Here is a 56,138-nt window from a genome sequence, read left to right as displayed (position 1 = left end):
CAGACAGCGAAAGTAGGCCTCGATATCGCGGATGTAGACTTCGAAGTCGCTTCGAATGATGTCCCTGTATTCCCGTGCTGCTTGAGGATCGCCGGGCACGAAGGGCGGCTGCGGAGCCAGACAGGACTCGGCGGCAGCTGAACCCGCGAAGAATACCAGGAAAAACATGGTCGACCAGTTCCACTCCACAAAGTATGTGATGTTACTGAAACCCCTTAAATCCTTGAATGATACCACCGCACGTGCCTAATACCTGCGCAACCGAAAATCGACCGCGATGACGTTTTTATACCTTGCGGACGAAAATATACTATCGTAACTCTGGGCTTCAAGTCGGAATGCCTGGGGTTGCGCTGTTGAAGAAAGCGTGAGCCAGGCCATGAGCTGGGACATTGAAGCACCTAATGTGGTCACGGAAGCACGATTCCGCGAACTCGTGGAGAGCGGATATAGCGCTGAGATTCTGTGCCAGGAGACGGCGCACAAAAAAGGCCCGAGCTATTACGGGGTCTGGATCATGCGCGTTGTCTCTGATGACGGGGTGGAAAAGCTCCTCGTCACAGCCCGGACGCGGACCACGCATAGCGACATCAAGATCCGCGAATTCAAAACGATCACTGGCATCGTCTCCTTCCTTGTCGGGATCGGCTTTTCACATGCTGATGTGCCGCTTGAAGAAGGCCAATGGACTGCGCTCAAGCTCTCTGGTTCCGACAAGGGCGGCAGCGACTAGCCTACTTCTTCTCGGTCTTCTGGCGACTCCTGCAGTCGCGCAGATGGTGCTGGTCATGGAAAGCGACGGCTCTTTGACGCCCTCACTCTCCCAGAGCAGTTTCGCCCGCAACTATAGTGACGGGGTTGGTCAGGGTTCGGCGGTAGGCGGGCTGGCTATCCTCGGAGAGAGAGCGGCGGGGTCTGAAGAGATGCGCTTTGCGGCGCTGGCCCACCCGACACCCCTGCCCGGTGCCGATGTCCTCTCTGCGATTCAAACGACCGCCCTGCGCTATGCCAGCCATCCCGGTCTTCGCCGCGCGGGACTGTCCGTCACGGATTGGCTGAGCCTTTACCGCGCCAATATCGAAGTGGAAAGCGCTTATCGGCAAGATGCGTTCTCCAGAACGGGCGCAATCGGTCTGGGCCAGCTGTTGCCCGCCACTGCCCGTGATCTCGGCGTCAACCCGAGTGATTCGCTGCAAAACCTCGACGGCTCCGCCCGCTATCTCGCGATGATGCTTGAGCGCTTCGGCGATCCTCGACTGGCGCTGGCCGCCTACAACGCCGGGCCGGACGCCGTGCGCCAGCACGGTGGCATTCCCCCTTACCGAGAAACCCAGAACCACGTGGCCCGCGTGATGGCTGTCGTGGCCCGATTGGAAGGATCAAATTCATGAGACAGATTTCAAACCTCTTTGTCGCCTCGCTGGCGCTATTCCTGCTGATTGCCGAACCCGCTCTTGCACAGAGCATCGATCTCTCCCCAATCCAAAGCTTGTTGCAGGGCATCGTCGATGCGCTGACCGGACCTCTTGGTGTCGTCATCGCCACACTCGCGGTCCTCGGCGTTTTCCTCAGCTGGTTCTTCAACATCATCGATCTGCGCCAAGCCCTCTGGGTCCTCGTCGGGATCGCCGGTGTTGCGGCTGCCCCCACCATCGTTGCCGCGGTCTTTGCCGGTGGCTGAGCGCTCGCCTCTCTTCCTCGGCCTCGTGCGCCCGCCCAAGCTTCTGGGCCTGCCCATCATGTATGCGATGGTCTGGCTCTTCGGTTCGGTGCTCTTGTTCGTCTGGGTCCAGCACATCGCGGTACTGGCTGTCGCCGCCCTGCTCTATCCAGTGCTGTGGAAGGCCGCCGATTGGGACCCGCGTTTCATCGACGTGATGGTGACGGCCCTGCAGGAGACACCGCCCTCGCGCAACCGGTCCATCCACGGCGGGGACAGCTATGCCCCGTGATGACGCCCGTGATGCAGCGCTCGATCCCCGCACGATGACGCCAGAGTGGTATGCGCGCGAGACCCGCCTTGCGCATATGCTGCCCTATGTGAGCCTCGTCGACGACCAGACCGTGCGCACCCGAGTGAACGAACTCTTCCGCTGCATCCGGCTCGAGGGGATCAACAGCTACACGACCGACGATGCCTATCTCGACAAGGTGACGGCGCTCTTTGCCCGCATCGTCGCGCAGCTCGGGCCGGAATTCAGCTATTACGTCCACAAGGTCTCCAAGGCCATCAAACCTGATCTCGACCCGATCCGTGAGGACAGCTTCGCAGGCGAGGTTGACCGGCGCTGGCGCGCGAAACTCGAGACCAGCGGGCTCCGCGACAAAACACTGACGCTCACCGTCATTCACCGCCCGCCTCCGAAAAGCCTCCTGCCGTTCCTGAGCCGCAGCGCGCCGGACCGACTGAAGGAGGAGACCCGCAAACGCCTGCAGCGCCTCGGTGAGGTCGTGAACGTCTTCCTCTCGGGGCTTACCGAGCTCAAGCCGCGCCTGCTGTCAGCCGGATCGGGAGAGTTGGTGGGATTTTTGGGCGCACTGAACACGGGGCAAGAGCTGCCGCTCTACCCGGCCAACACCTACGGCTTTCTGTCCTTCAACGTCGCCAATACCCGCGTGACGTTTCACGGCGACCATTTCGAGCTTTCCGAGGGCGTCGTGGGCCACCGCTACGGCAAGAGCTGCGCATTCCGGGCTTCGCGGACAGCCATTCCAACGGCACGCGGACAGTCATTCCGGGGTGCGCGGACAAAGTTCGCGCGGGATGCTGAGCGTTTGATTTGACATCTCAGGTGTCGGTTTGTTCGTCAACGGTTTTGGTCGCGGGGGCATCGCGGGTCTTGCGCATCGACGGGCCATCGAGAGGCAATCTGTGCGCATTGTGGATCAGGCGATCCAGGATAGCGTCCGCGAAAGTCGGTTCGTCGATGATGTTGTGCCAGGCATCGACCGGCAGCTGGCTTGTGACCAGCGTTGCGCCGGACCCGTATCGATCCTCGATGATTTCCATCATATCCCGGCGCTGTGGCGCGGTCATGCGTTCCGGCCCCCAGTCGTCGAGAATGAGCAAGTCCGCTTTGACAAGCTGGCGGAACATGCGTGGGAAGCGTCCATCGTCATGCGCCAGTTGCAGTTCCGAAAACAGCCTCGGCAGGCGCTTGTAGATCACGGTGGCGTTGTCGCGGCAGGCTCTTTGTCCCAAGGCGCAGGCCAACCAAGTTTTGCCGACCCCACAGGGGCCGGTGATCAGCAGGTTGCGCTTTTCCTTGATCCATCGGCCAGCGGCGAGCTGTTGGAACAAAGCCTTGTCGAGGCGGCGCGCGGCGCGGAAATCGACATCTTCGACGCAAGCGCCACCGTGACGAAGCTTGGCGGCGCGCAGCCGGGACTGGAACCGCTTGGTCGTGCGGTTCGCCACCTCCCGGTCGATCAGGAGGCCGAGCCATTCGGCATGGCCCATGTCGGCGGCGCTGTCCTGGGATTGCAGTTCGGTGAAAGCGTCCGCCATGCCGTCCAGCTTGAGCTGGCGCAGCAGGTCGTGGGTTGGATGATCAAGCATGTGTATCCTTTCTCAGTGGAAATAATCGGCGCCGCGAATGTTGGGGTGGGTGATCGCCGGTTCCTCTGCGGGCCGATCCGGGGCCCGGCGATATCTCTTGTTCTTCAGGATGGATTGCAGGGAGCCGTAGGAATGGGCGCCGATGGTGAGCGCGTAATTTGCGGCCGCTTCAAACTCGGTTGCCGCGTATCCCTTGGACAACCGCAGGATGCCCAGGCAGGCGCGGAACCCCTGCACGGGGTGTTTGCGTTCGCGCATGATGACCTCGACGAGGGATGCCGTGTTGGGGCCGACCTTGGACGCCCACCGGCACAGGCGCTCCGGGGTCCAATCGGCATAGGCTCGGTGATTGGACGGCATGTGATCCATCACCGTAGTGTGCTTGCGGTTGCCCGATGTCCGGACATGCGAGGCAACGCGCTGATCTTTATGGAATATCTCGATAGTCCGACTGGTGATGCGCGCCCAGACCTCGGCCTTCAGCAGGGTGTGGGGCACCGAGTAATAATGCCGGTCGATCTCGACGTGGTAGTCGAGCCCCACCTTGCGGCAGCGCCATTCCGCGAACTCGTATGGCTCCAGCGGAAGCGGCTGGAGGGCGTGGCGTTCGATCTGTTCGAACAGCTCCCGGCGGCTGGCCCCGAGATGACGGGTGCGCCGGTTGTTGAAGCGCTCCAGAAGCTCCCGGATCGCCGCGTTCAACTCCGCCAACGAGGAAAAGCGCCGGTTCCGCAGCCGCGCATGGATCCACCTCTGCGCGAGCTGCACGGCCACCTCGACTGTGGCCTTGTCGCGAGGCTTGCGCGGGCGGGCCGGGATGATGGCGGTGTCGTAATGTGCCGCCATGTCGGCGTAGCTGCGATTGATTTGTGGATCGTGGAAGCAGGCCTTGGTGACCCCGGATTTGAGATTGTCCGAGACCACCGTCGTGGGCACGCCGCCCAAGAATGCGAAGGTTCGCGTGTGACTGCCGATCCAGTCGGACAGGCCTTGTGTCCAGGTGGCTTCGGCATAGGTCAGGTTCGACGCGCCGAGGGCTGCGACAAAGAACTCGGCCTGGCGCACCTCACCAGTCTCGGGGTCCACTATCTCGAAGGTTTGCCCGGCGTAGTCCACGTAAAGCGCTTCGCCCGCCACATGATGCTGGCGCATCACCGGGGCCAGCCTGCCCTCCCAGCGGCGGTAAAGCTCGCAAAAACGGCTGTAGCCATAGCCCTTGGGATGCGCCTCCCGGTATTCCTCCCAGAGCAGCGACAGGGTCACTCCGGGCCTGCGCAACTCGCTATGCACATGCGCCCAGTCCGGCTTCGGGTAGGTGGTAGCTGCATCTGGCGGTGGGACCGGGAACAACAACGCTTCCAGCGCAGCATCCGTCAGATCATCCGGCAGCGGCCAGGACAAACCCGCCCGCGCCGCCCGGCCGACATACTCGCTGACCGACGTACGGCCGACGCCGATGCTGTCGCCAACCTCCCGGGTCGTCAGGCCGCTTGCGCGCAGCCTCAAGGCTTCTCTGATCTTCCTCATCGGCAATCTCGCCATTGGGTCCCTCCCGCTCTCAAAAGAGCGAAAGGCTACCCGCCACGTGATTGCTCAGCACCCCGCCAAAGGGCTCCGCGATCTTGTCCGCGAACCCCGGAATCTTGTCCGCGCTAAATCGGAATGCTTGTCCGCGTCAGATTGGAATCCTTGTCCGCGCTACCCCGGTGCGCGCAGCAAGAGCTTCACCATCGGAGAATACTCGGAAGGCACCTCCTGCACCATGTTCGACATGCTGAACCTGCCGGTCGACATGATCGTGACGCACTCCTTCACGCCGATCAATTCGAACCTCATGGCGGGCCGCATCAAACGGCAAAAGCGTCAGATGCAGGCCAGCCAGGACGCGGCCCTCTCGCTCATGGAAGCCCTCGACATCGCCGCCGATGATCTCGAGGCCAAGCGCCAGAGCTTCGGCGAGCACCACATGGTCGTGACGCTCTTCTGCGACACGCTCGAAGAGCTGCAGACCCTCAGCGCAGAGATCGTGAACGCCGCCGCGACCGAAGGCGTGAAGATGATCGGCGAGCGGGTCGCGGCCAAGGCGCATTACCTCAGCCAGCATCCCGGCAACCAGCCCAAGCGCGTGCGCGCCAGCGCCGTCACCAATCGCAACTTCGCGGATTTTGCGGCCTTTCACCGGACACAGCTCGGCAAACCCGCCGAGAAAACCCCATGGGGCCGGGTCGTCACTTTTTTGCCCACGCCAGAGCAAAGCGCCTACCGGTTTTCCTATCACGAGCAGGGCGCGCCCGACAAAGAACCCACCAGCGGGCACACCCTGATCATGGGGCGGCCCGGGTCGGGCAAATCGGTGCTCTCGGCCTTCCTGATGACCCAGGCCCGTCGCGCGGGCGCCCGGATCTTCGTTTTCGACTACCGCCTCGGGATGGAAATGGCGGTCCGCGCGAATGGCGGGCGCTACGCCTCCCTGAACGCCGGTCAGCCCACGGGCCTCAACCCGCTCTGGACCGAGACCGATGCGCGCGGCACCGCCTGGCTCTCGGACTGGCTTGCCACCCTGCTCTACCGCGCCGACAAGCCCCTGACCCCGGCGCAGACCAACCGCATCCAGGAAGTCGTGCGCCAGAATGCCCAGGCCTCCAATCCGGCCCTGCGGAACTGGCGGGATTTCGCGTCGCTCTTTGTCTCCACCGATGATGGCGGCGATCTGCACCAGCGCCTGCTCGAGTGGACCGAAGAGGGCCGCTACGGCTGGATCTTCGGGCAGAGCCTCGAGGACACGTTTTCGCTCAAAGGCGATATGGTGGGTTTCGATCTGACCGGCATTCTCGACAGCGAGGCCGACAAGGAACGGATGGCCGTCCTCTCCTATCTTTTCCGCAGGGTCGAGCGAGAGATCGAGGACCGCCGCCCCACCATCATCGTGATCGACGAGGCCTGGAAGGCCCTCGATAACGCGTATTTCGCCGAGCGGCTGTCGAACTGGCTGGTGACTGCGCGCAAGCAGAACACCGTCGCGGTGATGATGACGCAATACGCAAGCCAGCTTGAGCGCACCCGGACCGGCAAGACCATCGTCGAGGCGGTGCCGACGCAGATCCTGCTGCCCAATATCCGCGCGCAGCCTGCGGATTACGCCATGCTGAACCTCACGGAGAAGGAGCTCGACGTCCTTCTCAACACGGGCAGCAACAGCCGTTTGGCGCTGATCCGCGACGATCAGGGCTCGATCGTGGTTGATGCCGATCTCAGTGCTCTCGGGCCCAATCTCACCATCCTCGGCGGCATGGAGAAAGGCGAGGCGTTCGTCGGCGCCGATTACCGCGACCGCCCGGACTTCTGGAGACTCTCATGATTCGCATTTTGTTGCTTCTCACCGCGCTCGGCGCTTTGGCCTCCTGCGCCCAGTATCAGGAACCGCAGGCCAATTGCTTCACGTTCTTGGCCTCGACAACACCCATTGCTCCGGATTGCACTTTCACACCCCTTGGCACCCCGGATCGCGACATTGAAGTCTAGCCTGCCTCATATCCTGGCGTTTTGCCTGCTGCCCGGTCTCAGCTTCGCCCAAGGCGTGCCGACCAATGACAGTGGGCTGACCGCGCGTGACATCGTCGAGACTGGCGATCGCGAGGCCGATCTTGCGATCCAGGCGGACAAGCTTGCCTTGCGCGAACTCATTGCCGAGATCGAACGGGAGCAGCTGGAAACCCTGCAACGCATCCTCGATGCCCAGACCAGCTTCGGCGGTCAGGGCTTGCCGGCTATGGTCTTGGGGCTGGAAAGCGGCAGCGGGGATACGGCCCGGTCAGTCGAGGCGGTCTATGGCAATGCCGACATCGACCCCAATCCCGGCGGTGCGCAGATGTTCGGGGATGCGTCTGAGAACATCGAGCAGCTCATTATCCGCGTGGCTCAGGAGACCAGCGGCTTTGCCGGCGTTGGCCGCGCGGGCCTCTCCCCGGTCCAATGGCGCGCGTTGCTGCAAGCGCTCATCTGGCAGGAAAGCCGTTTCACCATTGGGGCACAATCTCCCGTCGGCGCCTATGGTCTCACCCAGATCATGCCTGGCACGGCCAGCGATCTCGGCATCAACCCGGAATATTACGACAGCCCCTACCTGCAGGTGCATGGCGGCGCGCGCTATCTCGCGACCCAGCTCAACACATTCGATGGCAACATCATCAACGCCCTCGCGGCCTATAACGCCGGACCCGGCCGGGTTTTCGAGTATGGCGGCGTGCCACCCTTCCGCGAGACCCAGCACTACGTGTCGGTCATCCCTGAACGCTACAATCTCTATCTAAGCCGTATCGGCGGGATCGATGCGCTTGGCACGATCGATCCGGCGCTTCTTGCCAATGCCAACCTCTCGCTCACGGGTCATGGGGCGGCCCTGTATGGCAGCAACTCACCAGCCGCGATCCGCCAAGCCGCCCTGCGCATTTCCGACATTGTCGAACGGATTTCCGAGACTGAAGACGTGCAGGAAAGCATCGCACTCAACACCTATGCCCGCGCCGAACTCGTGCGCCTCGTCGCTGCACGCATCCGGCTTCAGGCGGCACGCACCCGCGTCCTCTCTGCCGAGGAGCTGGCCCAGGCCAGCGCCCGCATGGCCGAAGGCGCGTTCATGGATTTTACGATCAGGGAGATTGAATGATGGGACATCTGCTCTTGAGGATAGCTTTGGTCACAACGCTTGGCATTGGCTTGCAGTTCAGCGCCCTACCCCCTGTCGCAGCACAAGGCGTGCCCGTCGTCGATACCCAGAACATCGCGCAAAACATCCAGCAGCTCCGGCAGATGATCGAGGACGAGATTCTGCAAAACGAGCAGCTGACGCAGCTCCGCGAACAGCTTGCCACGCTCACGGACCAACTCGCGGAGCTGCAACGAACCTACGAGGCCCTCACCCGCCTTGCCGAACTGCCGGAGATCATCCGCACCGAGATGGAAGACGAACTCAATGGCCTGCTCGACCAGGAATTCGGGGACATCCTCGCCACGATTGAGGCGATCAAGACTGGGGATTTCTCCGGCCTGTCTGGTTCTGGCGCAGGCGAGATCGAAACCCAGATGGACCGGGTGCTGGCCGATCTCGGCTTCGATGAAGACACGCTCTCGGAAATGGCCACCAGCGGCAATCCCGGGGCCAACCGTGTGGCCACGCAGGCAACAACCGGCGCACTCGTCTCAGCCGCCGCCCAGAACAGCTATGAAGATGCCGGCCAGTCGCTCGAGCGGGTAGACCGCCTTGTCGGGCTCATCGACGACATGGAAGAGCTCAAGCAAAGCGTCGATCTCAACACGCGCGTGACAGCTGAATTGGCCATCGCCCTCGTGGCGATGTGGCAGCTGGAAGCGATTCAAACCGTGGGCGATGGCACCGGCGGCGTGATCGACGCCGCCACCATCGCCGAAGAGCAGCGCTTCATGGATTTCACCTTGCCGGACCTGCGGGCGGAGTGATCGTGGGGGCATGACGGGTGGCGACTGAACAAGAAATCATCGAGGAAGAACTGGTCTACGGTGCCTTGCGCCGCGAACGGCTCTGGCAACGCCTTGGCCTGACGGGCCTTGTCTTCGGTGGCATCGGCTGTCTGAGCGCCGCGGCGGTCTCGATCCTCGATGTCGACCCGCCCCCCGTCGTTGTTCCCTATGATCCCGCCACCGGCTTTGCACTCCCCGAAGCCTCGGTCGGCGCCTCCTCGGTGACCGCCAACCAAGCGATCATCGAGGCGGAGGTGTTCCGCTATGTGACCGACCGGGAGGTCTACAACCAGCTCGACAACGATCTACGCATCCGCAACGTCCTGCGCCGCTCGGACGGAGCTGCCGAGAGCGGGCTGCGCCAGATCTGGAACAGCGCCAATGAGAACTACCCGCCGACGGTCTATGGCCCCAATGCGCGGCTCGACGTGGAGATCCTCAGCATCAACCGGATCGGAACCAACCGCGCGACGGTCCGCCTGCGCAAGCGCCTGACATCTATCAACGGCGTCCAAACCGGGCTTTTCACCGCCACGCTTCTCTTCGAGTTCCGCCCCGAGACCCGCCGCTCCATCGATGAGGTCTGGACCAACCCCTTCGGCTTCACGGTCCTCGAATATTCCATCCGCTCCGACAGATTGGAGAATTAATGCGTTTCTGGAATTCAATTCAAAATATCTTGTCGCCAATGTCCCGAGAGCGCGCAGCGTGGCAGGGTATTGGCGACCCAACTCATTCCGGAAACGCATGTTTGTTCCCTGCTCGACTTTTCATATTGCTGATTGCCCTGTTGCCCGGCCTTGCTTTCGCCGAAGCCATCCCGCGTGGCGGGCCCAATGACAATCGGGTGCGGCTGGCAACATATCAAGAAGGTCAGGTCTACCGGCTCAGCGTGTCGCTCACCCATGTGACCACGGTCGAGTTCGGGGAAGGCGAGAGCATCCGCTCGATCATTGCGGGCGACACGGAAGGCTTCGAGATCGACGGCGTACCCGGGGGTCAGGCCTTCGCGATCAAGCCGGTGGCGCGCGGGGTGCATACCAATGTGACCGTCTACACGAACAGGCGCAGTTATTACTTTAACGTCGAGGAGACCCGCAGTCCGACCTTTTACGTGGTCCAGTTCCGCTACCCCGAAGACAATACGCGGCCCACACGTGCCATCGCGGCCCAAGCGCCGAACTATAATTACGGTGCCAGCGCCCGGACCGAGTTCACCCCCACCCGTGTCTGGGATGACGGGACGTTTACGTATTTCGAATTTCCGCGGAACGCGCCGGTGCCTGCGATCTTCCGCTACGCCAATGGCCGTGAGCGCACGGTCAACACGCAAACCCCTGAAGACGGCGTGATCCGCGTCAGCGGCGTAAACCGCCAATGGGTCCTGCGACTTGGCGAAGAGGTGGTCTGCATCGAGGCGATCCCGCCCGCGGAGGCCGCCTCATGAGCGATACCGAGAACACCGAGCTGGAAAAGCGCCTCGCCGCCCTTGAGAAAGGCAGTGCCCGCGCCCCCAAAGCGGCGCAGCGCCGGTCGCCCCTTCTCGCGCTGATCGTGGTCCTCGTCATCGGCGCAGGTGGTGCCCTGCTCTATCTCCTCTCACAGCCCGACGAAGAGGAAGCCCTGCCGACGGCCACCCCGGACGTCTTCCAAAACGAAGGGGACGGCTTTGGCGCTATCGAGACCTTGCCCCCGCCCGAGCCCGAGGTTGTGTTCGTCGGACCGGATCCAGTCGAGCCCAACGCGGAGCTTCTGGCGCAGATCACCGCGCTGCAGGCCCAGATCGAGGAGCTGCGCAACGCCCCCGAACCGGTCGTCGAGGAAGACACCGCCGCCGCAGAGGCGATCGACGCGCTGACCGCTCAGATCGCTGCGCTGCAAGCCGCCTCGGAAGCCGCACAGCAAAGATTCCAGGACGAACTGACGGCGCGGGATCGCAGCCTTGAGCAATTACGCATGGATCTGGAACTGGCCCAACTCGAGGCCAGCCGACCCCAACCCGCCCCAGCGGGCCCCACGGAAGATGAGCTGCGCGCACGCGAGCAAGAGCGACTGCGCCGCGAGGAAGAAGCCCGGCGCATGGCCGAGCTGGAGCGCCGCGCCACGGAGGAACGCGCCTTCCAGGAACGCCGCATCGCTTCGCCCACTATCGCATTTGGCGGCACGTCCGGACCGAATGAAACGGCTCTGACCGAACGCACTTTTGGCGAGGTGACAGATTTTGTGCTGAACGGTGCGTTGCCCTCCACCGTGACGCAGGCCGAGGTGATCGCCAATCCCTCCAACACGATTCTACAGGGCACCATGATCCAGGCCGTCATGGAAACCGCCCTCGACAGCTCCCTGCCCGGCCAGACCCGTGCCGTGGTGTCCGAGGATGTTTACAGCGTCGATGGCGCGCGCCTTTTGATCCCCCGCGGATCCCGTCTCGTCGGGCGCTACCGCGCTGGCGTCGATATCGCGCAGCGCCGCGTCACGATCGCCTGGGACCGGATCATCCTGCCCGCGGGCCAAACCGTCCGGATCAGCTCCTTCGGGGGCGATGAACTGGGCCGTTCCGGTGTCACAGGTTTCGTGGACACACGCTTTGCCGAGCGTTTCGGGTCGGCAGCCCTGATCTCGCTGATTTCGGCAGCACCTGGTGCCGCCGCATCCGAGGTCCAGGATGAGACTGCCGCCGACGTTCTCGAAGACGTGGGCGATGATCTGGCAGATGCGACGGACAGCGTCATCGGCGATTACCTCTCCATCGGCCCCGTCATCTATGTCGACCAGGGCGCCCGCGTCACGGTCATGGTCGACCGCGATCTGGAGATATTCTGAGCCCATGTCGCTGAGCTATCTCGAAACCTCGCTCGACCGGATCGACGCCGCCGCTCGCGACGATGTCATCGAGATCTGCATCAACCCTGATGGCTCCTGCTGGGGCGAATTCCAGGGTGATCACTTCATGCGCGCGCTGGACCAGAGGCTGACTGGCGTTCAGGTCAGGGACCTCGGCAACCAGATCGCCTCCTCGGCCAATACCACGATGAGCAAGGACCGCCCCATCGTCTCGGTCTCGATCACCTACAAGGGCCGCCCGATCCGGGCACAGGTCATCACCCCGCCCGCCGTGCTCTCGGCCATGTCGATCAGCCTGCGGTTCTTCTCAAGCCTGCCACTCGAGGGCATTGCGCTCGATTTCCTCTACGGCAAGGAACGCAAGCTCGAAGACCTGCGCGTGGAAAAAAAGCGTGCCTTGCGCGCAGTGGTGGCCGCGGGTCTGATCGATGATGCGCTCGCCTTCTGCGTCGAGAACAAACTCAACATGATCGTCTCGGGCGGCACCTCCACCGGCAAGACCGTGGCCGCGCGCAAGATCCTCTCTCACGTACCGGCCGAGGAACGCATCGTCACCATCGAAGAAGCCGCCGAGCTTCTGCCGACCCAACCAAATGCCGTGACCCTCATCGCCAATCGCGACGCAGAATTCCAGACCGCCGATGTGCTTCTCACCGCCACGCTGCGCATGCGCCCCGACCGGATCATCCTCGGCGAGGTGCGCGGCAAGGAGGCCATGACCTTTCTGGAAGCAATCAACACCGGCCACGGCGGGTCCATGACCACGCTGCATGCCGAAACACCGCAATTGGCCGTGCAGCGCCTCGCGATCGCAGCACTGAAGACCGAGATCCCGATGACCTATGCCGACATGATCCAGTACATCGAGAACTCCATCGACGTGATCATCCAGGCCGGTCGCCACGACGGCAAGCGCGGTATCACCGAATTCTACCTCCCCGGCGCAACTGAGATTGGAACTTCCTCATGAAGACCTTTGAATACGATATCTTGTTCTTTGAGGTGAAAAAACAAAAGGACTACGACGCGATGCGAAGCGCCTTGAATGAGCGCGGCGCGGAGGGGTGGGAAGTCATCACCGCCGAAGCGGGTGACTACGGCTACACCACGTTCTTGAAGCGTGAAACTGTTGCGACGAAGGCGGCTTCAGAATGATGCGGGTCGTTGCAACGGCAGGCCTGCTCGTCGCTCTCTGCCCAACCGCTGGCGTGGCCGAGCGGAACCTGGTCCCAACGCTCGACAATCAGCCGGATGTCTGCCCAGACCAGCCTCCCGAGCCACAGTGGATGCAAGACATCGATGTACGCGAGTCCCACAAACGGCTCCTGATCCAACAAATCTATCGGGCGCAGAGTATGCAACGCATCGTTGAAGCCCAAAGCTGTGAATGTCCCACGCGGTATCCATCTTGGGCAGCAGCCGAACGCGTATACGTTGAGCGTTTCGCCTCGTCCGAATACTGGGACATCGTGGAAGCGACTTCCGCATACCGGCACCAAGCAAATGAGCTTCGACGCGAAGCCATGCCAATCTGCGAAGCCGCCGGGAATTGGTAGGTCACCATGAGTGTCGTCGCCTACTTCGTGGAAACGGCTGAAGGCTATCTCGATACCGCAGCCGAAACTCAGTTTGGTGCGGTCGCAGCAACGGTCGGCACGTTGTTGGTTCTGGGAACGACACTGGTTGTCATTTTGGTTTTCATCAACATGATCTACCAGTATCGGGCGATGGACGGCCGAACTGCCTTTTGGCTGGCCGTGAAGGTCGGGCTGATAGGGGTCTTTGCGGCCAACTGGGTCCAGTTCAATGCGCTTGCCTCAGCAATACTGAATGGAATTGACAGCATTGCCGGGGCCCTTGTGGCTTCTGTCGGCGGCGGATCACCTGGCCCGTCCGGTACCTTTGCAGAGGAATTTGACGACCTAATTGCAGCGCTCGGGGACTATCTGAATGCTGCGGGATCTGAGCTGAACTGGATGGCGGGTGCCTTGCTTGACACACTTGGGATTCTGCTGCTCTCGATTCTTGGCGGGTTGGCGGCGTTCATTGTTGTGGCGTCCCGGCTCATGATCGCTCTGCTAATTGGCATTGCGCCAGTGATGATCTTCTTGACCCTTTTCGAGGTGACCAAGGATTATTTCGCGCGCTGGCTGTCCGCGCTGATTTCCTTCGCGATGTATCCGATCGTCGTCGCCGGCGTGTTCGCGACGATCACAGGGGTCTCTCGAGCGCTTCTTGCCGAGCTTGGCGACCCAGAAGGGGCCTCGAACATAGGGGCCCTTATCCCATTTTTCATGATGGTGCTGATGGCAAAGGGTTTCATCATAGCAACGCCTTTCTTGGTCCGGGCGATTTCTGGAAACATCATGATGCCGGCACTCTCGGCCGGGTTCGGGGGAAGCTATGCCTTCGCCAGAGGGCTTGCAGGTAGCCAACAAGTTTACAATCGCTATGCCATCGGTGGCGCAACTGGGGCTGAATACGCAGCCCTTCGAGCGCGACAATTCTTCGGCGTGCAAGCCTTGCCGAGCCGGCCAAATACTGCTGGAGGGCCAACTGCGGCTCGTCCGGGTGACGCAACCGGAACAAGCGCCCGAATGCTGGCACAGCTTTCAAGACTTGGTAGGTTGGGCAGGCGGTGACAGCCAGGTGCCAAAAACTTGCCAAAACTGCAAAGGTTTCGCTACGGGTTTTTGTCATTGCTAAACGGTTGATCCCTCGCGACACAAGGCACGTGGCCAAACACGACTGATATCGGTGAAAAACTCGCTCATGCGCATTCGTAGCCCAATTCACGAGAATTCTGTCCTGCTGGAACATCAAACAGGGCGGTAGCTGGGGCAAAAAAGCTCAATAGCAAAACGCTTGTGTACTTTCTGGGGCCAGCTTTAAGTTCGATGGAGTTTTTCACCGATATCGACCGTTTCTGCCAAAGGCGGAATCGACAATTTTAGCACCGTGCCACGGCCCTGCGCATCGCCCGATTGCCAACTGGCTCAGGCTCTTCGCCGGGGTGTTGCCCTTCACCTTTCCAGTCGTCTGACCAAAGCCAATCTTCGAAATAATAGAGCCAAAGGTAAGTCCACGGAATGATGGTTTGGTCGATCCGCTTCCGTGCGTCCCATTCCCTGGCACCTGGAAGATAAAGACAAAGGCGCAGCGGATCTCTGTAGACGTGAGGCAAAGGACGCCCTGCCGCCAACAACTCCAGATCCGGGTCGTCTATCTGAACACCGGGCGTTTGACCCGGCTGAAACGTGATAGTGGCAAGGTAGGAGCGCGCCAAGGCGGTCGGTCGTATTGGCTCTTGCCATGTCAATTTGTTTGCGCGGACCTGCCCCACACCACTGATAGCCGGGCTTGCCTTCAGGAACAGCAGCTGCTGCGACAGGGTCAGGTCGTATTGCCCGCCTCGTCCTATCATCAATCACCGAAGAACGTATTTGTGGGCACGGTCGTTGATGCTGCGACCTTCGATGTCGTCAGCCCGACCACAGGTGCGACAGAAAGCAGACCCGATTTGCGACCATCCGACACCGCATTGACGCGGTTGCCGAGAACCCGTCCGGTGACACCGGAACCGAACGAACGCTCCATGTTCAATGACACACGGTCCTGACCAACAGCATCGCGAAGGACTTCAAAGTCGGACAGAGCTTGTGCGTGCCACGCATAGAACGCTGGTGCCCGGCGTTCATCCTTGTTCCAATTGTCGGCGAAGTTTTCCCCGTTGGTTGTCTCGTTCAGGATGGCATAGCCCCGCCGTCCGTCCAGAATGGGGCGGTCGATGAAGTGCGGCATCATCCGGATCGTTTCGACCAACAGATCCATTTCGTCATGGAAGACGTGATTGCGCACGCAATAGGCATAGGACTGCATCGCAAGGGTGGTAATGATAACGGAAATCGGGGCCACGTCTTGCGTGTTGTTCTGATAAAAAACGTCGCGGTGCCGTTTGAGCAATTGCACGATGCGGCGCAGGATGCCTTTCACTGCTTCTCGGACGGGGAACGGCTCCACCGTCGCCTCGTCCCGCTGCATGGCGATAAACTTGCCCACAAAGGTAGGCCGGAGTGCGGCGCGCTCATCGAACAGGGTCTTGTAGGCCCGCGGGTTTGTCGGATGCCATTCCTTCAGAGCCCGGTCGGGCACCAATTCGCCCCGGTTGCCGCAGACCGGGTTTGCTATCGTCGGGGATAGGTCGAGGTGGAAGTCCCCCGCATAGTTGAGACGCCAACAACGCTTTTTTTCTTCGAGAAGGCGCGCATAGGTGGCGTGTTCCTTGAGCCGGTTTCCAACCGCCGCCTTCAGGGTCGCGGGTGAGATGCCGGACGCGATACCTGCACAAAAGCAGATCAGATCGACATCGAATTCCCGCCGCCCGATTGGCTTCACGGCCGTTCCAAGCGCACTGGACCCTTGGAGATAGACCAGAACACTGACGAGTAGGGGATCAGTTGAACCGGACAGCCAGTCTCCGACGGCACCATAGCTCTGGCGCGCACGATCAAACTGGGTTTCGGTGAGGTCCAGATCCTCGCCTATCTCGTCCAGGATGGTGAATATCTGCGTGCGCCGCCGAATATCACTGTCGGTCAGCGGCTGTCGCAACATCTGATTCATGCCGCTTTCTCCTTGAGTTGATAGACCGGCACGAAGGCGTCGGTAGGCTGGGTGAAAAAGATCGGGGTCAGGTGGGGCTTTGCTTTTCGGGCTTCTGACATACCGAGGCCCTTGAGGCGGCCGATCTTCGTGGTGTCATCCAAGGTAAAAAACCCGCTCGGGACAGACGGCGAAATGCGGTAGATGCGATCCCCATCGTAAGGGTGTCCCGTCAGAAGTTTTGCCATGCCGAGGGCGCCATGTGATTGCCCATCCGCGTAAAGGTTGAGGACTTTGAGGCCGAGTCCGGCAAACCCTGGGCTTTCGGGCAGCATGTAGACTTCGTCCAGACACCCCAGGCTTAGAATGCGCAGGTCTGACGGATGCCACCCCAGAAGAGTGATGGCTTCGACGACGGCAATGGCTGTGGGATTGTTGGCCCATGTCCCGCCATCGGTTAGGCCAATATCATCAGCAGTGCGATGTCGCTTGAAATACGTAGGTGCCGCTGCCGTAGCCAGGGCGGCATCCAGCGCAGTCTTGCGATAATCGGTTTGCAGGCGTGTGTGATGCGCAGTCTTGTAGATATAAGGGCTGCGGAGATCGGCATCCCACGCCGGGATCACCAACCGGGTCTGTGATTGCCCGATCAGATCGTTGTTGAGAACGGCCTTGAGTTCACGGGCAAGAATTGCCGCATCGTGCTTTGGACCGACTACGTGCCGACCTGTGGCGGTGAGGGTGCGCCATGCCTGCCGTATCCTCCCCAGCGGTTCATCATCCGCATTGTCCTGACCGAAGATGACAGGCCCGCGACGCTCGTAAAGCTCGAGCAGTTCCTTTGCCGTGCGGCCGAGGCCAAGGCCAAGCGCGATAATGCCACCCGTCGATGTGCCCGCGATGAGATCGAAATAGCGACCAATGGGCTGGCCCAGATCTTCCTCGAGCCCCGCGAGGAATGCAGCGGGCATCGTGCCCTTAATCCCGCCCCCGTCGATGGAGAGGATGCGACGTATCTGCCTGTTGTTCCCACTGTTGCTCATCCTGACATCCATTCCGCTTATGCCCTTCAGCCTTTCGGCGGATACGGGTCCTTGCCATAGGTGTTACGCTCGCGGATGCGACCATTCTCGCCGTGGATCAGCATCTCGCTGCCCTGACGAATGGCGGATTCCCGCGCGGCCGTGATGGCCTCGCGCTGCGTGCCGTGGACGGAAGACGCGCGGGAGTTACCCGCCCCTTTCACTGCCCAACCGCTTTCATGCGGCACAACATGCTGATTTTTCTTAGACATTTCAAGCCTCACGTGTCGATTTCGGTTGACGATGCGACAACCTTGTGTTTAAATATACAGTAAGAAATGGCGCTTATCAACCACAACAATAACCGCCGGGAGAGGATCATGTTCGGACAAAGACTGCGACTTGCCCGCAAGCGGGCGGGTCTATCCATGCAAGCGCTCGCGGAGCGCGTAACCCCAAACGTGTCGGCACAGGCCATCAGCAAATATGAGGCGGACAAGATGATGCCGTCCTCGTCGGTGCTGGTCGGCCTCGGCAAGGCGCTCGGCGTGTCACTGGACTTCCTGCTCGGCGGTCAGGTCGAAGCTCTGGAAAGCGTCGAGTGGCGAAAGAACTCGACCGCCTCGGCGCAGGATCGCGCGATGGCGGAATCCATCGTCATCGAGAAGCTCGAAGACTATCTCGCCATCGAGGACATCCTCGATATGCACCCCGCTGAAGACCCCTTCGCCGCGCTGCGCGTGGACATGGTGGCCGATGAAGAGGCCATCGACGCCAAGGCGCGGGACGTGCGGCGCGAGTGGCAGCTTGGGATCGACCCGATCCCGAGTATGACCGCCCTGCTCGAAGACAAGGGACTCAAGGTCATCGAGGCCGATCTCCCGGAACGCATCAACGGACTGGCCTGTCATGTCGAACGGGCGGAGGGCGCACCGACTGAGGTGATCGTCGTCTCGCGGCACACCAATGTCGAACGCAAGCGCTTCAACCTCGCCCACGAACTCGCACACCGGATCATCACCGAAACCGGCAATGCCGCGCTGAAAAAGGAACCCTCGATGCACCGCTTCGCGGGGGCGTTCCTCATTCCACGTGAGCATCTGGAAGAGGAAGCTGGCCGAAACCGTCACGGCATGACCTGGATAGAGATCATGCGGCTCAAGCGCACCTATGGCGTCTCCGCCGCCGCGATGCTCGTGCGGCTCGGCCAAGTGGACATCCTGTCGAAGAGTGCTGTGGAATATGCGTTCAAGACCTATGCGCGAAGCTGGCGGCGCGAGGAGCCGGAGCCTATCGGTCCAGGCGAGGGCTTCGCGGCCTTCGAGAAGCCGCAGCGCTTCGAGCGCCTCGTCTGGCGCGCGCTCGGCGAGGAGATGATTTCTCCCGTGCGGGCGGCGCAAATGCTTGGGCTCCCCTTGAGCGTTGTCGAACGCGACATCAGGGGGCCTCGTGACCAGTGACCTGTGTTGTCGTCAATGATGCGTCCTGTCTGATCGACTTGAAGAAGGGAGAGTTGCTGCACGTCCTGCTGCGGCTGCCCTATCGCTTCATCGTGCCCCTGCCGATCCGTGAGGAGGAGCTGCTCCATTTCACGGCGCAGGAATGGCGGATGCTCGAAGACGGTGGCCTCGCCACCTACGATCTGCCGGGCGAAGAAGTCGCGCGGGTTTTCGCTTTAAAGCGGGAACATAGCCGCCTGTCGGCCAATGATTGCTTCGCCCTCGTGACGACAACCTGCCAGGAAAACGGCATCCTCCTGACCGGCGACAACCTTCTACGCAAGGTCGCCACCGCTCGCGCGGTGCGCGTTCATGGCGTCCTCTGGATCATCGACGAGCTGCACGCCGCCGAAGCCTGCGATGTCGGGCTTCTTGTCTCCGCCCTGCAAATCTGGCGGGCGGATGAGGCGGTCTTCCTACCCCCCGCCGAGATCGACAAGCGGCTGCGCCGTCTCGGGGCATAATCTGAACAAGGTGGAGATGGCTGGACCCTGCCCATGACGTTCCGAGCGAAAGATCGAACGGTCATGCAGACCAGCCCCTTTTTTCGGCGTCAAAAAGCATCGTTTGTGACATTCAGCGTTACGGAAGCTACGCGCAGGTCGCCATGTCGGCCACCCTATCGAGCAACCAGCTTTTGACCACCGTCCTCTCGCAGCATCGCTTCCATTTGATCCAAGCCATCGACAGCAGAACGCATTTGCGACTCATCAACGACGCCCACGGTCTCGGCATCCCCTACCTTTCTGCCAAAATCCATCTCCATCTGCCGTTGTTCTTCGGCGATAACGGCTTGAACGACAGGCGCGGTCTTCTTTGGAACGCCGTCGGTTTGCGCTGACGGTTGACCGGCTGCAACTTGGCGTGCGCTCTCCACAACTACGTCAGTTTCAGATCCGTGTCCTCCACCCGTCGAAGGCGGCGTCATCGGCATCGCGCGCACACTCAGCGGCAGATTGCCCTGCGACCCACCTCCCCCCGGCTCCGGAAACGGCAGCTCGCCCGTCTGCGCCGCATGGATCGCCTTGAACAGCCGATCATCAAAATATTGGATCCGCTTTGCACGGACCGGCATTTGCGCATCAATCACCATGACAATTTCATCGAGCGGCAGGCGACGCGCCTCATCTTCGGGCAACAAAGAGCTTTCTTCGGTCCGTGTGGATTGGCTGCGTCCTTCAAAGGGATTCTTGCCGATGGACTGGGAGCGCGTGACGACGGTTTTCGTGGTCTTACCGACAGCCTTGCTCAGCTCTTCGACGGTTTTTTCATCTGAAGGTGTCAGATAGAGCTTCACACCGGCATTGCCCTGCAGCGCGCGACGGGTGTTCTCACCATAGATCTCATCGAGGGCGGGGATGGTTTGCGTGACCACCGCCAAATGGCCGCGATAGGTCCGCAGGGTCTCGATGCTCTCGACCACGATCGGCATCTTGCCCAAGCGATTGAACTCGTCGAGCATGATCATTACGGGCCAGGGCTCATCCGGTCCCGGGTCCTTTTCCTGCATGGCGGAGAGGAGATCGGAGAAGAAGAGCCGGATCAGCGGCGCCAGCGGCTTCACCATCAGCGGCTGGACGACGAGATAGACCGAAAAGGGCTTCTTTCGGATCGTGCGGAAATCAAAATCCGAGACCGCCGTCGCTTCATCGATGGCCGGGTTCTGCCATTGATCCAGTCCCGAGGTCATCAGGAGCGAGACATAGGAAGTCAGCGTATCGTTGTTGGTCGAGGCCAGCCGCGTGAAGATCAGTTTGGCCGCCCGGTTGTCGACTTCGTGGCCCCGCGCGAAATACTCCTTCTGCTTGTTCCCGCCCGAGGCCGCGATGCGATAGATCTCGCCCAAGGTCGGGCGCTTGCGCTGGAAGGCCAGCAGCCCAGCCGCCACGAAGAGATCGATCCCGCCCTTGAGGAGGCCCTGCACCCGGTCATTATCGCTCTGCAGGAACAGCGTCGCCAGGAGCTGCAGTTCCATCTGCTGGCGCGCGGGATCTTTCAGTTGATAGATGCGCAAGAGCGGGTTGTAGCGATGCGTGCGCTTGCCCTCCCAATCGGTGGGGGCAAAGCGATAGACCTTGTCGCCTTGGGCTGCGCGGTGCCGGGCCGTGGCCTCGAAGCACTCGCCCTTTACATCGAGCGTCACGGCGGAGCCTTGCCAGGTCAGCAGGTTCGGAATAACAAAGCCCGTGGTCTTGCCGCGGCCCGTGGGCGCCACGATCAGCGCATGCGGGAAGACCTTCGAGCAAATGTAGTTGGCGCGGGAGCCCGGCGGCCCCAACTTGCCGAGGATGAACCCGGTCCCGGGCGCCCCGAAGAAGCCATTGGCCTTCATCTCGCGCGCGGTCTGCCAATGGGTCTGGCCAAAGCGTGTCAGAGCGGACCCCGAGAGGGCGAGGCTCAGCATCAGGCCGGCGGCGGCGAAGCTGCCGATGATCAGGTGAATAAGTTGCGCGTCCTCGGGGCGGCGATCGAGGATCGCCAGATAGTTCTGCGCGATGTAGGCAAAGTCGATCTCTGCCCCGAAGCCGAGATCCTGATAGGTCAGCACCGCCGAGGCGATGGTATAGCCCATGGCCCCGGTCACCAGCGTCACCAGAAAGACCCCTGTGGCGATCCGCGCTTTTCCCATGGAGGCGCTCAATGGACCTGACCCCGTTCGGTCTCGCCATCCACGTCTGTCGCGCGGTGTTTTTCGTATTCGGTGTCGGCAAGATCATCGACCACCTGGCGCAAGGCCTCCGTGTTGGCCGTCGCGGCATCGGATTGCAGATAGACCTTGGCGACATAGAGCCGGTCGAGGCGGTCCTCGAGAACTTTTTCCAGCGCATCGGCATCACCGGATGTGAGCCGCTCAAGTTGACGGTCGTCCAGCACCCGCGCGATCTCGCCACGGAAGGCGTCCCGCTCCGCCTCGGTCTCAAAGGGCGCGGACAACTCCCCCGCCCGCTCATGGTCCAGAACACGCGCAATCTCGTCTGCGAGGCGGTCGGCACGGTCAGACTGCGGCGCAGTTTCATCGCGGGCCGCGAGGATGTCGTCGCGCGCGGCAACCCCAAGCCCCTCGCGCATCTCGGTTTCGCGGCGGACCTGATTGATGACCTCCGTGTCGCGTATCTCGACGACGGCCGCATAGGTCGCGCCGAGCCCGCGGGCGAGGTGGGACGGCATGTCCGGATAGCGCGCTCGTAAGTCATCCGTGACAGCATCTGCAACGGGCGTGCGGACGTCGCGTCCCTCCATGATCCGGTCGACCTCGCGGGTGATCTCGCTGGCGCGGGCCGCATCGGTGATGGTTTCCCTGTAGGGCTCAGACCGGTCGATCACATCGCCGGGACGTGCGAGCAGATCCGGGTGTGCCTCGAGATATGCGCGCTGCTCCGTCTCGATCCGGCGCTCCGCCTTTGAGACAACCTCCCAGTCCTGGTCCTCCACCTGCTGCGCTGTCAGGCCCTCTGCGCGCATCTCCTGACGGATTGTCCCTTCCATCGCCCGCACCGCGCCCTCATGATAATGGAACCCCTCGCTGACCGGTTCCGCTTCCATGACGCCATCCCGGCGCAGTACGTTCTCACGCTCCAAGAGCGTGCCAAGTTCCACATGCACGTCATTCAGGACGTCGCGCGCCTGTTCCAGATCGGCGCGGCGTTCGAGGTTCAGATCGCGCGTCTCGGCCACTTTGGAGAGATCATTGGCGATCCATTGATGCTCCAGCGCGGCGCTCGAGGCGCCGATCTCGATCCGGGCCACCACTTCCGATGTGCTGATGCCCGTGCCCCGTAGTGCTACGTCAATGCGCGATCTCAGGTCGGGCTCGGCCAGTCGCTCGCGCTGGCTGGCGTCGATGTTGGCTTCGGAATAGATCCCGCCCTCCGAGGGGGTCTCTGACAGCGTGGATGATCGCAAACCGAGAGGCTGCATGTGCTGGACCTGCGTCTGGATCTCGATGAGACGTTTTTCCAGCACGGGACGTTCCGCGTCAAACTTCTCGGCGATCATGCCCTGCACCCGCGCGAGCTTCTCCGCATAGAGGCTTCTCAGATCCTCGAAGCTTTGATCCTCGGCCATATACACATCTCCTGTTCGGTCCACCTGCCCGCCGCGCGCCAGCACCTCGCCCGCGCGAAAGAGGGCTGCGGCAATATCCTCGCGGGCCTCCCGGGAGGCCTCTGCGGCAAGCGAATGGTAGACGGTTCTGGTGTTGGCGATCTCCGCCAGCGTCCGGGTCAAGTCGGTCCCCACACGTTCCCGCTCGCGGGGCGCGCGACCCTCTTCTTTCGCCGCATAAACTTCGCTGGTTCGGGCCGGGTAATGCACGACCCCGCGATCGACACGCCGTGTGGCCTCCAGGCGCACGCCATACTTTTCCGCTTCCTCGACCATGGCGAGGCGGAAGTCGTCATAGTTGAAGCGGTGATTGCGGCCGAGGAAGAAGAACTCGCCTTCCTGCGAGCGGCGGTTCAGCACCAGATGCGCATGCGGGTGATCGCGGTCCTCATGCACCGCGATGATGTAATCGAAATGCCCCTCATCAGTCTGGAAGAACCGCTCGGCCACATCCGTCGCGATGTCGCGCACGTCCTCGCCCCGCGTGCCGATGGGGAAGGACATGAGCATATGGGTGGTCTGCCCGAGCTTGGGTTTGAAGCCCGCATCCCACCGCTTGGCAAAGCGCTCGGTCAGGTCCTTGATGTCACCCGCTTCGAGCTTGGACTTGCCATCCAGGAACCCGCTACTGTCCACGATATGGGTGGACTTGGTGGTAAGGTAATCGAGCTGGTTTGCGAGCTGTGATTTGGTATGCGTACCCCCGCCCCGGATCGCCTTGAAGACCGCCGGCCGATGCCCTGCTGCCGCGCGCGTAAGCTGGGTCTGCTTGGCGACATGCAGCCCCTGCATCGAGCCCCGGATGCGGCTCCAGCCGTCCCGGAAGACCTCGCCGGTAACGGCATCAACCGCATCATTCAGCCGCATGGGCAAACTCCCTCAGCGCGGCCGTGGCCTGCAGTTGCATGGCGTCCCGACGGCGGCGCAGAAGCAGATCGATCTCGTCAGCGGAATCCAGGATGAACCGCGCCAGCCCGCGTATCTGGGCAAGGCGCAATTCGGAGAACGGAAGGTCTGCTCCCTCCCCCGCCCGATTGGCCGCCAACATCTGCTTGGCGATCTGCGCGACCCCATTACCGACCTCGTGCAGCGAGGCGCGGTAGCGCGCCATCTCAGCTGCCATCTGCGCGTCCGGAACGAACACCCCGCCTGCCGCCTGAATGAGCCGCCTAAGCCCTTCGGCACGGCTCTCGATCCCGGCCTCGGCCAGCACCTCGTCGAGCGCCGCAAGCTCCGCAGCCGTGACCTTCACACTGACCGCTGAGACCGGAATTGCGGCATCCGTCTGGCGCTCGGCATCGGCTTTCAAGACGTAGCGCACGGCGCGCGATGTAACCCCGAACCTCGCAGCCAGCTCGGAAGTCGACACACCCTCCGCGGCCTCGCGGACGATCTGCATCTTCTCGATCTCTGTCAGGCGTTTTGTTCGGGACATGCGGAAGAAAGACCCCCTATTTCCTGCCACCTTCCACCAAGGCTGCCTATACCTTACGATAATATACCAATCTGTCAATTATATACTTACGTTGCATTCAGGCTCAGGCAGCCTTGGTGTCCGCTTCACGCCGCGGCCCGCAGGGACGCGGCTCTGCCGCCCTCACCACCGGGCAACCCACCTGGCCTAGGGGTCCCGTCCGCCAGCCCCGCCCGAGGGTCTGGCCGAACGCCACGTGTTCGGACGGAACCGCGGGCGGGCGCAAACCCCACCGACAGGGCGGACAGGCAGGGTCAAGGAGGGCCAGATTTGGGTCCCCAAATCTCTGCCGCAAAAACCGGGAGGCCCCGGCCGATAGGTTTTGTGGATGGCCCCCTTGAGGCTGACTGGCCGCCCTGTCGCGGCCTGCTCATTCCGAGCGGCGATCGTCCTTTGAGCTCGCGGCTACCGGCACCAAGAGGAGGTCGCTGTCGGCGATCACCCGCGCCGATGACGGCATCCCTGGAACAGGGATCGGGCCGCCCCAAGATCGTCCCGGGGCGGCCCATCCTCGACAGAGGATTTAGTCCTGGGGATCTTTCGCGCTCGGCGGGAACATCACCAGCTCCGAGACCGCGACGGGAAAGTCGAGCTTGAGGCTGAAGAACTCCGAGCCGTCCCCGTTGCGGGTGTTGCGGAACATCGCACCCACGCGCTGAAAACGGGTGCGCTCCTGGCCATCGGTGTCGGTGAACTTGACGGGGACGGTGGCGACGTAGTGGTTGGTCATTTGGGTCTCTCCTTGTTGCGATGGGGATCACCCGGCACGGGGGCAAGAGGCACGGTCGCAAGCGCAAATGCGGAGGGTCCACGGCCCCGCCGTGGAAGCCGTATTTGTGCTTGCCGGAGCGAAGCGCAGGGCACGATTGGGCCGACCCCGTGCGATCCACATCTATGAGCAAAAAGGAGTGATCCGGATGACCCTTGCCATCACGCAGCCGCCATCATCCGCGTCCGCGTCCCGCCGAGCCTGGCCGGGGTGCTGACGGAGCCCGCCCGCGTGGATGCGATGTTCCGAAACACCACCCGAGGGACGCGCAAGTCTTCAGCCTCAAGTGGGACGTCTCGACCCCTCGCGTCTTGCGCTGCTGACGATGTGCGTGAGGTGCGCACAATCCCCAGCCCGCACCGATGCGGATGGGCCGCACTCTGACGGACCGGGTAGAGGGATGACGGTGCTGGCTGCCACAGACTGCCGATCACGCGTGACCGACCGCACGCGCCATGAGACATGACGAAAGGGCCGCGCCAAGCGCGACCCCCTCTCTTCAATCCTGCGCAGTCTTCTTCGCCGGGTCAGCAACCCGCATGACCGTCAGGCCTTTCGCTTCCGCCTTCTGCCCGAGGTTCAGCGCGACGCCGTTACCGCCGAAGAGTACAACCCCCGTCGCCGCGAATTTATCGTCCAGCATTTCGTCGTTGCACTTGAACGGTGCTGCCCGCCCGTGCGCGGACCAGCGCGGATCAAAGCGCGCTTGTGCGACCCCGCGTGCCCGGGCCCACCGAGCCGCAATCATCTCCGCCCCGTGCTTGCCACCCTTGTGGCAGAGGAAAATCTCCTGATTGCGGTTCTGCTTGATTCGTTCGCGAACCTTGTCGAGCGTGTTGAAGATCACATCGACATCGGTCCAGTCGGTGGCGCCTGAGACGATCAGGGGAACCCCCTCGACTTTCGATTTCACGGCAGTCTCGCGGTCGTGCTGCTCCAGGAGCTGCCGTGCCTCGAAGACCGCCCCGGTCTCTTGCGCCCGGACGCTTGCGCGCGACCCGGCTGCCGGGATGAAGGCGTGACCGGTCTCGATCTCGTAGCATTCCGCCGCCGCCTCGCTCATCACCTCGATGGCGCCGACAATCTCCCGCAGCTGCACAAAGCGCGCCTGCGCCTCTTCGAGCGCGGTCTCGGCGATCTCCGATCCGTCGTGGGATTTTGCCAGCGCGCCGATCTTGTCGGCGGTGCGGTCGACCTCCTTGCCGAGCGCCACCTTGCGGCGCTGCAGGATCGTCGCGAGCCCATGGGCTAGCGGTTCGATTTCCGCTTCAAGCCCGGTTCCGCGCAGCTGCCCGAGCAAAGCCTCGAAGCTCTCGCGGATGATGTGGTCGGTCAGGATGTGATCCTCGGGGATCGGCAGCTGCGCGTCCCTCTCGGTCAGTCCGAAAAGCTCGATGGTCTCATAGGTGTTCGCAGTGTCGTAAGCCATGTCTGGTCTCCAGTGTTCGGTTCCAAGGCCACCACGTGAGTGTGGGGGCATGGCCGAATGCCTGGTTTCCGAATCTGCCCGGGTCAGGGACGGCGCAGCCGCCGGCTTGCCGGGCGCAAAAGTTTTCCGCGCGCGGCACCCGACACATGCGCGCGCTCACGCACGGGACCGCCCTGCACCACTGGCGCCGCCCTCGCCGAAAAGTTTTGCGATCCTTGACGCGGGCTGATTTGGGGGCCATCCGGAGGATATGCTTCCGCACTCATGTGTGTGTGTTTTGACGGTAGGTTTGCCCGACCCGAGCAGGCAAACGGCCCGACCGGACGCGGGAGACGGATGGAGCGGCGGGATCGTTTTGGCATCGGGCCAAAACAGACCAGAGCGCAATCCGGCGGAGCGGCCGGGGAGGGACGTGCTCGCGAGGCGGGCAAACCGGGATGCCGGGTGCGACGCCGCGGTGAGGCCGCATGGCCGAATGCGCGACGGACCGAAGGGCCGTTCTCCCCTGCGACACGCGAAGCCGAGCTGGGGAGGCCGCAAGGCTGTTGACGCATTTCGCTCGGTCGGCCTGACCTGCTTGCCAGAAGCGGCAAAATTCGGTAGTCTGTTGGAGCACCAAGGAGCCCGCAATGAGCGTTCAAAAGCAATCTGTCAGTTTCACCGACACCGCCTACACCTTCGCAAGGGAACTGGTCGAAGCTGGCGAGTACCCCAATATGAGTGCAGCGGTTTCGGGTGAATTGGCGAAGGCCAAGGCAGAGCGAGATCGTGAACGGTCTCTGCTCGAAGCAGAATTGGAGCGCCGTCTGTCTCTGCCTCTCGATCAATGGGAACCCGTCGGCGATGCCGCCGACGTCACTAAAGGCGCACGGGCCCATCTTGCCGCGATGGCCAAAAAGACCTGATGCGATTTATCAGGCATCCGTTCTTCGAACGTGACCTTATCGGTATCGTTAATCATATTATCGAGGTGACCGACGGTGACGTTGCAGCCGCGAGCCGTCGCCTGGATGAAGTAGACACGCTCTTAGAAGCGATTGCCTCAAATCCAAATTCAGGTGTCAGGCTGAACGGCAAACTGGATAGATGGCTCGTGCGCCACGGCGGCACCAGTCACCGACTGACCATCGTATTCAAACCGGACATGGATACTGAGGTCATCTATCTTGCACTCGCCGCCTTTGGAGGCAGAGATTGGATAAAGCTGGCGTCAGCAAGACGGGTATTCGCGGACTAATATTGGAGCCAACCTCAACATTAAAGTCCGAAACGGGACCTTCGCTGCGCTCGACTTGAATAGGAAACATGTAGGGCTTTTCGGGCTTTCGCTACGCCATTCAAGAAGGTCCGTTGCCCCCCTTCTTCAAGCTGGACTAAGCATCAAGCAACGCATCGATCACCGCGCATTCTGGGGCAGCATCACCGGTGCATCGCGCAACAGTGTCCGACAGGACGCGCTCGATACGCTGCAGATCGGCAATCTTGGCCTGAACGTCTGTCAGATGATCTTCAGCGATCAACTGCACATCGGCGCATGTCCGGGATCGGTCATCGACCAGCCCAAGCAGCCCGCGAACCTCTTCGAGAGAAAAGCCTAGATCGCGGGACCGCATGACGAATTTCAGCCGCTTGACGTGGGCATTGTCGTAGCTTCGGTAACCCTTCGTACTGCGCGGCGGGTCCGGCATGATCCCGATTTTCTCGTAGTAGCGAATGGTTTCCAGGTTGCAGCCCGTCGCTCGTGCCAAATCACCCCGCCGAATTGATCTCACGCTTGTGTTACTCATTTCGCAAAAAAACCCCTTGAGCCTGTATCAACTACAGACCCTAGAACGGTGGAAATATCTGTTCAAGGAAGATTCGATGGAACAAAATTTGGCGGAACTTCCGCAATCTCGGTCGCAGAAAATTGGTGACGAAACCACCAGGGGATGGGGCGTGACCGGCCTCGGCGTCCTCGGTGCGCTGGCGATGACTTCTTGCTGCATCCTTCCATTGGTGCTGGTCAGCTTTGGCGTGACAGGCGTGTTCATCGCGCAGCTCGGGGCGCTCTATGCCTACAAATGGTACACCTTCGCGCTGAGCGCCGCGTTTTTGGGATACGGCTTCTACAAGGCTTACAAGCCTGTAGATGCCGAGGCCTGTGCCGATGGCACCTGCGCCCGCCCCATCGACCGCCGCATCATGCGCGCAACCCTCTGGGCCGCTTCCGCGATTGTCGCTGTCGCCATGATCTTTCCCTACATCACCCCCTTCATCCTGAAATTCTGAACGAGGACAATGACCATGAAGCATCTTCTGCTATCCGCCCTGACCATCGCCGCACTCTCGACTCCGGCCCTCGCTGAAGAGCGCCAGGTCGAGGTCGCCGTCAGCGAACTGACATGCCCGTCCTGTTCATTCATCGTCGCCAGCTCGATGCGCGGTGTTCCGTCGGTCGAGATCGCCGCATTCGAGGACGGCCCCGAATACGGGCAGGGTGTTTACAGCGTGACCTACGATGACGCCGAAACTTCCATCGAAAGCATCATCGGCGCGGTGACGGCCAATGGCTATCCGGCGCAGGTGCTGCCCGACACAGCCTCCTGAGCCGTCTTCAATGCGTGACAATCTGATGGGTGGCCTGCTGGCCTTCGGGATAGCAGCTCCGGTCGTGGTCGTCTGCTGCGGCGGCGGAACTGCCGTGCTTGCAGCGTTGTTCGGCGGCGTTGGGGCTTGGCTCTCTGGAATGAGTGGCATTGCCGTGCTGGTTTTGGCGGGTCTGACCTACCTGATCGTCCGCGCACTGCGTCGTTCGCAAATGAAACGCGCCTCCGGCCCCGACCCATCACAGAGAAAGACGGCTCCTTGACTGACACACCTGAAAATTCCGACCGTCTGCTGAAATGGGGGCTTGGCGGTGCGCTCTTCGCCGCGCTCTGCTGCTTCACGCCGCTTCTGGTCGTCATCGTCGCTGGCGTCGGATTGTCGGCCCTCACGGGCTGGCTCGATTACGCCCTGTTCCCGCTGCTGTTTTTCAGCCTCGCCGTGGTGGCACAGGCCCTTTGGCTGCGCGCTGGCAAACCGGGACCGGCCCCGAAACTCTGGGCCACCGGCCTCGCGGCAGCTCTGTCGATCCTGATCATTCTCCTCGAGTTCAGGTTCGCGATACGGATCACAATCGGCGTTTTCGCCGCCACGGCACTCTACGCGGTTCTCGTGAACCGTGCGCAAAAGAAAGGAACGCTCTCATGATGATGGGATGTTGCACCGCCACCGGTATGTTCTTCGGTCTTCTCGGCATGCTCACACCGCTGATCGCCATCGGCGCGGTCATATATCTGTTCGCCGCCAGACCAAAAGACCCCGAGTATGGTGAGGCGCGCTGAGATGAAAGACCTGAACAAAAACGACGATGAACAGGGCGGCTATGACCTGATCGTTCTTGGGGCCGGATCGGCGGGGTTCTCCGCCGCAATTACCGGCGCGGATGCCGGAAAGCGCGTCGCCCTCGTGGGACATGGCACCATCGGCGGAACCTGCGTCAACGTGGGATGTGTGCCCTCCAAAACGATGATCCGTGCGGCAGAGGCCGTGCACGGTGCGAAAGCTGCCGAACGGTTCCCCGGTCTGTCGGGGCAGGCACAAGTGGATGATTGGCAGACGCTCGTTCAATCCAAGGACGATCTGGTCACGGCCTTGCGCCAAAAGAAATACGCGGACCTTCTGCCGGAATACGAGCGTGTCGATTATATCGACGCCGGTCCCGCGCGGCTGATCGAAGGTGGCGTCACAGTCGGTGAGCGCACCCTGACTGCGCCCAAGACCATCATCGCCACGGGCGGGCGTCCGGTTCTGCCGACCATCGACGGGATCGAGAAAATCGGCGCGCTCGACAGCACCAGTCTTCTGGAACTCGAAGTGCTGCCGCGAAGCCTGATCTTCATCGGCGCGGGCTACATCGGCGCGGAGCTGGCCCAGATGATGAGCCGCATGGGCGTGAAGGTCACGCTTGTCGCCCGTTCGCATCTGTTGCCCGGCGCGGAACCAGAGGTCTCGGAGGCGCTGGCGGAGGCGTTCGAGGCCGAAGGCATCACCCTTCTGACCGGATTAAGCTACGACACAGTGCGCCGCGACGTTGCGGGCGTGACGTTGCGCGTGATCCAGGACGGAAAGCCTGTCGAAGTGACGGCGGATCATCTTGTTTCGACCGCTGGCAGGCGGGCAAATACCGAAGATATGGGCCTGGACGCAATCGGCGTTGAAACAGACGCACGTGGGTCCATCGTCGTCGGTGAGGATATGCAAACATCGGCGCCCGGCATCTACGCTGCGGGCGATGTGACCGACCGCGACCAGTTCGTCTATATGGCGGCCTACGGTGCAAAGCTCGCCGTCAAAAACGCAGTGCTTGGGGAGGACAATCGTTACGACAACGCCGCGATGCCGTGGGTGGTGTTTTCCGACCCGCAGGTCGCGGGCGTCGGTTTCAGTGAAGCCCAGGCGCGGGACGCGGGCTTCGACGTCAAGACGTCCATCGTGCCGCTCGATCAAGTGCCGCGCGCGCTGGCCGCACGCGATACGCGCGGATTGATCAAGCTGGTGGCGGACAGAAAGACCGACCGGCTGCTTGGTGGCCAGATCATTGCGCCCGAGGGGTCCGATACGATCCAGACCCTCGTCATGGCGCTGAAGTTTGGCATGACCACAAAGGCACTTGGCGAGACGATCTTCCCCTATCTGACAACGGTAGAAGGGTTGAAGCTGGCGGCGCAAACCTTCGATATGGACGTGGCAAAGTTGAGCTGCTGCGCCGGATGAAGATCAGGACAAGGACCGGAGAATGAGCGAAGACTGCGACCTGATCGTCATCGGGGCTGGCATGGCAGGCGTGGCCGCGGCGAACAAGTGTGGCGCAGCAGGATGGCGTGTGGCCATTGTCGATGCGCTGCCCTACGGCGGCACCTGCGCATTGCGCGGCTGCGATCCAAAGAAAATCCTGCGGCGCGGTGCGGAAATCATGGACGCGGCACGGCTCATGCAGGGCAAGGGGATCGATCCCGGTGATCTGTCGATCAACTGGGCCGATCTGATGGCACACAAGCGTGGCTTCACCGATCCCGTGCCGGACAAGATGGAAAAGGGCCTGTCGGGCAACGGCGTCGAAACCCTGCATGGAGCTGCCCGCTTCACGGGAGACAACACGCTGGAGGTCGATGGAACGGCATATCAGTCGGAACGGTTCCTCGTGGCCGCCGGTGCCATGCCCAGGCCGCTGAACTTCACAGGGGCCGATCTCGTGATCGACAGCACGGATTTCCTCAATCTTGAGGCCCTTCCCAAACGGATTCTTTTTATCGGCGGCGGCTTCGTGTCCTTCGAGTTTGCGCATATCGCCGCACGGGCCGGAGCCAACCCGATCATCGTGGATCGTGGCGCCCGGCCCTTACGCGGCTTCGATCCAGATCTGGTCGAAATGCTGATCGAACGCGGCACCGGTATCGGCGTGGTCCTGATGCGCGAGACCAAAATCGTCTCCGTCGCGGAAACCAACGGAGCATTCACTGTCGAGGTGAAGTCAGGCGATCAGACCCGGACAATCGAAACCGATCTGGTCGTGCATGGCGCGGGCCGCGTAGCTGCCCTTGCCGACCTGAGTCTGGAGACCGCCAAGGTTGACTACAGCGACAAGGGCATCGTTGTAGCCCCCCATCTACAAAGCACGACAAACAGCACGGTCTTTGCCGCCGGAGATTCCGCCGACACCGATGGCATGCCGCTGACGCCGGTCGCCGTGATCGAAGGGAAGGTCGCAGCCTCCAACATGCTCAAAGACGCACAGACCACACCGGATTATGCGGGCATTCCGACGGCCGTCTTCACCGTTCCGGAAGTGGCGCGTGTCGGCATGTTGGAAAGTGAGGCAAGGGACGCCGGGCATGACGTAGATGTCCGGTTCACCGACACGAGCGGTTGGTACTCGAACTACAGGATCGGCGAGACCTCCGCCGCCGCGAAGATCCTCGTGGACAGGTCGAACGGCAAGATCCTCGGCGCGCACCTGTTCGGCCCGGAATACGGCGAACTGATCAATTTCTTCGGGCTGGCAATCAAGCTGGGCCTGGCGGCCAAGCAGCTTAAGTCGATGACGGCGGCCTATCCAAGTGTTGGATCAGATTTGGGGTCGCTTCTTTGAATTTGAAAATTTTTCGCAATAGACCCGATCCTCCTCGGAACGAATGTCTGGCCCGATGAAGACGGTTCTTATCTACTTCGCCGCTGCGCTGGCCGAAATTGCCGGATGCTTTGCTTTCTGGGCGTGGTTCCGGCTGGACAAGAGCGTGTTTTGGTTGGCACCGGGCATGCTGTCCCTTGCCGCTTTCGCCTGGCTACTGGCGCTCAGCCCCGCCGATCAAGCGGGCCGCGCCTATGCAGTCTACGGTGGCGTTTACATCGTATCGTCCCTGCTGTGGCTATGGGGTATGGAAGGCCATCGCCCAGATCAATGGGATGTAGTTGGAGCGGTCATTTGCCTTGTCGGTGCGGGTATTATTCTCTGGGCACCGCGCAGTATTTGAGAGGCGGTAACTCTCCGCTGCTTTCCTTCCGCTCGTGGCAGCGATCAAGCAGGTTTTCTATCGCCCTCGAAAGCAGCCATACATCCTTTACGCAGCATTCGGTAACTTCGGCTCTACGGTTGCATTAGCTGCGGGCAACACGAACGGCTGCAATGTAAGCCAGGTCCATTCAACCACACCAGTACAGAAAAAGGGGAACCGTGATCCCACGGTTCCCCTTTGGGTTCAGATCGTCTCCCCCTCGCGCGCCGATTAGGCGACCAAGGAGAGCCCCGCGCCCGCGTCCTGCGGCTGCTCACCGCTGTCGATGAACGGGATGATCGAGAAGGTCTGCCCGCCGCGCTGCTCTTCGTTCTGCACGGCGTTGACGCGCAGGTCGCCATCGGGCGTGTTGATCAGCAGTGACAGGTAGTCATTGCCCGTGCGGCTGCTTTGGGCCATCCACGCCGAGCCGACGCGGATCGGTGTGCCCCGGGGCGAGCTGACCTCGATCCGGTAATCCGGGTGGGTCTCCTCGGATTTGTAGCTGTTCTCGATCAGCATGAACTCCAGATCGAACATCATGTTGGCGATGTAGCCGGTGAAGGCGTTGTCGGCGTCCATGGCGGTGAGCTCGCCCGAGATCGAGCCGGATTTCATCAGGCCGTTCGAGACCAGCGGGATGATCTCGAACGCGCCGCTTTGGGCCGCACGCGCCTCTTTCGTCTGCACCGCGTTGACCCGGAACGGGCCGAGGCCGACATCGATCTGCATCGAGATGTAGGGGTTGCCGCTGGTATTGCCGGTCTCGTTCCAGGCCGTGCCGATGCGCACCTTGCGGCCTGATTTGTTGACTGCCGTCACGTCAAAATCCGGGCTGCGTTCGGACATCTTGGCCCGCGCCTCCAACTGGATGGCGATGTCAAAGCGCGTCCCGTGGATCATGCCGGTGTACTGAGCGGCTGCGGTCTCGACATTGCGGGTGAGGGTTCCTGCGAACATGGGATGGTTCCTTTTGGATTGGCCGGTGCCTGACGTCCTTGCCAGCGCCTCCGGGATTGCTTTCTCGACCCCTTGAGGGATCACAAATCAGAAAGCCTGCTTTCCTTTCAGCCCCGCCCACGGGTCAGGGCCGCCCTCCAAGTGGGTGTGCAACCGCGCCTCCGGGTGCTGCGCCCCTCCCCTGCCCGTCTGGTCTTGATTGGCTGCCCGGATTTTCTGCGGCGTCCTTCGGTTGCGCGACGAAGAACTCCGTTTCTTTTCCGTTCAACCGGTGCCCGCCCCGGTCGGTCAGGCCGATGCAGCTACCGTTCGGCACATAGGTGATGAGGTACTGACCGAGCCGGTCCTTGTGGACAACGTAGCCGGTATTGGCCCAGTGCACGGTGTGGCCGGCATCGACGGCCGCCTTGATATCGTTGAGTGTCATGTGATCCTCCTCAAGTAGAATGGTGGGGAAACGACTCAAGAAGCCCGATCTTCCAACCGGGCTTCCGTGCGGTATTCAATTGGCAAAAAGCCGGGTCCTGTCAGGCACTCTGCGCCGCTTGCATCGCGCGCGCCGCCATCCAATCCTTCAGGCCAAGAACCGTTCTTCCGGCGGCGACCTCGGAGGCCCAGGCAACCCTTGGGTCGCCGCTGGGCTCATCGCCAGAATGCCGGTCGATGTGGCCGTTGGCCATCCATGGCTCAGGCTGGATCCGTCGCAGCCAGTCCGCCATGCTCGGAATGCGGCCCTGGCAGTCTTCACGGATATGCTGCTCGCCAATCCAGCGCACGGGAATGTCCCGACCCGCGCTATTGGTCAGGGTCAGGCCGAAAACCCGTTCGGCCTCGAACAGGCCTTGAGCGTGGTGGCGCATGGCTCGGTGCGTGAAGAGCGCTAGGTGCTCTTTCGAGGCGTCAAACCAATCGTGCACGGCCTGATAGTCAGACGGCACCCCGCCGAATTTCCGGGCAGAGCTTTCAGCATGATGAAGCGGATGGGCCATCTCAAAGCCCCTCGTCATAGCTGTGCGAGCATTCGACATAGCGGTCCGCGTGATCGAGGATAATGCTGTCTAGTGCTATGTCCCAGGTCAGCGTGCCGTAGCCGCCCTCGTTGTTTTCGAACCCCGGGTGATGGTGATAGGCGAGCGACCAGGCGAAGTCGCCAACCTCTGTGGCAAGCGCCTCCGGCAGTTGGACCTCTGCGGGCTGCACCGTCACATCCTCGACATTGCCGGAGTCGCCATAGCCTTCGTATTCGGCAGTGACCTCGCTGATGCCAAGCGCACGTAGTTGCGCGAGCAGCTCCGTTCGGGATGCCTTCAATGTGGTTTCGCGCTCTGCACGCCACTGAGCCGCCATTGCGGCATAGTCGATCTGGGGATTGGTCATGGGTCTGTCCTCTTGTCTGAATTTGGGGGGCCGGGCGTGGCATTGGTCTGCCCGCGCCCGGAAAGCGCAGCCCGGGCAAATCCCGATCCACGCCGCCCGACCGGAAGCTCGCTTTGACTTTTCAGGCGGCTTGTTCTGACGTCATGCTGGCTTCCTGCCCCACGATCCGGGCCAGAATGCTTCCCGTGTCGATCCCGTCCCCATGCGGCAGGAACACCCGTAGCTGGAAGGCAATGATCTCGGTGAAACACCCCATTGCCTTGAGGCCATCAATCATGCCCCTGTCCACGCCGCACAACTCAAGGCGCATCTCGCCTGCGACACGGCGACGGGTCAGGGTGAGACCCCGGCCCAGATCGACAGGCGCGGTGGTGCCGAGGGCGGCGGTCAGCATCTCCTGCGCTGTTTGCGGGTTGGACACGAGGAAGCGGGCGCGCAGCGCTGCCGCCCCTTCCTCGCTCAGCGTGCGCCCGATCATCGCCGTCGCCCCGTCAGGCGTGACCCGGTAGATGCGTTCATTGGTGGTCGGAATGTCCTTCCAGATCGGCAATAAGAGCCCGGTCAGCAGGTAGAGCTTGGTTGTGGTGGTTTTTGGCAGGGATGCAGCCTCGGCATCCCAAAGCTTTGCAAACTCGGGCCTTTCGATGTCTTCCCAGGCCGAAGACGTGAACCGCGCCTCCTCCAGGTAGCTCGACCCGTTTGGCCGCACAACCTTGCGCATCAGCGTGACGATGTCTTCGTCATACATCTGCATCGGGCGTGCCGAGATGAGCGCCGCGCGACCGGAGGCGCGATTGACCATCGGCAGCTTGTCCGGATTGCGCGATATGGCCTCTTCAGCGCCCAAGACATGGACCGGGTCCGTCACCTCGAGCCCGATGATCCGCGTCACGGCGCCGGATTTCGGGCAGGTCCAGAGATCCTCTGTGGAGACCTGCTCGATCTTTTCGCCGCGCAGGGTTTCCACGCCGAGATCGAGCGTGCCTGCCGCGCGCGCCCGTTCAGTCTGATCGGCAATCCGGCGCATGAACTCGGCAAAGAGCGCGTTCTGCATGTGGATGGGCAGGGCCAGAACCCGGTTCAGAAACCGCTGGATCGGCGGCAACTCCTCGAGCAGCACCCCGTCCTTGTCGATCAGCCGCAGGGCTGTCCAGTCGGTGAAGCTCTTGTAGCTCATCGCCTCAGCGCGCCCGGCGGCAAGATCGGCGAAATACCCACGTAGTGCGGCCCGCGCGATCGGGCTTTCGAGATTGTCCTCCTCGCGGAACATGCCTTGCGAGCCGGTCTCGCGCTGACCCTTGGTCAAGGCCCCTAGCTGGTCGAGGCGCTTGGCTATAGTCGAGGTGAAGCGTTTTTCGCCATGCACATCCGAGGTGCAGACGCGGAAGAAGGGCGCGCTGACCTGAGCCGAGCGATGGGTGCGGCCCAACCCCTGGATGGCCGCATCCGCGCGCCAGCCGGGCTCCAGAAGATAGTGCCGCCGCCGTTTCTGGTTCTTCGCCGTTTGCGCCGCGTGATAGGACCGGCCCGTGCCGCCCGCATCGGAGAAAATCAGGATATCCTTCTCGCCATCCATGAAGGCTTGGGTCTCCGACGAATTGCTGCTGGCGGCGCGCTTTTCGATGAAGAGATGACCGTCCTCGGCCTTCAAAGGGCGGATAGATCGCCCAGTGACTTCAGCGACGGCCTCGTCGCCAAAGGCCCAGAGGATCTGATCGAGCGCCGAGGGGATCGGGGCGAGCGTCATCAACTCCATCATGGCCGCATCGCGCAGGGCGAGCGCCTCGCGCGAGACAACGAGCGCCCCGGTCTCATCCCGTAAAGGTTCCGCGACCATGTTGCCGTCAATCTCCACGAGCTTTTGCGCGTGGATCGGGAAGGCCTGTTCGAGGTAGCCCAGTACGTAATCGCGCGGCGTTAGCGCGCCCTCGACGAGTTCATCCTCGGGGTCCATCGTCTCAAGCCGGCGTTTCAGCAGACTCTCGCCCGTCGAGACCACCTGGATGACGCAAGCCTTGCCCGCCGCCAGATCGTCCTCGATGGCGCGGATGATGCTTGGAGCCTTCATGCCCATCAGGAGATGGTTGAAGAAGCGCTGCTTCGTGCTCTCGAAGCGGGACTTGGCCGAGGCGCGTGCTGCCGAGGCATTGGTCTCTCCCGAGGCGTCGTTGACGCCGGTCGCTGTCAGCGCGGCCTCGAGATTGTGGTGGATCGTCCGAAAAGAAGCCGCGTATGCGTCGTAGATCTCGATCTGGGCCGAAGTGAGCGCGTGTTCGAGCACGTCATACTCCACGCCATCAAAGCTGAGGGCGCGCGCCGTGTAGAGGCCGAGCGTCTTAAGATCACGCGCGACCACCTCCATGGCAGCCACGCCGCCGGCTTCCATCGCTGAAACGAAACCCTCGCGGCTCGGGAAGGGGTATTCGGGGTCCTGCCCCCAGAGCCCCAACCGCGCGGCATAGGCCAGGTTGTGCACGCTCGTGGCGCCCGTGGCCGAGATGTAGAAGACGCGAGCGCGGGGTGCTGCCAGTTGCAGCCGCAGGCCCGCAAGGCCCTGCTGGGAGGGTTTGACCCCCCTGCCCTGCTCGGACCCTGCCGCATTCTGCATGGCATGGGCCTCATCAAAAGCGAGGACGCCTTCAAAGTCTGCGCCCATCCAGTCGAGGATCTGGCTCAGTCGCGTGGTGCCGCATTTGCCCGCGGACCGCAGCGTGGCGTAGGTGACGAAGAGGATTCCGTCGCCCATCGGGACGGGCTGATCCGGTTTCCATTTGGAAAGTGGCTGAATGTCGGCAGGCGAGCCGCCGAGATCGGTCCAGTCGCGGATCGCGTCCTCGATGAGCGTGGCGGATTTGGAGACCCAGATCGCCTTCCTGCGCCCGGAAAGCCAGTTCACGAGAATGAGCCCTGCGCATTCGCGGCCCTTGCCGCAACCGGTGCCGTCGCCGAGGAAATAGCCAAGGCGAAAGGCACGTGCATCCGGGTCATCATCGGCGCGCGTCAGCTTGGTCTGGTCGTCATCGATGGTAAACCGACCGGGCAGATCACGCCCATGGGCATCATGCGCCATGATGATGGTCTCGAGCTGCGCCTCGGAGAGATGTCCCTCCTCGATCAACCGTGCGGGCAAGCGCAAGTCATCACTGCCCGTGTTTGAGGGCATGGGCGGGGCAACCGAGGCCATGGCGATGCTCTCGACGAGCGGCGTGGGATGTTCCTGCGCACCCGCGATCTCGATCCGTTGCGGGCGGTAGCGTGCATAGATGTCCGAGATGGGCGTGTTGTCGCGCGGGATAACAAGGCTCGTGAAAGTTAGCGGACGGACGGCATTGGCCCGGGGTTTGGAGGCGGCAACAGGCACAGCGGCGGTCTTGCGCGGGGCAGAGGATGGAACGGTCGGCCGCCCGTGAGGGATCACCGCCGCCTGTTGCACGGGGCGCATCTCGGGCCGGGTTGCGGCCACGGCGTCGACAAAAGGAAGGGCATCATCCAAGCCCCGGACACTGGCGCGGATCATCTCGCCGCCCTCCTGCACCTTGTCGAAGACCATGAGCTGGGTTTCGACAGAGGTGCCGAGCTTGCGGTAGACCTGCCCCGGCATCGTCAGCGCCAATCGTGGCGTCAGGAGACCGCAGGCGCGGGACCAATGCGCGGCATCGCGTTCGGGCGTGAACCCCGGCGGCATGATCGCCACCAGGCGCCCACCTGGTGCCAGGCGCTTTGCAGCCGCAATGAGATGTTTGGCAGCGATGTGCTTGTCGCGGGATCGGTCGACCGAGGAGGCGAAGGGCGGATTCATCACCACGACGTCGGGTAGAACCGGCGTCTGCAGCAGATCGTCGGTATGCTCGCCGTCATGGCCCGTCACCTCGCCGCCGAAAACCGCGCGCAGGAGGCGCTGGCGAAAAGGGTCGATCTCGTTGAGCAAAAGCGTGGCACCGGACCGGGCGGCGAAAGTAGCCAGGGCACCGGTGCCAGCCGAGGGCTCCAGCACGGTCTCGCCCTTGCGGATCGCCGCAGCCCGCAAGACCATTGCCGCGAAAGGTAACGGCGTGGAAAACTGCTGCAGCCGGATCTGCTGCTCTGACCGGCGGGTTTCCGTCAGCAGCCGCGAGGCAAGCAGCTTTGCAGCGGCGATGTCATCTGCCACGCCGTTCCCACGCAGCAGCACTTGGACAGCCGCGGCCTGCATCAGGTCATAGGCTATGCGCCAGTCCCAGGCGCCCCCGGCATCGCTGCCATGAAACGTCTCGCGCATGATGCGTGCGAGCGCTGAGCTGCGCAGGGGTTGGTGGTCGATCTCCGTGCCGATAAGCGCTAGCGCAGAGGCGAGATCGGCTTCGGAGATTGCGAGAGCCGGGTTGGCCGTTCTGGGTTTGGACATGGGGATTTCCTTTGGATCAGGGTCTGAGTTCCAAAGGACAAAAAGCCCGCTTTCGCTTTTCAGGGGAGCAGGCCAGGACGAAGAGGTATGCAATCGCTGATCGGCCAATCAAACAGCTTTTTCGGAGGCAGGTTCGAAAACTGAAAAACCCGCCGCAATGCGACGGGCTTTTGCTTTCTTTGTGCAATGAGGGGAGGCATAATGCCCGCAGTCTCAAAGCTCACGCCTTATATGGCACCGAAAGTCTTTACTGTCAATGTATCCACCGTTCACGGCTGATGAAGAACACCACCTTCCGAACGTCCTATCCGCACCTAGGTTTGCGACCTATCTGCGCGAAACCGGCAATGATCGGACGCGAGCTCTCCACCTATACCACTGGAATCTTCAAGTATCAGCCGCGTTCATGGTTCCACTCCATGTTTTGGAAGTTGCGCTGCGAAACGCGATCGTGGAAGCGATCGAAGCTGTCCATGGAGGAACATGGCCTTGGACACAAGGCTTCATCCGTTCGTTGCCGAACCCGCGCGGTCCTGCATACAGCCCCAAACGAGACCTCGAAGGCTGCGCAGCACAGCAACCCACTGCCGGAAAGGTCGTCGCCGAACTAAAGTTTGTGTTTTGGGAGAAGATGCTGACAAACAGGCACCAAGGCAGACTGTGGGACGATCATTTCTACGCAGTGTTTCCGGACGCGCCTCGTGGTGTCGCGGCCAACCAACGCCGATCTGAATTAAGGTCTGACATTGAAGCCGTGAGGAGGCTCCGCAACAGAATCGCACACCATGAGCCTGTTTTTCCGCGCGCCCTTCAGGATGATTTTGATCGGATCATCCGCTGCATAAGATGGCGCAACGAAACGACCGGCAACTGGGTGCTGGAAATCGAGACGGTACGCGCACTACTCGCAGTGCGCCCCTAAGGGTCCTGCCCCGCCAGAAACTCCGCCAGCACAGGACTGGCCTCGCCCTTTGCGGAGCTGAGCAGCTCCGAGCCCGCAAGCGAGGCCTTCGACAGGCGTACGAGCCCACCAGTTTCCTCGATGCGGTAGCAGCGGCGCTTTTGCCGCCCGCGCCTGTAGTGGGTCGCGGTGACAATCTGGCAGGTACTGCCATCGGTGAGCGTCACAGGTGCTGCGAGCCTGATCTTGTCGCCTTCCTCGTAGTCCGGGATCGCAGCCCAGTCCTGGCAGCGCTGGCGCCAGGCATGGGCATAGCTGTCCGGGTCTTTCAGGTCGGAGAGGAGCTCGATCAGCCCAAGGGGAGCACGAGACTCGTTCGGGCCAGCACTTTCCTCCATGTCCTTGTAGCCCCAGCAGCCGTCATCGTATCGGGTGAGGAAGACAGCACCGAACGTGATGGAGCCATCCGCATCGGTCACATAGGTCGTGTCCTCGACCGGCGAGCCATCGATACTTGTGACCTTTGCCGCCGCGTACCAAGTCGAACCCACCTTGCAGGCTTTGACCAGTTCCGTCTTGCGCCTGTCGCTCTCGAAGGTGCAGAGCCGGGCAATCTCCGCTTTCTCATCCGCGTAGGTCTGGACGCGGCGATCGGTATAGAAGAGCCATCCCATCTCAGAGTCCTTTCTCTCATTGGGGAAATTGTTGTCGTCAATGTCCCGAGAGGGCCGCAGGCCTGGCAGGGTATTGGCGATGCTTGTTTGAGAAAGGGCGCGTTACGCCGCCCTCCGGTCATCGATTTCCATCAGCGCATCGAGCGGCACGCGGTAGGGCTGCATGGCGTCGAAATCCTCGCAATTGCCGCAGTTCTGCACGATCGCGAAGGTATCGCAGGCATCCTTGAGGATGACCCGGAAGGTGCCGCCGAGGCCCGAGGGCACTTCGTAGGTCCCGCCGATGAGATAGTCCGAGGCCCGGCGCACGAAGACACGGATGCTGTGGCCATCGGTGGCGAGCCGGATCGCCCCCCGCCCCCGGTCGATGAGCACCTGCACGTCATCCAGGATGTCGGTGTAGAACTGGCCGGTCAGATCGCGAAACGCCATGCGGCGCTGCGCCATCCAGTCGGTATCCCGAAACGGGTTCATGCCGTCGGCGAAGGCGAAGGAGGGATCTGCCTGTTCGGTGGTGACGATACGGGTGGTCGTGCCATCGATGCCGTTTGAGCGCAGATGCACACCATTGCCGACGATCAGGATCAGGGCGGGCCTGTCCACGGGCCCGTTCCAGTTGGGCAGGAAGGTCTTGCAGGCGCGCGCATGGGCGATCTGTGCCGCAACAGCGGACGCAGAGAACTTGAGAATAGCCATGGGGATGTCTTTCGGTTGGGTGTGGGAGGGTCGACCCGCGCGGGAAATGCCTCGCGCGGGTCGCGTGAGGACTCAGGCCGCTTGCGCGACCTCGCTGTCAGGCTCGGGAGATTCCGAGGCGGGCTCCGCCTCATCACAGACGACACCGGCGGTCTGCATCATCGGCGGGCACCAGGCGGCTACGGCAGCGCGCTGCGCGTCCGTGAGTGTGGCGAACGGCTCTGCAAAGAGCTTGTCGCAGAAGGCCACGATCTCCTTCTTGCTCGACGAGGCCAGCGTCACCGCCTCCTGGGCCAGACCCAGATCCTCGCCGAGGATCTTCAGGAGCCATGCCTTTTTGAAGCGATTGAAGAGCGCCGCGTTCGGCGTCCAATGCGCGCGGATATCGGGCATGATCTCGATCTCGAACGCATGCATCAGGCTGTCGCGCTGGCGGTCCCGCGCGAAGCAGGACTGCGTGGTGCTGGCCGTGGCATAGGCCACGAGCTTGGCCTTCTCGCCGGCCTCCAGCGCGCGAAACGCCGCGAACTGATCGGCGGGCGGGCGGGTATCATCGAGCCACGAGAGGTCCAGCACATCATGCGCCGCGGCCACCTGCTCGAGCGAGGTCTCGTCGATCTCGTCCATCTTGGCATGGCTGCGGTATTCCTTGCGGGCCTCGACCTTGATCGCCTGCGTGACACTCATGCCGATGGCCAGAACGTCACTGACCAGCTTGAAGAGCGTTAGATCGAGCGTGGCCTCCGGATGCAGCGCCATCGCGGCGCCGAGGGCCATGGCTCGCTCTGTCTTGAGGTCCTCAGCAAGTGAGGCTGGATAGGTGATTTTGCCGGCGTCCGGGGCCTTCTCCCCGGTCGGGTTAGCCGAGGAGCCGCGCGCGCCTTCCTCTTTGACGGTATCTTCCGGGCGGACGAGGCCAACATGGAGCGTGATCTGCCCACCCTGCCACGACGCGATCACCCCAGACCGCGCGAGGTCCTCGGCGCTGTAGGCCTCCTGCAGGTCGCGGGCTTCCTCTTCCAAGGCGTCCACGCGCTCGTAAAGCGCGTTGTAGGCACCGTCCTCGAGCCCCTCATCCTCCATCTCGAGCTGCAGTTTCTCGAGTTCGGCGGTGATCTCATCGATGCGCTTCTGGGCGGCCTCATCCGGTTCGATCGGGCCGGGATAGACGCGGCCGTAGTCGGCCATGGTCGCGTAGTCATAGCGCACCATCGCATCGGCCCAGGCAAAACCCAGCCTCATACGGGTCTCTTCGGCAGCGGCACCGAGCTTCTCGAGCAAGATGGTCTCGACCAGAGCCGCATCCTCAAGCACGGAATGCTCATCCAGCAGATCGGCTGCGACGGTGCCGCCGCGCGCCTCGTAGTCTTCGCGCACGAAAGCCCCGATATCGTCGCTGACCTGCACGCCGCGGGACTTGAGGGCCTGTCGGACCGTGTAGGCCTGCAGATAGCCGCCGTCTTTCGTGAGCGCCTCGAAAACCTCGCGCTGCGCCTCCTGGCTTGGGTGCTCGGCGAAGGCCTTCATTGTGTCGAGCGTGATCACCTTGCCCCGAGCCGCGGCGCGGATATCGGGGTGGATAAGGCCATAGCGCAACCGGCCTTTCACGGCGGCCACCGTGGTGCCGAAGGTCTTCGCGATCGTCTCAGGCGTCTGGCCGTCGACCTCCATCATCCGGGCGAAAGCCTCGAACTCGTCGATGGCATTCATCGGTGCCTGGGTGATGTTCTCGGCGAGCGACAGTGCCGTGGTCACGTCGCAGTCTTCCGGCACGAGGCGGCAGTCCACCTTGGTCTTCGCCGTGAACCCCTTGCTGGCCTTGTCGGCGATCAGCTCCTTCAGCGCGGCATGTCGCCGGCCACCGGCAAGCACGGCGTATTTGCCGTCGAGCTTCTGAACCAGGAGCGGCTGGAGCAGGCCCAGCACAGCGATACTGGCTTTCAGATGGGCGATGTTCTCGGGGTCATAAGTTTCCGGCGAGTTGCTGCGCACATTCGCGGGATGCGGGACCAGATCGCCGATGGCGACGGTGAGAGGGGCAAAGCTTGTGGTCATGGGATATCCTTCCAGGTGGGTGAGGTGTGGCCCGCGCCTTCACGCGCGTAACCAATCCCCGGCTTCAGGGATCACCACGACAAAAGGCCCGCTTTCCCTTTTGAGGGGCAGCGGGCCTTCATCGTCTCAGATGTCAGGGGGGAGGAGTCCCCTCCCCTACCAGTCGCGCGCCAGCATGATGGTCAGCACGCGCATGGTGGTGGCAGGATTGTCCGGGGTCTCAGCCCCGTAGCGGAAATCCGAGTCTGCTTCATAGAGATCGATCTTCCAGAACACGGTCTCGCCCCGGATCTCGACCGCCCCGAAATCGTGCCATCCCTCGGGATCATTCTCAGGCTCGAATGTTGCAAACTCACCGGTGGCCTTCACCGCCTCGGCCATGAAGCCGTCATCGGCCTCCATAAGCGAGCGGGTGACATGCATCCGGCCCTGGATGGGCTGCGCGGGCGGCACTCCAAGGCACGCGAGCTTGCGAAACGCGTCGTTCTGCGCCGCGATCACACTCGGATCGGGACGATCTGGCTGGGGTTGAACGGTCATGGACATGGGGATCTCCTTTGAGAAGTTGAAACACCCTTCTCAAAGCCCGCTTTTTCTTTTCCGCACGGCGGAAGGACCGAAGCAGAAGGTGCCCTGCCCGAACAGCCCCTTGGGTCTGTAATTCGGGTTGGGGATGGTTTCGATCCAGCCGCCTTGGTGCTTGATGCTCTCGAGCGCTGCCGAGAGCGGGTAAGCGCCCTCGGATGAGCTCCACCAATAGGCACCGCGTTTGAAGGTGATGGTCTTGCGGCGGCCGTCGTTGAAGCAGGCCACCCGCAGCGTCTTGGGTTCCTTACGTGACATGGGCGTCTCCGTTCTTCGTGTGTTCAGGCGGCCTCGGCACTGCGCCCTGCCCTGCCCACCTCCGATCTGGCGATCAGATAGTCGCAGGCGCGCTGCGCATCCGCGGCGTGCTTGAAGATCGCACCCTTGTCTGACCGAAGGACGCGCAACCAGTTGTGGAGGTAGGCGGCATTCATCTCGAGCGTATGCGCCGTGAAGCCGAGCGTCTGACCCAGGAACACCGAGGCCAATTCCGCGACATATCCTGACAGTCCAGCCCCATTCTGAAATTTTTCGGCAATGAGAACGGTTTTGGTCATGCCGCTACCTCCTCTGCATGGGGCTGCTGCGCATGCATCCAGTCGGCCGCCTGCTGCGCCTTGCTGGCGGCGGTGAAGATGGCCTTGGGGTCGTCTTTCAGGACCTTGAGCCACGAGGCAATATAGGCGGCATGATCGGGGCGCGGATGGTGGGCGATCCCGAGGTCTGCCAGGACCAGCCCGCTGAGAATTTCCACGCAGCATTCTTCGGCGGCATAGGCGGCCGAACCAAAGCGACCGGAAAGGTCGCGGTCGAGCCTGTGCTTTGCGCCACTGGCGTGACCATTCTCGTGTAGCCAGACACCGTAGAACGACGCGGCATCGCGAAACGAAGTGAACGGCGGCATGAACACGGTGTCGGCCGACGGGCGATAATAGGCTTCCGATCCACCGAACTCAGTCTTGACGCCCAGGTTTGTGATGAACGCTTCCGCATGGGCAAGGCGTTCAGCCTCGGGCAGCACAGGGGTCGCCGGGCGCTCGTACCCGTCCACTTGAGCGATGTTGAAGACAGAAAATGCGCGGGCGAACATCCGTCGATGCCCGTCATCATCGTCTTCGTCGTCGGCCTGCTGGGAAACCTTGATCTCCCTCCACAAGATGACCGTGGTGGAGCGTTCTCCTTTACGCACCTGCGCGCCGGCATCCTGCCATTGCTTGTACGTTCCCCAGATACCGTCGCCATATCCGGCGGCAAAGCCCGTGGCCCAGAGCGCCAAAGTGTTTATGCCGCGATAGCGCTTGCCGGATGAAACGTTGGTCGGACGCGCGATGCTGCTCCCGTCGTGGAACCAGGGCGCACGCCAGTCGCCGGTGCCTGCCTCGATGGCGGCGATGATCTCGGTGGTGATACGGTTATAAACATCGGCGCGCCCGGCCGATGAGGAAGAGCGGGACATGACAGGTCTCCAGGACGGGCGGAGCAGGCCTCTCCCGCTCTCCTCATCCCGTCACTCACCCCGATCCCAAGCTCCCTCTCCCTTTACCGCCGCCCGAACGGGCGGCGTCGCGCCCTCGGGCGCGATCCGGGCCAGCACACCCTCGATCCGGTCAACCTCCTGCTGGAGCGCGGCCCGCTGCAATCCGGGCAGCCGCTTCTCGCGCAGCAACATGCGTGCCTCATCAGCACTTCGCTCCCAGACGGGCCTGTGATGTTCCGCGATGCAGGCGTTCGGGCAGCGGGTCGGTTCACAAAGCGCTGTCAGCGGGCGGCCTGCCGCGGCATCCGTCACGCGCTTGAGGCACAGGGCGGTTGCCGGATCGAAGAAGCAATCGGCAAGCGGTCCGACATGCAGGGTGCGGGCCAGACTGGCGAGCATGATGCGCAGACGGGACCGGTCCGCGATCATCGGCGGCAATGGCCCGAGCTCGGTGGCTGTCTCGTCGAGGGTACGCGCGACACGAGGACCGGCCGGCCCGCCAAGGTCAGCCCCGCCGCGCCGCCTGTCGAAATACTCGAGCAGATCGTCGATCTGACCGAGCCGGCGCTGCGCCTCGACCTCGGCGCGGAAACCCGAGGCGCTGCTACCCGCGTAGCCTTCGAACGCGGCGACGGATGCATGCTTGTACTGGATCATGCCGGCCACCGTTCCGAAGGGACGGTTGGCAATGTGCCATGCGATCGTGCGACGAAACTGGCGGGTCGTGATCCGCCAGGGCTTACCGTCCGGCCCGGGCGGTATGGCGGGCGCCTCTTCCGTCCCGAACAGCCTGTTCAGGTGGTCACGATAGGCGTTTATCTGGCGCACGATCTCGGCGGAGACGTGCGGTTTGCTCCTTCGCGTCACTGACAGCACGGGCCAGAGCGTATCGAGACCATGGGCAACAGCCGCGCGCCGGGTCAACTGTTCGAGCACCCCGATCGCATGGGCGACGGGCTCGATGGTCACCCACTCCGCCGACGCTCCCCGGGCCCCCTTTCCCTTGTACGCAGTGGAACGGACGCGGTGTCGTGACACGGTGCCGTCCTCGCTGCGCGCAAGCGTCAGGCATCCCCGGCGCATCGCCTGCACCTCGCAATCGCGCATACCGGTCAGATAGGCGCAGACCACGTAGGCCGCTGCCTGCAGCATGCGCTCTTCCAGGACGAGGGATTTGGCATCAAAGCGGTGCCGCCATGGCCGGCCGAGATCGGCATCGACCGAGATCGGCGTATCCATGCCGCCGGGTTCGATCCCGATATCCGCGATGGCGGCAGCGATGAGATCGGACGCGCCGCCGGCGAGAGCGAGATGCATCGCCGGCTCCCTGGCGGCATCGACGCCGACGTGTAGATGCAGAAGCTGCACGTTGACGACGGGCAGAAGCTCCCCGCTTACCGGATCGACGGATGCGGAACCGTTGGGTGGGCTTGCCCAGACCGGCACGCCCCGGCCCTGCCGCGCGCGGGACCGGAAATAGCGCGCCAGTCGCTGCCGTTGCCGGCGGCGGCGCTCCGCATGCGGCAATCCCTGTTCCGCAACGGAGAGCCGGTCGCGGCGCGCTTCGAGCCGGGAAAGCTCACGCCGGGCGGCGAGAATGTCCCCTGCGAATACCGTGATGTAGCGCAGCGACCATGCCAGAAGCGGCGCAATGATCGGCTCGGGGATGCGCGGGGTCCGGTTCTCGGGAACATGACGATAGCCCGCGACGCGTGCGGGTGGCCGCCCGTCCCACGGTTCGAACGACAAGCCGCCGCCGGGAAGGTGCTCGCGGTAGAGATAGAAGTCGATGACGACCTCGAGAAGCTGCCCGACAATGACGGGCCGCCTTGCCGGGTCGTCTCGGAGATGCCGTGCATAGGCGTCGATCAGCGGAGGATCAATGCGGGCAAGGTCCAGCGCGCCCAATCGTTCGCGGACGAAGGCGAAGAAGCGCCGCGCCCGGTTGAACGCCTGCCGCACACAGCTGGGCGGCAGCTTCGGACGATGGCCGGGAAGGTCGACATTGAGACGCGCATAGAGATAGGCGCGCATCATTGCCTGCACATCGGCATCTTCCAGCACGTCGAAATGCACGGTGACGTGGCAGCGCCGGGCGTTCTCGCGGAAGACGGCCGGACCCAGATCCCAGCTTGGATCGCCGACGCGCGACAGGTCCTCGCGGGCATGGCCCGGCTTGAGCGGCGCGCACGCCAGCACGGGCCGATCGTCGAACGCGTGCGCGCGGGCAAGGGCGGGCGCGGTCATGCGCGCGCCTCGGGAGGCAGATAGAGGCGCTCCTCCACGGCGCGTAACCGCGCTTCGGCGACAACGGCATCGGAAAACGCGGGCAAGATCTGATGGACGATCCGGGCATGAACCTGCCCGAACTTGACCATCCAGTCGGGACCGGGAAGCCCCTGCCGCTGGTCTTCGACGAAGGACAGGAAGGCCATGATCGCGGGGAGCTTGCGGGCGGTGATGACGGCGTTGGGGCAATGGAGGCATCCCCAGAACGGCTGCTGGCATGGCGAGCCGGCCTCGGCGAAGGGGCTGCTATGGAACCCCGCGCAGGCGGCGAGCCAGAGATCCTGCTCCCCATCGAGAATGGAACCGACCGCATCCGGCGGCATCAGCGGCCCGGCCTGTTCGGGCGCTTCGCGCAGCGTCTTCTCGGCTGCTGGCGGGAGGATGGTCGGCATCGCGGCGACGACAGCGTCGTGGAAGGCATCGGCGACGGTGGCCTCGTGCAGGGGCCGCAGCGATGGCAGATCGGCGTAGTGGCGCGCCGCGACCTCGGGCGTGTGGCCGACCGCGAAGCGGGCGATGTACCCCTCGGTTTTGGTGTACCACAGCGCCTTGTGGGTTTTGCGAAGCCGGGACAGCAGAAGATGGAGCGGCTTGCCGTCCTCATCGACAATCCGGTGCCGTGCCACCCAGGCGTCGAGGCGTTCGCGCGGATGACGGATGCCAGCATGGAGACCGCCGACGTTGTGGTATACCCAGAGACAATCGGTGGGCAGATGCTGACGGGCGACGGTCGTGATCTCGATCAGCCGGCGGAGAAGGCCACCCGGCGTGCCGAGGCCGCCGTCGCGCACGCGCATGCTCTTGTGCCCGGCGGCGCCGGCGCGTCGCTTCAGGTATCGCAGTTCGACGGTTCCGGCGGAGGGATTGGCCAGGCAATCGACCGTCAGCGCCTTCAGGCATTCCGGCTCGAGGCCGGTATCGAGAGCAAGCAGCACGAGCAATGGCGGCAGATCGGTGACGTGCAGATGATGCCGACGATGCAGGTCGTCGATCAGCGTGCTGATCGGCAAACCGCGCCGCAAGCGCATGAAATAGAGACGGCGCAGCTCGACGCTCTCGGTCCGAACGGCTCCATCGTGCGCGATGAGAGCTTCGACATCGGCCCGCGCTCCGGCAATGACCGGATCGCCCTCATCGGTCCGATCCTCGGCGCCGATCCGGCGGAATATCGCTTCCACGTCCGTACGGGCCGCGTCGCGCAGCGCGCGGGCGACGAAGGGGCTGTAGGCATCACGCGGGGTCGAGCGTCCCGCCGAGGTCGCCATTGTATAGCGCAACCGCTCATGGAGGCCGGGCGTGATACTGTCGGGCCGATCCGCCTCTATCGCACGCAGCGTATTGACGATCTTGCTGACCGTCACATGCCGGTAGATCGCCCCCATTCCCCCGCGTTCGAGTGCCGATGCGAAACGGTCGACATGGGCTGTGCGCATGTCTTCGGGCCCGTCCACTTCCCCCGCCTCATCGGAAAGCCAGGTGAAGAAACGGCGATAGGAGTTTACATACTGTTTGATGACGCTGGCCGCACCGATCGGGCCGCCGAGCGCGGCCGACCGGCGCAACGCGCTGGCAAAGGCGATAGCGAGCGGACGAGGATCGAGATTGGTCATGTCAACCAGGACGGTCCCGCCATGCCGCGCCTCGATGACGAACCTGAGGCCGAGCACCGGATCGGGCTTGGCTCGCTCCGGCGTGACGCGCGCGAAAGCAACGGGCCTGCCCTTGCGGGGACGCCCGCTCATGCGCCCTGCGGTCCCGGCAGCAGTGCCAGCAACTCCTCGACCGCCGAATCCACCGTATCGGCGCGGGTCGCGATATGGTCGAGATAGATATAGGTGGTGGCGAGACTCGCGTGGCCGAGCAGGCGTTGCACCTGCTGCAGCGGGTCGCCAAGGATCAGCCGGTAGCTCTCCATCGGCCCCGCCGGCAATGCGGCTTCGCGCAGACGCTCCTGGATCAGCAAAGCGAGCATATGGACCGCGAAGGTGTGGCGCAGCTGGTGCGGGCTGATCGACAACGAGAAACCATAGTCTCTACAGCGCTTGCAGGCGCGGGCGAAGATCACCTCCCAGGAATTGGGTCGAACGGGCTGTCCGACCTCGGTCAGCCATAGCGCCGCGGGCTCGCGCGGCGTTCCGTTCTCGTTGCACAGGATCAGACGGCATCGTTCCTCTGGCGTGCAGACATCGCGCATGCGGTCGAGACCGGCGTCGGTGATATGGATCGGCCGGTCAAAGCGCGCCGCGCCATCGCGCGCGACGAATTTGGCCGCGCCTGCCGCGCGCTCGACATCGATATAGGCCGCGATCTGACGAAGCAGCCGGCGTGGGACCAGAACACTTCGTCCGCGATCGCCCTTGGTGAGCGGCGGCGGCAGGCGCAGCCAGAGCTGCCGGTTCTCATCGCCGTCCGGAACGATGACCGAGAGATCACCGGCGAGCAGACCTGAGGCTTCTTCCAGTCGCAAACCTGTCGTGACGAGCAGATCGGCGAAGAGCGCATTGCGCAATCCGTTCCGATCACGTGCGCCGGGGCGTTCGCTGCCGTCAGGCGCGAGGCCGCGCAGACCGACCTCGCGGAAGATGCGGTAGTCGTCCATCGTGACGAACCGGACATCCGACCGCTTCGCAACACGTTCATAGGCGTCGTTGCGCGCGGCGATCATTCCGCGACGTCCACCCTGCGCCGGTCGCCACACGGCACGACGGTTGAACGGTGCCTCGGCGATCAGCCCTTGCCGCTCGCCCCAGCGATAGAGGCGATCAAGGCTGGCGACGGCCCTGTTCCAGCTTGCCGCCGTGATCCGCTGACCAGCATCGCCGCGCCGGCGCGCACGATGATAAGCCTCGACATCGTCGCGGGTCGCAGCCCATACGGTCTTGCCGCAGGCATCGAGAAAGCGAAGCCAGACTGTCACATCATAGGCCTGGGCGCGAAGCGAATGCCGTGATCGAATCCCCGATAGCGGCAGGTCGAGAAAGAAGCGATCCAGATCGGGGTCGTAGAGCGTGTCGCCGCGCAGGATCAACGGCACATGCGCGTCGAGACCCCCGGCCTCGCGACGCTCGCAAACAGAAATAATCGACACCAGCGCAAAACCCTCCCCATGCCCCCACCCGGTGCACGCTTCGGCCCGGCAGTTCTCAGGCTGGCCGCCGCCAGCTCTTTGGTAAGCGCGGCGGCCAGCCTGAAAACTGCCTACCGTCGACGCCTGTCACCCATCCTACGGCAAGGCGGCATGCGGTGCAGACTGTCAAGATAACGCGACGATCTCTTCTCGCGCATAGGACGTGTTGCCAAACTTCGAGAAGCCAAAATCACGGTTCAGCCGGTGGGGCGCCTTGGTGGCATGAGCCAACTCATGCGCCCAGACGCCATAGAAATTCCGTGGGTTCTGGAACCTCTCAATGGAAGGCATGAACACCTTGTCGACGGGGGGCAGGTAGTAAGCTTCGGTTCCCGTAAAGACCGTGGTGATATCGATCGCATCGAAGAAGGTCTGCATCCGGGGAATTGGCTCAGCGGGCGGATGGTCGGGTGCAGGCTCCGGGTCGGGATAGAAGCTGGCAGGCAAGCCCTCGATCTGGCAGGCATTGAACACGCGGTAGGATTTCTGGAAGCGGAAGATGCGGGCTTCCTCGGAGTGATCATCCCCGTCGCTGCGGTCGTCCTCGCCACCCACGTCTTTCCGGCTTTGACCGTAATAGACAACGACAGAGGACTTTTCGCCCTTGCGGACCTTTGCGTCCAACGCATTGGCCTGCGGCAACGTCATCCAGAAGGGAGAGCTGTGGCCCGCCATCACGGTCCGCATCGTCAGCAGGAAGTTGTTCACTCCCTGGTAGGGCTCACCGCCCACGCGCAGGGGACGAGAGCTGCCACCTGCGGTCCATGGCTTGCGCCACGGCAGGACGCCGCGCTCGATGATGCGGATGATTTCGTTCGTGATGACCTCGGAGGCATCGAATTTGGGCGTGCGGGATCGGGCCATGGCTGGCCTCCTTTTGAGTTTTGGTGAGAGGGAGTGGTGACTAGGTTGACCGACAGAGGCGCGGATCATTGACGATCCTGACACCAAGCACTTCGACCATGTCGACGTAGGTGGTCAGCAAGACGGAACTTCCAGGGCCCCAGGGTTCAGAGTCGTCCGATCCGTCCCGCGTCACCCCCGGCAGGTTCGCAAAGGCGATGACATCGGTGACGGGTCGGATATCGATGAAGGGCGTCCCTCGTGCGACCGCAAGAGCGGCCAACGGAAAGCGCTCGATCGGCGCTAGGGTGGACACGATGGTCCAACCGAGATGGATGAACGTGCCCCCCTCTCCGCAGAACACATGGGCATTCGGCAATGTCGCCGCCTGTCTGAGATAGCCGAGATCACGCAGGACGGTCTGGCGTTCGAGCCGCTGTGCCAGCAACGTCTGGCCAGTTCGGCGCAGCTCTCTATGCCGCCACCACGAGGCAGCGGTCGCGCGTAACACGCGCAAGACACCTGTTTGCATGGGAATGCCCTTTATCAGGAACGGCAGACCGGAACCCTGCCCGGACCCATCCGAGGGACCCCAAAAGCCCTCATCCGTCAGTCACAAAACCCGAAGAACACTTTCTCTTTTCCTAGGCCCTTTGGGCACACAACAAAACTGAAAGCCCGGCACATCTGCCGAAGCTATTGATTTCATGCATCAATTCTAGATCGGCGCCCAAGATCGGCAACACATATCGGCAAAACCTTGCTTGCAAATACGAAATGTGTATGCTTTTCAATTACTTTGCAAACATAGAAGATCGGCAAAAATGCTGGAAACACCCGCCAGAATCGAACCCTGCTTCTTCGAGGAGCATATTCCTACAGAATTGGCAGACCTTTCGGTCGACATCCAGAGGGAAGCCACCGGGCTGGGACAAGGGCTGCATCCTGACAGCGCAGCTGAGCTTGCCGATCTCGTCCGCGTGATGAACTGCTACTATTCCAACCTGATAGAAGGACACAACACGCGCCCCCGCGACATCGAAAAGGCACTGGCGGGCGCCGAGCTTGAGGAAGAAACCCGCCCTCTCGCCCTTGAGGCCAGGGCGCACGTCATCGTTCAACGAGCCATCGACGAGATGCATTGCAAGGGGACCCTGCCCCGCGCCACATCCGTCGACTTCCTGACTTGGGTCCATAAGAGCTTCTACGACGAGATGCCTGATGAGTTTCGGGTCATCGAACATCCCGACGGCACGCAAGAGCCCATCGTTCCGGGTCGTATGCGCCAAGATGACGATCGGGAAGTTGCGGTAGGGCGCCACCTACCTCCTTCATCGTCGCGCGTCGCAGCATTCATGGATCACTTCGACAAACGGTTTCAGATTGCGGCGCGGTCTTCGAGCGGACGGATCATCGCGATCGCGTCTGCACATCACCGTCTGAACTACATCCACCCTTTCCCGGATGGCAACGGCCGTGTCAGCAGACTGATGTCTCATGCCATGGCCCTCACAGCGGGGATTGGAGGCCAAGGACTTTGGTCCGTATCGCGTGGGCTAGCGCGCGGGCTAACCGATCGGGGCGAGTACAACCGGATGATGGATCTGGCCGACAGTCCACGCCGCGGAGACCGCGACGGACGGGGGAACCTGTCAGAAGCGGCACTGAGGACGTTCAGTGAATGGTTCCTAAAGGTGACGCTCGATCAGATCATCTTCTCAGCAAGATTGTTCGATCTCGGCGGACTGGACCAACGGTATCGTCGTCTTGTTGCAGATACCATCGATGACAAGCGTGCGCCGGAACTGATCTCGGCGGTACTTCGGCATGGCGCACTGGAACGAGGCGACGCGCAGATTGTGCTCAAGACGTCCGAGCGTACTGCTCGCAACACACTGAGTAAACTGACTGCCGCCGGATACCTGACCTCCGCATCTCCGAAGACTTCGGTGCGGTTGGCGTTTCCGTTGGACTACCGGGAACGTCTTTTCCCTAACCTGTTTGGCGATGGTGACCTGCCGGCGTGACTGGCAACCGAAGGACCCTGTTTCTGGCCAAGTCCGCGAGCGCAGCCTCTGACCGTGTTGGAAAGAAGTTCACAACTGTGAACTATCCCGAGCTATCCTACTTGTCAGCCGAGTTCACAGCTGTGAACTCATCATGCAGCATCCCGCCGCATCAAGGCCATGATCATCGGACCGCAGGAGAACTCCCCAATTGCTGCCTTTGAAGATAGGGTTCTCAAGTAGCCTCCAGGTGATCGGATATCCGCAAACCGTTCAAGCATTGCAACGATCACAACAGACGCTTCTTCGGGACCCATATAGCGTTTCGCCTCGTCCCACGCGGACGGGGAAATACCCATCATGGGCCTGACCACATCAGCCACCCGGACCAGATCGTGCCAGTGGCGCACGGGCTGCTCGGAATACGCTTTGAATTCCTGACAGGAGGCGAGGACGAGCCCAAGCGGTATGTTCGGCATCAGTTGATCGTCAATAGTTGCCGTTGAGTTTCCCTCATCTTCAGAACACAGAGGACTATTGGCAACTTCTGGAGTTTCGCGCACAGCGCCTCCGTCCCGCGCTTTTTCTAAGCGAGGTTCAAGATCATAAGAGTCTTTATTTGAATTCTGATAGTGCTGCTCAGAAACAGCATCATTGGTGCTCATATTTTCTGTTTCACAGCCATCCAGAAGGCCTCGGGCGTGATCTAAAGCTGACCCCAAAGCGTCTTCGATGCGCCTAAGGTCTTCCATTTCGAGTTTTCTGCGAAGATCTCGGGCCATTAGGGCCGCAAGATCAGAGAATTGGTCCCAGACGCCTTGATCCGGACGAAGTGAGCGCCCGTACTCGGCCAGCCCTGCGAGGTCACGCCGCATGAGGCTCACAGTGGCACGTAGGCGCTTGTACCGCTCTTCTGCGGCCCGGACGGTCTCAGCGGCCTCACAAACCTCCTGGAAGCGTCGAACGAGCGGAGAGAGGTCGAACCCAAACGCAACCTTTTCGTCGCCGTAGCGGCGGGCATAGCGCTTCCCATTGGGGCTATCGCGCCGGACAACAAAGCCAGTCTGCACAAGGTTGGAGAGGTGGCGCCGCATCGTCGAGCAGGGCATGCCGTTCAGGCGCTCGCAAATCGCCTTGTTGGACGGATGTACAATCAATTCGCTGTCATTGCCTCCGAGAATTGTCGCTTGGTGAAAGCTGACCAGCGCCTGAAGCACCGTCAAATCCCGATCGGACAAGCCGAACGCGACTCGAGCGGCAGCGAGCTCCCTCAGGACCTCCCACTTGTTGGCGCCGGCTGGGGGCAGGTCTTCCTGGGTCGCTGCCTGATGTTTCAGGATGGCAGCATCTATCGTTCGCCGGAACGGCGTTACGGGCGTGTATTCCAT

General features: G+C 62.3%; 54 protein-coding genes and 5 pseudogenes (1 of these 59 running past the window's edge). 28 read left to right on the top strand and 31 right to left on the bottom strand.

The genetic code is table 11. From position 1 onward, the window contains the following. Positions 1–168 carry the 5' portion of a hypothetical protein gene (locus RIdsm_RS26590; protein WP_057822029.1) on the bottom strand. The gene continues 84 nt to the left of window position 1, outside the view, so 168 of the gene's 252 nt are visible here — the first part of the coding sequence; its start codon is at positions 166–168; its stop codon lies off the left edge, out of view. A 211-nt stretch (positions 169–379) separates the two neighbouring features. Here RIdsm_RS26590 and RIdsm_RS26585 point away from each other — a divergent pair, with 211 nt between their 5' ends. The 5 genes and pseudogenes from RIdsm_RS26585 to RIdsm_RS26565 form a co-directional block, all read left to right on the top strand. Further along, positions 380–733 carry a hypothetical protein gene (locus tag RIdsm_RS26585; RefSeq protein WP_057822031.1) on the top strand — a complete coding sequence of 118 codons (354 nt, stop codon included), beginning with the start codon at positions 380–382 and terminating at the stop codon, positions 731–733. 43 nt (positions 734–776) lie between these two features. After that, a complete protein-coding gene (locus tag RIdsm_RS26580; protein ID WP_057822033.1) occupies positions 777–1,391 on the top strand; it encodes a lytic transglycosylase domain-containing protein in 615 nt (204 codons plus the stop codon). Beyond that, the gene (locus tag RIdsm_RS26575; protein ID WP_012187323.1) at positions 1,388–1,681 is read left to right on the top strand and encodes a TrbC/VirB2 family protein; all 294 of its coding nucleotides are present in this window, start codon (positions 1,388–1,390) and stop codon (positions 1,679–1,681) included. The genes RIdsm_RS26580 and RIdsm_RS26575 overlap by 4 nt, the downstream gene beginning before the upstream one ends. Beyond that, entirely contained in the window at positions 1,674–1,952 is a 279-nt protein-coding gene (locus RIdsm_RS26570) for a VirB3 family type IV secretion system protein (protein ID WP_057822035.1), read from the top strand. Before RIdsm_RS26575 ends, RIdsm_RS26570 begins: the two co-directional genes overlap by 8 nt. Next, a pseudogene (locus tag RIdsm_RS26565) lies at positions 1,942–2,682 on the top strand (VirB4 family type IV secretion/conjugal transfer ATPase); the annotation flags it as partial. The gene RIdsm_RS26570 and the pseudogene RIdsm_RS26565, both read left to right, overlap by 11 nt. 106 nt (positions 2,683–2,788) lie before the next feature. Here RIdsm_RS26565 and istB read toward each other — a convergent pair. Together istB and istA are read right to left on the bottom strand one after the other, a co-directional pair. After that, the gene (gene istB, locus RIdsm_RS26560) at positions 2,789–3,559 is read right to left on the bottom strand and encodes an IS21-like element helper ATPase IstB (protein ID WP_151175226.1); all 771 of its coding nucleotides are present in this window, start codon (positions 3,557–3,559) and stop codon (positions 2,789–2,791) included. 12 nt (positions 3,560–3,571) lie between these two features. Continuing rightward, on the bottom strand, positions 3,572–5,101 hold the full coding sequence (gene istA / locus RIdsm_RS26555) for an IS21 family transposase (protein WP_151175227.1): 1,530 nt from the start codon (positions 5,099–5,101) through the stop codon (positions 3,572–3,574). Positions 5,102–5,279: 178 nt separating this feature from the next. Between istA and RIdsm_RS26550 the strand changes: the two are divergent. The 9 genes and pseudogenes from RIdsm_RS26550 to RIdsm_RS26505 all read left to right on the top strand — a co-directional run. Continuing rightward, positions 5,280–6,917: pseudogene (locus RIdsm_RS26550) on the top strand (VirB4 family type IV secretion system protein); the annotation flags it as partial. Between the two features lie 153 nt (positions 6,918–7,070). Further along, a complete protein-coding gene (locus RIdsm_RS26545) occupies positions 7,071–8,225 on the top strand; it encodes a lytic transglycosylase domain-containing protein (protein WP_177228475.1) in 1,155 nt (384 codons plus the stop codon). Then, positions 8,225–9,034: a type IV secretion system protein gene (locus RIdsm_RS26540; RefSeq protein ID WP_057822073.1), complete on the top strand. Its 810-nt coding sequence runs from the start codon at positions 8,225–8,227 to the stop codon at positions 9,032–9,034. Before RIdsm_RS26545 ends, RIdsm_RS26540 begins: the two co-directional genes overlap by 1 nt. Positions 9,035–9,051: 17 nt before the next feature. Then, a complete protein-coding gene (locus tag RIdsm_RS26535) occupies positions 9,052–9,705 on the top strand; it encodes a VirB8 family type IV secretion system protein (protein ID WP_074940861.1) in 654 nt (217 codons plus the stop codon). 101 nt (positions 9,706–9,806) lie between these two features. Continuing rightward, positions 9,807–10,502, top strand: a complete 696-nt coding sequence (locus RIdsm_RS26530) for a TrbG/VirB9 family P-type conjugative transfer protein (protein WP_074940816.1) — start codon at positions 9,807–9,809, stop codon at positions 10,500–10,502. Beyond that, entirely contained in the window at positions 10,499–11,878 is a 1,380-nt protein-coding gene (locus RIdsm_RS26525; RefSeq protein WP_057821918.1) for a TraB/TrbI/VirB10 family type IV secretion system protein, read from the top strand. Before RIdsm_RS26530 ends, RIdsm_RS26525 begins: the two co-directional genes overlap by 4 nt. Before the next feature lie 4 nt (positions 11,879–11,882). After that, on the top strand, positions 11,883–12,869 hold the full coding sequence (locus tag RIdsm_RS26520; protein ID WP_057821916.1) for an ATPase, T2SS/T4P/T4SS family: 987 nt from the start codon (positions 11,883–11,885) through the stop codon (positions 12,867–12,869). Further along, complete coding sequence (locus tag RIdsm_RS26515) at positions 12,866–13,054, top strand: hypothetical protein (RefSeq protein ID WP_057821914.1); 189 nt, start codon at positions 12,866–12,868, stop codon at positions 13,052–13,054. Before RIdsm_RS26520 ends, RIdsm_RS26515 begins: the two co-directional genes overlap by 4 nt. 407 nt (positions 13,055–13,461) lie before the next feature. Continuing rightward, on the top strand, positions 13,462–14,541 hold the full coding sequence (locus tag RIdsm_RS26505) for a TrbL/VirB6 family protein (protein WP_057821910.1): 1,080 nt from the start codon (positions 13,462–13,464) through the stop codon (positions 14,539–14,541). 308 nt (positions 14,542–14,849) lie between these two features. Here RIdsm_RS26505 and RIdsm_RS30970 read toward each other — a convergent pair whose 3' ends face one another. The 4 genes from RIdsm_RS30970 to RIdsm_RS26485 are packed head-to-tail and all read right to left on the bottom strand — an operon-like array spanning position 14,850 to position 17,795. Continuing rightward, on the bottom strand, positions 14,850–15,323 hold the full coding sequence (locus RIdsm_RS30970) for a type II CBASS E2 protein (protein WP_057821908.1): 474 nt from the start codon (positions 15,321–15,323) through the stop codon (positions 14,850–14,852). Next, positions 15,323–16,522, bottom strand: coding sequence for a nucleotidyltransferase domain-containing protein (locus RIdsm_RS26495; protein ID WP_057821903.1), 1,200 nt, complete (start codon positions 16,520–16,522; stop codon positions 15,323–15,325). The genes RIdsm_RS30970 and RIdsm_RS26495 overlap by 1 nt, the downstream gene beginning before the upstream one ends. Beyond that, a complete protein-coding gene (locus RIdsm_RS26490; RefSeq protein ID WP_057821901.1) occupies positions 16,519–17,556 on the bottom strand; it encodes a CBASS cGAMP-activated phospholipase in 1,038 nt (345 codons plus the stop codon). Before RIdsm_RS26490 ends, RIdsm_RS26495 begins: the two co-directional genes overlap by 4 nt. A 14-nt stretch (positions 17,557–17,570) precedes the next feature. Beyond that, positions 17,571–17,795, bottom strand: coding sequence for a DUF2188 domain-containing protein (locus RIdsm_RS26485; protein ID WP_009815559.1), 225 nt, complete (start codon positions 17,793–17,795; stop codon positions 17,571–17,573). 66 nt (positions 17,796–17,861) lie between these two features. On the opposite strand from RIdsm_RS26485, the gene RIdsm_RS26480 reads away from it, so the two are divergent. Together RIdsm_RS26480 and RIdsm_RS26475 are read left to right on the top strand one after the other, a co-directional pair. Beyond that, a complete protein-coding gene (locus RIdsm_RS26480) occupies positions 17,862–18,983 on the top strand; it encodes an XRE family transcriptional regulator (protein WP_057821899.1) in 1,122 nt (373 codons plus the stop codon). Next, positions 18,980–19,486, top strand: coding sequence for a PIN domain-containing protein (locus RIdsm_RS26475; RefSeq protein WP_057821897.1), 507 nt, complete (start codon positions 18,980–18,982; stop codon positions 19,484–19,486). The genes RIdsm_RS26480 and RIdsm_RS26475 overlap by 4 nt, the downstream gene beginning before the upstream one ends. Before the next feature lie 155 nt (positions 19,487–19,641). Here RIdsm_RS26475 and RIdsm_RS26470 read toward each other — a convergent pair whose 3' ends face one another. The 5 genes from RIdsm_RS26470 to RIdsm_RS26445 form a co-directional block, all read right to left on the bottom strand. Then, positions 19,642–21,651 (bottom strand): type IV secretory system conjugative DNA transfer family protein, encoded by a 2,010-nt coding sequence (locus RIdsm_RS26470; RefSeq protein WP_057821895.1) that lies wholly within the window; start codon positions 21,649–21,651, stop codon positions 19,642–19,644. A gap of 8 nt (positions 21,652–21,659) precedes the next feature. Beyond that, on the bottom strand, positions 21,660–23,993 hold the full coding sequence (locus RIdsm_RS26465; protein WP_151175243.1) for a relaxase/mobilization nuclease domain-containing protein: 2,334 nt from the start codon (positions 23,991–23,993) through the stop codon (positions 21,660–21,662). Further along, positions 23,980–24,561 (bottom strand): helix-turn-helix domain-containing protein, encoded by a 582-nt coding sequence (locus RIdsm_RS26460; RefSeq protein ID WP_151175242.1) that lies wholly within the window; start codon positions 24,559–24,561, stop codon positions 23,980–23,982. The genes RIdsm_RS26465 and RIdsm_RS26460 overlap by 14 nt, the downstream gene beginning before the upstream one ends. 562 nt (positions 24,562–25,123) lie before the next feature. Beyond that, complete coding sequence (locus tag RIdsm_RS26455) at positions 25,124–25,330, bottom strand: hypothetical protein (protein WP_007120662.1); 207 nt, start codon at positions 25,328–25,330, stop codon at positions 25,124–25,126. A 538-nt stretch (positions 25,331–25,868) separates the two neighbouring features. Beyond that, positions 25,869–26,798 (bottom strand): DUF2493 domain-containing protein, encoded by a 930-nt coding sequence (locus tag RIdsm_RS26445; protein WP_057822116.1) that lies wholly within the window; start codon positions 26,796–26,798, stop codon positions 25,869–25,871. Between the two features lie 629 nt (positions 26,799–27,427). On the opposite strand from RIdsm_RS26445, the gene RIdsm_RS26440 reads away from it, so the two are divergent. Together RIdsm_RS26440 and RIdsm_RS26435 are read left to right on the top strand one after the other, a co-directional pair. Then, the gene (locus tag RIdsm_RS26440) at positions 27,428–27,703 is read left to right on the top strand and encodes a hypothetical protein (RefSeq protein ID WP_047997774.1); all 276 of its coding nucleotides are present in this window, start codon (positions 27,428–27,430) and stop codon (positions 27,701–27,703) included. Next, the gene (locus RIdsm_RS26435) at positions 27,703–28,035 is read left to right on the top strand and encodes a hypothetical protein (RefSeq protein ID WP_057821986.1); all 333 of its coding nucleotides are present in this window, start codon (positions 27,703–27,705) and stop codon (positions 28,033–28,035) included. Before RIdsm_RS26440 ends, RIdsm_RS26435 begins: the two co-directional genes overlap by 1 nt. A 136-nt stretch (positions 28,036–28,171) precedes the next feature. On the opposite strand, the gene RIdsm_RS26430 is transcribed toward RIdsm_RS26435, so the two are convergent. Continuing rightward, positions 28,172–28,585, bottom strand: a complete 414-nt coding sequence (locus RIdsm_RS26430) for a MerR family transcriptional regulator (protein WP_172796292.1) — start codon at positions 28,583–28,585, stop codon at positions 28,172–28,174. A gap of 76 nt (positions 28,586–28,661) precedes the next feature. On the opposite strand from RIdsm_RS26430, the gene RIdsm_RS26425 reads away from it, so the two are divergent. Genes RIdsm_RS26425 through RIdsm_RS26395 form a run of 8 tightly spaced genes read left to right on the top strand, consistent with a single transcriptional unit; the run spans position 28,662 to position 33,355 of the window. After that, positions 28,662–29,069: a mercuric transporter MerT family protein gene (locus tag RIdsm_RS26425; RefSeq protein ID WP_236553429.1), complete on the top strand. Its 408-nt coding sequence runs from the start codon at positions 28,662–28,664 to the stop codon at positions 29,067–29,069. Positions 29,070–29,084: 15 nt separating this feature from the next. Further along, positions 29,085–29,387, top strand: coding sequence for a heavy-metal-associated domain-containing protein (locus RIdsm_RS26420; protein WP_074940843.1), 303 nt, complete (start codon positions 29,085–29,087; stop codon positions 29,385–29,387). A gap of 10 nt (positions 29,388–29,397) precedes the next feature. After that, positions 29,398–29,649, top strand: coding sequence for a hypothetical protein (locus RIdsm_RS26415; protein ID WP_072629817.1), 252 nt, complete (start codon positions 29,398–29,400; stop codon positions 29,647–29,649). Continuing rightward, positions 29,646–30,032, top strand: coding sequence for a mercury resistance system transport protein MerF (gene merF / locus RIdsm_RS26410; RefSeq protein WP_057821980.1), 387 nt, complete (start codon positions 29,646–29,648; stop codon positions 30,030–30,032). The genes RIdsm_RS26415 and merF overlap by 4 nt, the downstream gene beginning before the upstream one ends. Further along, a complete protein-coding gene (locus RIdsm_RS30270) occupies positions 30,029–30,166 on the top strand; it encodes a hypothetical protein (protein ID WP_160325920.1) in 138 nt (45 codons plus the stop codon). Before merF ends, RIdsm_RS30270 begins: the two co-directional genes overlap by 4 nt. Position 30,167: 1 nt before the next feature. Further along, on the top strand, positions 30,168–31,598 hold the full coding sequence (gene merA, locus RIdsm_RS26405; protein WP_057821979.1) for a mercury(II) reductase: 1,431 nt from the start codon (positions 30,168–30,170) through the stop codon (positions 31,596–31,598). Positions 31,599–31,620: 22 nt separating this feature from the next. Next, positions 31,621–32,973, top strand: coding sequence for a dihydrolipoyl dehydrogenase family protein (locus RIdsm_RS26400; RefSeq protein WP_057821977.1), 1,353 nt, complete (start codon positions 31,621–31,623; stop codon positions 32,971–32,973). Between the two features lie 55 nt (positions 32,974–33,028). Next, positions 33,029–33,355: a YnfA family protein gene (locus RIdsm_RS26395; RefSeq protein WP_057821988.1), complete on the top strand. Its 327-nt coding sequence runs from the start codon at positions 33,029–33,031 to the stop codon at positions 33,353–33,355. 252 nt (positions 33,356–33,607) lie between these two features. Here RIdsm_RS26395 and RIdsm_RS26390 read toward each other — a convergent pair whose 3' ends face one another. From RIdsm_RS26390 to RIdsm_RS26370, 5 genes are all read right to left on the bottom strand, one after another. Then, positions 33,608–34,336: a DUF736 family protein gene (locus RIdsm_RS26390; RefSeq protein WP_057821975.1), complete on the bottom strand. Its 729-nt coding sequence runs from the start codon at positions 34,334–34,336 to the stop codon at positions 33,608–33,610. Between the two features lie 124 nt (positions 34,337–34,460). Continuing rightward, entirely contained in the window at positions 34,461–34,763 is a 303-nt protein-coding gene (locus tag RIdsm_RS26385; protein WP_057821973.1) for a hypothetical protein, read from the bottom strand. Between the two features lie 100 nt (positions 34,764–34,863). Continuing rightward, a complete protein-coding gene (locus RIdsm_RS26380) occupies positions 34,864–35,325 on the bottom strand; it encodes a DUF6915 family protein (protein WP_057822078.1) in 462 nt (153 codons plus the stop codon). Between the two features lies 1 nt (position 35,326). After that, positions 35,327–35,713, bottom strand: coding sequence for a DUF6878 family protein (locus RIdsm_RS26375; protein ID WP_037240036.1), 387 nt, complete (start codon positions 35,711–35,713; stop codon positions 35,327–35,329). A 121-nt stretch (positions 35,714–35,834) separates the two neighbouring features. Further along, positions 35,835–40,097, bottom strand: a complete 4,263-nt coding sequence (locus RIdsm_RS26370; RefSeq protein WP_151175241.1) for a strawberry notch-like NTP hydrolase domain-containing protein — start codon at positions 40,095–40,097, stop codon at positions 35,835–35,837. A gap of 256 nt (positions 40,098–40,353) precedes the next feature. Between RIdsm_RS26370 and RIdsm_RS26365 the strand changes: the two genes are divergently transcribed. After that, positions 40,354–41,019, top strand: a complete 666-nt coding sequence (locus RIdsm_RS26365; protein WP_074940865.1) for a hypothetical protein — start codon at positions 40,354–40,356, stop codon at positions 41,017–41,019. On the opposite strand, the gene RIdsm_RS26360 is transcribed toward RIdsm_RS26365, so the two are convergent. The 12 genes and pseudogenes from RIdsm_RS26360 to RIdsm_RS26305 all read right to left on the bottom strand — a co-directional run bounded on the left by RIdsm_RS26360 (position 41,016) and on the right by RIdsm_RS26305 (position 53,276). After that, positions 41,016–41,672, bottom strand: coding sequence for a DUF6927 domain-containing protein (locus RIdsm_RS26360; RefSeq protein WP_151175240.1), 657 nt, complete (start codon positions 41,670–41,672; stop codon positions 41,016–41,018). The two genes, RIdsm_RS26365 and RIdsm_RS26360, sit on opposite strands and share 4 nt — an antisense overlap. A 102-nt stretch (positions 41,673–41,774) precedes the next feature. After that, complete coding sequence (locus tag RIdsm_RS26355; protein ID WP_025042408.1) at positions 41,775–42,368, bottom strand: hypothetical protein; 594 nt, start codon at positions 42,366–42,368, stop codon at positions 41,775–41,777. A gap of 72 nt (positions 42,369–42,440) precedes the next feature. Further along, positions 42,441–44,423, bottom strand: coding sequence for a ParB/RepB/Spo0J family partition protein (locus RIdsm_RS26350; RefSeq protein ID WP_151175239.1), 1,983 nt, complete (start codon positions 44,421–44,423; stop codon positions 42,441–42,443). Between the two features lie 156 nt (positions 44,424–44,579). Continuing rightward, complete coding sequence (locus RIdsm_RS26345) at positions 44,580–44,969, bottom strand: DUF3768 domain-containing protein (RefSeq protein WP_057821992.1); 390 nt, start codon at positions 44,967–44,969, stop codon at positions 44,580–44,582. A 90-nt stretch (positions 44,970–45,059) separates the two neighbouring features. Beyond that, positions 45,060–45,266: pseudogene (locus RIdsm_RS26340) on the bottom strand (DUF6330 family protein); the annotation flags it as partial. A gap of 23 nt (positions 45,267–45,289) precedes the next feature. Beyond that, positions 45,290–45,505, bottom strand: a pseudogene (locus tag RIdsm_RS26335) (zincin-like metallopeptidase domain-containing protein); the annotation flags it as partial. A gap of 56 nt (positions 45,506–45,561) precedes the next feature. Then, complete coding sequence (locus RIdsm_RS26330; RefSeq protein ID WP_009506871.1) at positions 45,562–46,464, bottom strand: ArdC family protein; 903 nt, start codon at positions 46,462–46,464, stop codon at positions 45,562–45,564. A 51-nt stretch (positions 46,465–46,515) separates the two neighbouring features. Then, positions 46,516–48,732 carry an integrase gene (locus RIdsm_RS26325; RefSeq protein ID WP_009506870.1) on the bottom strand — a complete coding sequence of 739 codons (2,217 nt, stop codon included), beginning with the start codon at positions 48,730–48,732 and terminating at the stop codon, positions 46,516–46,518. Then, positions 48,729–50,516: a hypothetical protein gene (locus RIdsm_RS26320; protein ID WP_009506869.1), complete on the bottom strand. Its 1,788-nt coding sequence runs from the start codon at positions 50,514–50,516 to the stop codon at positions 48,729–48,731. Before RIdsm_RS26320 ends, RIdsm_RS26325 begins: the two co-directional genes overlap by 4 nt. Further along, entirely contained in the window at positions 50,513–51,862 is a 1,350-nt protein-coding gene (locus tag RIdsm_RS26315) for a tyrosine-type recombinase/integrase (RefSeq protein WP_009506868.1), read from the bottom strand. Before RIdsm_RS26315 ends, RIdsm_RS26320 begins: the two co-directional genes overlap by 4 nt. 174 nt (positions 51,863–52,036) lie before the next feature. Next, positions 52,037–52,765: pseudogene (locus RIdsm_RS26310) on the bottom strand (ArdC family protein); the annotation flags it as partial. Positions 52,766–52,805: 40 nt separating this feature from the next. Continuing rightward, positions 52,806–53,276, bottom strand: coding sequence for a hypothetical protein (locus RIdsm_RS26305; protein ID WP_057821961.1), 471 nt, complete (start codon positions 53,274–53,276; stop codon positions 52,806–52,808). A gap of 292 nt (positions 53,277–53,568) precedes the next feature. Here RIdsm_RS26305 and RIdsm_RS26300 point away from each other — a divergent pair, with 292 nt between their 5' ends. After that, positions 53,569–54,771, top strand: coding sequence for a Fic family protein (locus tag RIdsm_RS26300; protein WP_057821963.1), 1,203 nt, complete (start codon positions 53,569–53,571; stop codon positions 54,769–54,771). Between the two features lie 131 nt (positions 54,772–54,902). Here the strand turns inward: RIdsm_RS26300 and repC are convergent, their stop codons facing one another. Further along, complete coding sequence (gene repC, locus RIdsm_RS26295) at positions 54,903–56,138, bottom strand: plasmid replication protein RepC (protein ID WP_057821965.1); 1,236 nt, start codon at positions 56,136–56,138, stop codon at positions 54,903–54,905.

Origin of the sequence: Roseovarius indicus (assembly GCF_008728195.1) — a bacterium.
Taxonomy (GTDB): Bacteria; Pseudomonadota; Alphaproteobacteria; order Rhodobacterales; family Rhodobacteraceae; genus Roseovarius; species Roseovarius indicus.
Note: the sequence above shows the minus strand (reverse complement) of the source record. Positions and strands in the feature narration are given on the sequence as shown.

What these genes read in the sequence shown, in the direction of transcription:
- RIdsm_RS26585 (WP_057822031.1), top strand. Translation starts at nt 380, where the DNA reads ATGAGCTGGGACATTGAAGCACCTAATGTGGTCACGGAAGCACGATTC.
- RIdsm_RS26580 (WP_057822033.1), top strand. Translation starts at nt 777, where the DNA reads ATGGTGCTGGTCATGGAAAGCGACGGCTCTTTGACGCCCTCACTCTCC.
- RIdsm_RS26575 (WP_012187323.1), top strand. Translation starts at nt 1,388, where the DNA reads ATGAGACAGATTTCAAACCTCTTTGTCGCCTCGCTGGCGCTATTCCTG.
- istB (WP_151175226.1), bottom strand. Translation starts at nt 3,559, where the DNA reads ATGCTTGATCATCCAACCCACGACCTGCTGCGCCAGCTCAAGCTGGAC.
- istA (WP_151175227.1), bottom strand. Translation starts at nt 5,101, where the DNA reads ATGGCGAGATTGCCGATGAGGAAGATCAGAGAAGCCTTGAGGCTGCGC.
- RIdsm_RS26540 (WP_057822073.1), top strand. Translation starts at nt 8,225, where the DNA reads ATGGGACATCTGCTCTTGAGGATAGCTTTGGTCACAACGCTTGGCATT.
- RIdsm_RS26525 (WP_057821918.1), top strand. Translation starts at nt 10,499, where the DNA reads ATGAGCGATACCGAGAACACCGAGCTGGAAAAGCGCCTCGCCGCCCTT.
- RIdsm_RS26520 (WP_057821916.1), top strand. Translation starts at nt 11,883, where the DNA reads ATGTCGCTGAGCTATCTCGAAACCTCGCTCGACCGGATCGACGCCGCC.
- RIdsm_RS26515 (WP_057821914.1), top strand. Translation starts at nt 12,866, where the DNA reads ATGAAGACCTTTGAATACGATATCTTGTTCTTTGAGGTGAAAAAACAA.
- RIdsm_RS26505 (WP_057821910.1), top strand. Translation starts at nt 13,462, where the DNA reads ATGAGTGTCGTCGCCTACTTCGTGGAAACGGCTGAAGGCTATCTCGAT.
- RIdsm_RS30970 (WP_057821908.1), bottom strand. Translation starts at nt 15,323, where the DNA reads ATGATAGGACGAGGCGGGCAATACGACCTGACCCTGTCGCAGCAGCTG.
- RIdsm_RS26495 (WP_057821903.1), bottom strand. Translation starts at nt 16,522, where the DNA reads ATGAATCAGATGTTGCGACAGCCGCTGACCGACAGTGATATTCGGCGG.
- RIdsm_RS26490 (WP_057821901.1), bottom strand. Translation starts at nt 17,556, where the DNA reads ATGGATGTCAGGATGAGCAACAGTGGGAACAACAGGCAGATACGTCGC.
- RIdsm_RS26485 (WP_009815559.1), bottom strand. Translation starts at nt 17,795, where the DNA reads ATGTCTAAGAAAAATCAGCATGTTGTGCCGCATGAAAGCGGTTGGGCA.
- RIdsm_RS26480 (WP_057821899.1), top strand. Translation starts at nt 17,862, where the DNA reads ATGGCGCTTATCAACCACAACAATAACCGCCGGGAGAGGATCATGTTC.
- RIdsm_RS26470 (WP_057821895.1), bottom strand. Translation starts at nt 21,651, where the DNA reads ATGGGAAAAGCGCGGATCGCCACAGGGGTCTTTCTGGTGACGCTGGTG.
- RIdsm_RS26465 (WP_151175243.1), bottom strand. Translation starts at nt 23,993, where the DNA reads ATGCGGCTGAATGATGCGGTTGATGCCGTTACCGGCGAGGTCTTCCGG.
- RIdsm_RS26460 (WP_151175242.1), bottom strand. Translation starts at nt 24,561, where the DNA reads ATGTCCCGAACAAAACGCCTGACAGAGATCGAGAAGATGCAGATCGTC.
- RIdsm_RS26455 (WP_007120662.1), bottom strand. Translation starts at nt 25,330, where the DNA reads ATGACCAACCACTACGTCGCCACCGTCCCCGTCAAGTTCACCGACACC.
- RIdsm_RS26445 (WP_057822116.1), bottom strand. Translation starts at nt 26,798, where the DNA reads ATGGCTTACGACACTGCGAACACCTATGAGACCATCGAGCTTTTCGGA.
- RIdsm_RS26440 (WP_047997774.1), top strand. Translation starts at nt 27,428, where the DNA reads ATGAGCGTTCAAAAGCAATCTGTCAGTTTCACCGACACCGCCTACACC.
- RIdsm_RS26435 (WP_057821986.1), top strand. Translation starts at nt 27,703, where the DNA reads ATGCGATTTATCAGGCATCCGTTCTTCGAACGTGACCTTATCGGTATC.
- RIdsm_RS26430 (WP_172796292.1), bottom strand. Translation starts at nt 28,585, where the DNA reads ATGAGTAACACAAGCGTGAGATCAATTCGGCGGGGTGATTTGGCACGA.
- RIdsm_RS26425 (WP_236553429.1), top strand. Translation starts at nt 28,662, where the DNA reads ATGGAACAAAATTTGGCGGAACTTCCGCAATCTCGGTCGCAGAAAATT.
- RIdsm_RS26420 (WP_074940843.1), top strand. Translation starts at nt 29,085, where the DNA reads ATGAAGCATCTTCTGCTATCCGCCCTGACCATCGCCGCACTCTCGACT.
- RIdsm_RS26415 (WP_072629817.1), top strand. Translation starts at nt 29,398, where the DNA reads ATGCGTGACAATCTGATGGGTGGCCTGCTGGCCTTCGGGATAGCAGCT.
- RIdsm_RS30270 (WP_160325920.1), top strand. Translation starts at nt 30,029, where the DNA reads ATGATGATGGGATGTTGCACCGCCACCGGTATGTTCTTCGGTCTTCTC.
- merA (WP_057821979.1), top strand. Translation starts at nt 30,168, where the DNA reads ATGAAAGACCTGAACAAAAACGACGATGAACAGGGCGGCTATGACCTG.
- RIdsm_RS26400 (WP_057821977.1), top strand. Translation starts at nt 31,621, where the DNA reads ATGAGCGAAGACTGCGACCTGATCGTCATCGGGGCTGGCATGGCAGGC.
- RIdsm_RS26395 (WP_057821988.1), top strand. Translation starts at nt 33,029, where the DNA reads ATGAAGACGGTTCTTATCTACTTCGCCGCTGCGCTGGCCGAAATTGCC.
- RIdsm_RS26390 (WP_057821975.1), bottom strand. Translation starts at nt 34,336, where the DNA reads ATGTTCGCAGGAACCCTCACCCGCAATGTCGAGACCGCAGCCGCTCAG.
- RIdsm_RS26385 (WP_057821973.1), bottom strand. Translation starts at nt 34,763, where the DNA reads ATGACACTCAACGATATCAAGGCGGCCGTCGATGCCGGCCACACCGTG.
- RIdsm_RS26380 (WP_057822078.1), bottom strand. Translation starts at nt 35,325, where the DNA reads ATGGCCCATCCGCTTCATCATGCTGAAAGCTCTGCCCGGAAATTCGGC.
- RIdsm_RS26375 (WP_037240036.1), bottom strand. Translation starts at nt 35,713, where the DNA reads ATGACCAATCCCCAGATCGACTATGCCGCAATGGCGGCTCAGTGGCGT.
- RIdsm_RS26370 (WP_151175241.1), bottom strand. Translation starts at nt 40,097, where the DNA reads ATGTCCAAACCCAGAACGGCCAACCCGGCTCTCGCAATCTCCGAAGCC.
- RIdsm_RS26365 (WP_074940865.1), top strand. Translation starts at nt 40,354, where the DNA reads ATGTATCCACCGTTCACGGCTGATGAAGAACACCACCTTCCGAACGTC.
- RIdsm_RS26360 (WP_151175240.1), bottom strand. Translation starts at nt 41,672, where the DNA reads ATGGGATGGCTCTTCTATACCGATCGCCGCGTCCAGACCTACGCGGAT.
- RIdsm_RS26355 (WP_025042408.1), bottom strand. Translation starts at nt 42,368, where the DNA reads ATGGCTATTCTCAAGTTCTCTGCGTCCGCTGTTGCGGCACAGATCGCC.
- RIdsm_RS26350 (WP_151175239.1), bottom strand. Translation starts at nt 44,423, where the DNA reads ATGACCACAAGCTTTGCCCCTCTCACCGTCGCCATCGGCGATCTGGTC.
- RIdsm_RS26345 (WP_057821992.1), bottom strand. Translation starts at nt 44,969, where the DNA reads ATGTCCATGACCGTTCAACCCCAGCCAGATCGTCCCGATCCGAGTGTG.
- RIdsm_RS26330 (WP_009506871.1), bottom strand. Translation starts at nt 46,464, where the DNA reads ATGTCCCGCTCTTCCTCATCGGCCGGGCGCGCCGATGTTTATAACCGT.
- RIdsm_RS26325 (WP_009506870.1), bottom strand. Translation starts at nt 48,732, where the DNA reads ATGACCGCGCCCGCCCTTGCCCGCGCGCACGCGTTCGACGATCGGCCC.
- RIdsm_RS26320 (WP_009506869.1), bottom strand. Translation starts at nt 50,516, where the DNA reads ATGAGCGGGCGTCCCCGCAAGGGCAGGCCCGTTGCTTTCGCGCGCGTC.
- RIdsm_RS26305 (WP_057821961.1), bottom strand. Translation starts at nt 53,276, where the DNA reads ATGCAAACAGGTGTCTTGCGCGTGTTACGCGCGACCGCTGCCTCGTGG.
- RIdsm_RS26300 (WP_057821963.1), top strand. Translation starts at nt 53,569, where the DNA reads ATGCTGGAAACACCCGCCAGAATCGAACCCTGCTTCTTCGAGGAGCAT.
- repC (WP_057821965.1), bottom strand. Translation starts at nt 56,138, where the DNA reads ATGGAATACACGCCCGTAACGCCGTTCCGGCGAACGATAGATGCTGCC.